This is a genomic window from Nocardioides pollutisoli (assembly GCF_040045055.1).
Taxonomy (GTDB): domain Bacteria; phylum Actinomycetota; class Actinomycetes; order Propionibacteriales; family Nocardioidaceae; genus Nocardioides; species Nocardioides tweenelious.
On the sequence record NZ_JBDZDU010000001.1, the window covers coordinates 2,545,230 to 2,602,900 of the forward strand.

General features: G+C 71.2%; 53 protein-coding genes and 1 tRNA gene (2 of these 54 cut by a window edge). 43 read left to right on the plus strand and 11 right to left on the minus strand.

The genetic code is table 11. The features are described 5' to 3' along the window. The 24 genes from ABLE68_RS12440 to ABLE68_RS12555 all read left to right on the plus strand — a co-directional run. Window positions 1–387, plus strand: the 3' portion of a protein-coding gene (locus ABLE68_RS12440) for a VanZ family protein (protein ID WP_348871699.1). It extends 123 nt beyond the left edge of the window; only the last 387 of its 510 coding nucleotides appear in the window; its start codon lies off the left edge, out of view; it ends in the stop codon at window positions 385–387. Next, a complete protein-coding gene (locus tag ABLE68_RS12445; RefSeq protein WP_348871700.1) occupies window positions 384–782 on the plus strand; it encodes a VOC family protein in 399 nt (132 codons plus the stop codon). Before ABLE68_RS12440 ends, ABLE68_RS12445 begins: the two co-directional genes overlap by 4 nt. Before the next feature lie 55 nt (window positions 783–837). Continuing rightward, window positions 838–1,584 carry a siderophore-interacting protein gene (locus ABLE68_RS12450; protein ID WP_348871701.1) on the plus strand — a complete coding sequence of 249 codons (747 nt, stop codon included), beginning with the start codon at window positions 838–840 and terminating at the stop codon, window positions 1,582–1,584. 222 nt (window positions 1,585–1,806) lie between these two features. Further along, window positions 1,807–2,817 (plus strand): phosphate ABC transporter permease subunit PstC, encoded by a 1,011-nt coding sequence (gene pstC, locus ABLE68_RS12455; RefSeq protein ID WP_348871703.1) that lies wholly within the window; start codon window positions 1,807–1,809, stop codon window positions 2,815–2,817. Then, a complete protein-coding gene (gene pstA, locus ABLE68_RS12460; RefSeq protein ID WP_348871704.1) occupies window positions 2,817–4,034 on the plus strand; it encodes a phosphate ABC transporter permease PstA in 1,218 nt (405 codons plus the stop codon). The genes pstC and pstA overlap by 1 nt, the downstream gene beginning before the upstream one ends. Beyond that, window positions 4,031–5,671 carry a substrate-binding domain-containing protein gene (locus ABLE68_RS12465; RefSeq protein WP_348871705.1) on the plus strand — a complete coding sequence of 547 codons (1,641 nt, stop codon included), beginning with the start codon at window positions 4,031–4,033 and terminating at the stop codon, window positions 5,669–5,671. Before pstA ends, ABLE68_RS12465 begins: the two co-directional genes overlap by 4 nt. Continuing rightward, window positions 5,668–8,250 carry a hypothetical protein gene (locus ABLE68_RS12470; protein ID WP_348871707.1) on the plus strand — a complete coding sequence of 861 codons (2,583 nt, stop codon included), beginning with the start codon at window positions 5,668–5,670 and terminating at the stop codon, window positions 8,248–8,250. Before ABLE68_RS12465 ends, ABLE68_RS12470 begins: the two co-directional genes overlap by 4 nt. Beyond that, on the plus strand, window positions 8,247–9,251 hold the full coding sequence (locus ABLE68_RS12475) for a sortase (RefSeq protein ID WP_348871708.1): 1,005 nt from the start codon (window positions 8,247–8,249) through the stop codon (window positions 9,249–9,251). The genes ABLE68_RS12470 and ABLE68_RS12475 overlap by 4 nt, the downstream gene beginning before the upstream one ends. A gap of 114 nt (window positions 9,252–9,365) precedes the next feature. After that, a complete protein-coding gene (locus ABLE68_RS12480; RefSeq protein ID WP_348871710.1) occupies window positions 9,366–10,877 on the plus strand; it encodes an Ig-like domain repeat protein in 1,512 nt (503 codons plus the stop codon). A 92-nt stretch (window positions 10,878–10,969) separates the two neighbouring features. After that, on the plus strand, window positions 10,970–11,797 hold the full coding sequence (locus tag ABLE68_RS12485; RefSeq protein WP_348871712.1) for a phosphate ABC transporter ATP-binding protein: 828 nt from the start codon (window positions 10,970–10,972) through the stop codon (window positions 11,795–11,797). Window positions 11,798–11,831: 34 nt separating this feature from the next. After that, on the plus strand, window positions 11,832–12,596 hold the full coding sequence (locus ABLE68_RS12490; RefSeq protein ID WP_348871714.1) for a lytic murein transglycosylase: 765 nt from the start codon (window positions 11,832–11,834) through the stop codon (window positions 12,594–12,596). 69 nt (window positions 12,597–12,665) lie between these two features. After that, window positions 12,666–15,185, plus strand: coding sequence for a hypothetical protein (locus ABLE68_RS12495; protein ID WP_348871716.1), 2,520 nt, complete (start codon window positions 12,666–12,668; stop codon window positions 15,183–15,185). Window positions 15,186–15,282: 97 nt separating this feature from the next. Next, window positions 15,283–18,840: a transcription-repair coupling factor gene (gene mfd / locus ABLE68_RS12500; protein ID WP_348871717.1), complete on the plus strand. Its 3,558-nt coding sequence runs from the start codon at window positions 15,283–15,285 to the stop codon at window positions 18,838–18,840. Then, window positions 18,837–19,511 (plus strand): hypothetical protein, encoded by a 675-nt coding sequence (locus ABLE68_RS12505; protein ID WP_348871718.1) that lies wholly within the window; start codon window positions 18,837–18,839, stop codon window positions 19,509–19,511. Before mfd ends, ABLE68_RS12505 begins: the two co-directional genes overlap by 4 nt. Further along, a complete protein-coding gene (locus tag ABLE68_RS12510; RefSeq protein ID WP_348871719.1) occupies window positions 19,511–19,897 on the plus strand; it encodes a MazG nucleotide pyrophosphohydrolase domain-containing protein in 387 nt (128 codons plus the stop codon). Before ABLE68_RS12505 ends, ABLE68_RS12510 begins: the two co-directional genes overlap by 1 nt. Window positions 19,898–19,927: 30 nt before the next feature. Continuing rightward, complete coding sequence (locus tag ABLE68_RS12515; RefSeq protein ID WP_348871720.1) at window positions 19,928–20,305, plus strand: response regulator; 378 nt, start codon at window positions 19,928–19,930, stop codon at window positions 20,303–20,305. Further along, window positions 20,305–22,332 carry an ATP-binding protein gene (locus ABLE68_RS12520; protein ID WP_348871721.1) on the plus strand — a complete coding sequence of 676 codons (2,028 nt, stop codon included), beginning with the start codon at window positions 20,305–20,307 and terminating at the stop codon, window positions 22,330–22,332. The genes ABLE68_RS12515 and ABLE68_RS12520 overlap by 1 nt, the downstream gene beginning before the upstream one ends. Window positions 22,333–22,365: 33 nt before the next feature. Then, window positions 22,366–23,643: a phosphopyruvate hydratase gene (eno, locus tag ABLE68_RS12525; RefSeq protein WP_348871722.1), complete on the plus strand. Its 1,278-nt coding sequence runs from the start codon at window positions 22,366–22,368 to the stop codon at window positions 23,641–23,643. 15 nt (window positions 23,644–23,658) lie between these two features. Continuing rightward, window positions 23,659–24,228: an FtsB family cell division protein gene (locus ABLE68_RS12530; RefSeq protein WP_348871723.1), complete on the plus strand. Its 570-nt coding sequence runs from the start codon at window positions 23,659–23,661 to the stop codon at window positions 24,226–24,228. Between the two features lie 18 nt (window positions 24,229–24,246). Then, a complete protein-coding gene (locus ABLE68_RS12535) occupies window positions 24,247–24,738 on the plus strand; it encodes a DUF501 domain-containing protein (protein WP_348871724.1) in 492 nt (163 codons plus the stop codon). Next, window positions 24,717–25,637 carry a Ppx/GppA phosphatase family protein gene (locus ABLE68_RS12540; RefSeq protein ID WP_348871726.1) on the plus strand — a complete coding sequence of 307 codons (921 nt, stop codon included), beginning with the start codon at window positions 24,717–24,719 and terminating at the stop codon, window positions 25,635–25,637. The genes ABLE68_RS12535 and ABLE68_RS12540 overlap by 22 nt, the downstream gene beginning before the upstream one ends. A 49-nt stretch (window positions 25,638–25,686) precedes the next feature. Further along, on the plus strand, window positions 25,687–26,526 hold the full coding sequence (locus tag ABLE68_RS12545) for a uracil-DNA glycosylase (RefSeq protein ID WP_348871727.1): 840 nt from the start codon (window positions 25,687–25,689) through the stop codon (window positions 26,524–26,526). 14 nt (window positions 26,527–26,540) lie between these two features. Next, window positions 26,541–26,614: transfer RNA gene (locus ABLE68_RS12550), tRNA-Leu, on the plus strand. Between the two features lie 36 nt (window positions 26,615–26,650). Further along, the gene (locus ABLE68_RS12555; protein ID WP_348871729.1) at window positions 26,651–29,497 is read left to right on the plus strand and encodes a M36 family metallopeptidase; all 2,847 of its coding nucleotides are present in this window, start codon (window positions 26,651–26,653) and stop codon (window positions 29,495–29,497) included. A 42-nt stretch (window positions 29,498–29,539) separates the two neighbouring features. Here the strand turns inward: ABLE68_RS12555 and ABLE68_RS12560 are convergent, their stop codons facing one another. Together ABLE68_RS12560 and ABLE68_RS12565 are read right to left on the minus strand one after the other, a co-directional pair. Then, window positions 29,540–29,887 carry an MmcQ/YjbR family DNA-binding protein gene (locus tag ABLE68_RS12560; protein WP_348871731.1) on the minus strand — a complete coding sequence of 116 codons (348 nt, stop codon included), beginning with the start codon at window positions 29,885–29,887 and terminating at the stop codon, window positions 29,540–29,542. A gap of 2 nt (window positions 29,888–29,889) precedes the next feature. Continuing rightward, window positions 29,890–30,960 carry a hypothetical protein gene (locus ABLE68_RS12565; protein ID WP_348871732.1) on the minus strand — a complete coding sequence of 357 codons (1,071 nt, stop codon included), beginning with the start codon at window positions 30,958–30,960 and terminating at the stop codon, window positions 29,890–29,892. An 82-nt stretch (window positions 30,961–31,042) separates the two neighbouring features. On the opposite strand from ABLE68_RS12565, the gene ABLE68_RS12570 reads away from it, so the two are divergent. Both ABLE68_RS12570 and ABLE68_RS12575 read left to right on the plus strand, forming a co-directional pair. Next, complete coding sequence (locus tag ABLE68_RS12570) at window positions 31,043–32,488, plus strand: cellulase family glycosylhydrolase (RefSeq protein WP_348871733.1); 1,446 nt, start codon at window positions 31,043–31,045, stop codon at window positions 32,486–32,488. A 46-nt stretch (window positions 32,489–32,534) separates the two neighbouring features. Continuing rightward, entirely contained in the window at window positions 32,535–33,422 is an 888-nt protein-coding gene (locus ABLE68_RS12575) for a Bax inhibitor-1/YccA family protein (protein ID WP_348871735.1), read from the plus strand. Window positions 33,423–33,430: 8 nt separating this feature from the next. Here ABLE68_RS12575 and ABLE68_RS12580 read toward each other — a convergent pair whose 3' ends face one another. Beyond that, entirely contained in the window at window positions 33,431–34,474 is a 1,044-nt protein-coding gene (locus ABLE68_RS12580; RefSeq protein ID WP_348871736.1) for an SGNH/GDSL hydrolase family protein, read from the minus strand. Window positions 34,475–34,552: 78 nt separating this feature from the next. On the opposite strand from ABLE68_RS12580, the gene ABLE68_RS12585 reads away from it, so the two are divergent. The 3 genes from ABLE68_RS12585 (at window position 34,553) to ABLE68_RS12595 (ending at window position 37,762) form a co-directional block, all read left to right on the plus strand. Beyond that, window positions 34,553–35,950 (plus strand): cystathionine beta-synthase, encoded by a 1,398-nt coding sequence (locus tag ABLE68_RS12585; protein ID WP_348871737.1) that lies wholly within the window; start codon window positions 34,553–34,555, stop codon window positions 35,948–35,950. 175 nt (window positions 35,951–36,125) lie between these two features. Continuing rightward, window positions 36,126–36,572, plus strand: coding sequence for a Zn-ribbon domain-containing OB-fold protein (locus ABLE68_RS12590; protein ID WP_348871739.1), 447 nt, complete (start codon window positions 36,126–36,128; stop codon window positions 36,570–36,572). Then, complete coding sequence (locus tag ABLE68_RS12595; protein WP_348871740.1) at window positions 36,569–37,762, plus strand: lipid-transfer protein; 1,194 nt, start codon at window positions 36,569–36,571, stop codon at window positions 37,760–37,762. Before ABLE68_RS12590 ends, ABLE68_RS12595 begins: the two co-directional genes overlap by 4 nt. Before the next feature lie 69 nt (window positions 37,763–37,831). On the opposite strand, the gene ABLE68_RS12600 is transcribed toward ABLE68_RS12595, so the two are convergent. Further along, window positions 37,832–38,395, minus strand: a complete 564-nt coding sequence (locus ABLE68_RS12600) for a TIGR03086 family metal-binding protein (RefSeq protein ID WP_348871743.1) — start codon at window positions 38,393–38,395, stop codon at window positions 37,832–37,834. Between the two features lie 206 nt (window positions 38,396–38,601). On the opposite strand from ABLE68_RS12600, the gene ABLE68_RS12605 reads away from it, so the two are divergent. The 3 genes from ABLE68_RS12605 to cydD are packed head-to-tail and all read left to right on the plus strand — an operon-like array spanning window position 38,602 to window position 44,273. After that, window positions 38,602–40,059: a cytochrome ubiquinol oxidase subunit I gene (locus ABLE68_RS12605; RefSeq protein ID WP_348871745.1), complete on the plus strand. Its 1,458-nt coding sequence runs from the start codon at window positions 38,602–38,604 to the stop codon at window positions 40,057–40,059. Between the two features lie 15 nt (window positions 40,060–40,074). Beyond that, window positions 40,075–41,085 (plus strand): cytochrome d ubiquinol oxidase subunit II, encoded by a 1,011-nt coding sequence (cydB, locus tag ABLE68_RS12610; protein WP_348871746.1) that lies wholly within the window; start codon window positions 40,075–40,077, stop codon window positions 41,083–41,085. Further along, the gene (gene cydD, locus ABLE68_RS12615) at window positions 41,082–44,273 is read left to right on the plus strand and encodes a thiol reductant ABC exporter subunit CydD (protein ID WP_348871747.1); all 3,192 of its coding nucleotides are present in this window, start codon (window positions 41,082–41,084) and stop codon (window positions 44,271–44,273) included. The genes cydB and cydD overlap by 4 nt, the downstream gene beginning before the upstream one ends. On the opposite strand, the gene ABLE68_RS12620 is transcribed toward cydD, so the two are convergent. After that, the gene (locus tag ABLE68_RS12620) at window positions 44,260–44,883 is read right to left on the minus strand and encodes a sensor histidine kinase (RefSeq protein WP_348871748.1); all 624 of its coding nucleotides are present in this window, start codon (window positions 44,881–44,883) and stop codon (window positions 44,260–44,262) included. The two genes, cydD and ABLE68_RS12620, sit on opposite strands and share 14 nt — an antisense overlap. Window positions 44,884–44,911: 28 nt before the next feature. On the opposite strand from ABLE68_RS12620, the gene ABLE68_RS12625 reads away from it, so the two are divergent. Further along, window positions 44,912–45,715: an enoyl-CoA hydratase gene (locus tag ABLE68_RS12625; protein ID WP_348871749.1), complete on the plus strand. Its 804-nt coding sequence runs from the start codon at window positions 44,912–44,914 to the stop codon at window positions 45,713–45,715. On the opposite strand, the gene ABLE68_RS12630 is transcribed toward ABLE68_RS12625, so the two are convergent. Next, window positions 45,699–46,208 carry a GNAT family N-acetyltransferase gene (locus ABLE68_RS12630; RefSeq protein ID WP_348871750.1) on the minus strand — a complete coding sequence of 170 codons (510 nt, stop codon included), beginning with the start codon at window positions 46,206–46,208 and terminating at the stop codon, window positions 45,699–45,701. The genes ABLE68_RS12625 and ABLE68_RS12630 overlap by 17 nt on opposite strands. Then, on the minus strand, window positions 46,205–46,570 hold the full coding sequence (locus ABLE68_RS12635) for a YchJ family protein (protein WP_348871752.1): 366 nt from the start codon (window positions 46,568–46,570) through the stop codon (window positions 46,205–46,207). Before ABLE68_RS12635 ends, ABLE68_RS12630 begins: the two co-directional genes overlap by 4 nt. Window positions 46,571–46,721: 151 nt before the next feature. Between ABLE68_RS12635 and ABLE68_RS12640 the strand changes: the two genes are divergently transcribed. From ABLE68_RS12640 to ABLE68_RS12655, 4 genes are all read left to right on the plus strand, one after another. Beyond that, a complete protein-coding gene (locus ABLE68_RS12640) occupies window positions 46,722–47,816 on the plus strand; it encodes a universal stress protein (RefSeq protein ID WP_348871753.1) in 1,095 nt (364 codons plus the stop codon). Between the two features lie 71 nt (window positions 47,817–47,887). Then, window positions 47,888–49,276, plus strand: coding sequence for a magnesium chelatase ATPase subunit I (locus ABLE68_RS12645; protein ID WP_348871754.1), 1,389 nt, complete (start codon window positions 47,888–47,890; stop codon window positions 49,274–49,276). Further along, complete coding sequence (locus tag ABLE68_RS12650) at window positions 49,269–49,661, plus strand: OsmC family protein (protein WP_348871756.1); 393 nt, start codon at window positions 49,269–49,271, stop codon at window positions 49,659–49,661. The genes ABLE68_RS12645 and ABLE68_RS12650 overlap by 8 nt, the downstream gene beginning before the upstream one ends. Continuing rightward, entirely contained in the window at window positions 49,658–51,712 is a 2,055-nt protein-coding gene (locus ABLE68_RS12655; protein ID WP_348871757.1) for a VWA domain-containing protein, read from the plus strand. The genes ABLE68_RS12650 and ABLE68_RS12655 overlap by 4 nt, the downstream gene beginning before the upstream one ends. 4 nt (window positions 51,713–51,716) lie before the next feature. Here the strand turns inward: ABLE68_RS12655 and ABLE68_RS12660 are convergent, their stop codons facing one another. Next, a complete protein-coding gene (locus tag ABLE68_RS12660) occupies window positions 51,717–52,112 on the minus strand; it encodes a DUF2695 domain-containing protein (RefSeq protein ID WP_348871758.1) in 396 nt (131 codons plus the stop codon). Between the two features lie 60 nt (window positions 52,113–52,172). On the opposite strand from ABLE68_RS12660, the gene ABLE68_RS12665 reads away from it, so the two are divergent. Next, window positions 52,173–52,532 carry a CBU_0592 family membrane protein gene (locus ABLE68_RS12665; protein ID WP_348871759.1) on the plus strand — a complete coding sequence of 120 codons (360 nt, stop codon included), beginning with the start codon at window positions 52,173–52,175 and terminating at the stop codon, window positions 52,530–52,532. On the opposite strand, the gene ABLE68_RS12670 is transcribed toward ABLE68_RS12665, so the two are convergent. From ABLE68_RS12670 to ABLE68_RS12680, 3 genes are all read right to left on the minus strand, one after another. Further along, the gene (locus ABLE68_RS12670; protein ID WP_348871760.1) at window positions 52,419–53,267 is read right to left on the minus strand and encodes an ABC transporter substrate-binding protein; all 849 of its coding nucleotides are present in this window, start codon (window positions 53,265–53,267) and stop codon (window positions 52,419–52,421) included. The two genes, ABLE68_RS12665 and ABLE68_RS12670, sit on opposite strands and share 114 nt — an antisense overlap. Before the next feature lie 21 nt (window positions 53,268–53,288). Further along, window positions 53,289–53,918: a hypothetical protein gene (locus ABLE68_RS12675; protein WP_348871762.1), complete on the minus strand. Its 630-nt coding sequence runs from the start codon at window positions 53,916–53,918 to the stop codon at window positions 53,289–53,291. Between the two features lie 70 nt (window positions 53,919–53,988). Beyond that, window positions 53,989–54,657, minus strand: a complete 669-nt coding sequence (locus ABLE68_RS12680; RefSeq protein ID WP_348871763.1) for a hypothetical protein — start codon at window positions 54,655–54,657, stop codon at window positions 53,989–53,991. 133 nt (window positions 54,658–54,790) lie between these two features. On the opposite strand from ABLE68_RS12680, the gene ABLE68_RS12685 reads away from it, so the two are divergent. From ABLE68_RS12685 to ABLE68_RS12705, 5 genes are all read left to right on the plus strand, one after another. Continuing rightward, complete coding sequence (locus tag ABLE68_RS12685) at window positions 54,791–55,573, plus strand: sulfite exporter TauE/SafE family protein (protein ID WP_348871765.1); 783 nt, start codon at window positions 54,791–54,793, stop codon at window positions 55,571–55,573. Further along, the gene (locus tag ABLE68_RS12690; RefSeq protein ID WP_348871766.1) at window positions 55,570–56,193 is read left to right on the plus strand and encodes a YigZ family protein; all 624 of its coding nucleotides are present in this window, start codon (window positions 55,570–55,572) and stop codon (window positions 56,191–56,193) included. Before ABLE68_RS12685 ends, ABLE68_RS12690 begins: the two co-directional genes overlap by 4 nt. A 70-nt stretch (window positions 56,194–56,263) precedes the next feature. After that, entirely contained in the window at window positions 56,264–56,578 is a 315-nt protein-coding gene (locus ABLE68_RS12695) for a pyridoxamine 5'-phosphate oxidase (RefSeq protein WP_348871767.1), read from the plus strand. Further along, a complete protein-coding gene (locus tag ABLE68_RS12700; protein WP_348871768.1) occupies window positions 56,575–57,312 on the plus strand; it encodes a VOC family protein in 738 nt (245 codons plus the stop codon). The genes ABLE68_RS12695 and ABLE68_RS12700 overlap by 4 nt, the downstream gene beginning before the upstream one ends. Further along, window positions 57,309–57,671: the 5' portion of a DinB family protein gene (locus ABLE68_RS12705; RefSeq protein ID WP_348871769.1), read on the plus strand. 156 nt of this gene lie beyond the right edge of the window; the window shows 363 of its 519 coding nt (coding positions 1–363); it begins with the start codon at window positions 57,309–57,311; the stop codon falls past the right edge of the window. The genes ABLE68_RS12700 and ABLE68_RS12705 overlap by 4 nt, the downstream gene beginning before the upstream one ends.

Below are 57,671 nucleotides of genomic sequence, written 5' to 3' on the forward strand. Positions count from 1 at the left end.
ACCGGTCTCGCGACGCTCCCGGTGGTGGTGCTGACGATGCTCCCGACCGACCGGACGGCGTTCGAGCGGTGCGAGGTCGCGTGGATGTTGCCGACGGTCGGCCGCGTCGAGCTGGCGGCCAACGTCGTGCTCTTCGTGGCGCCGGCGCTCTTCGCTGCTGTCGCGACGCGTCGTCCCGGGCGGGTGCTGGTGGCCGCGAGCGCAGGGAGCGCGCTGATCGAGGCGGCGCAGGCGATGCTCCCGGAGATCGGACGATCCTGCTCGACCAACGACTGGCTCTCCAACACGATCGGTGTCGCCATCGGCGTACTCCTGGGGGTGCTCGCGCTCCGGCTCGCCGGTCAGGGGTTGAGGCCAGGCGCACCGACGGTGAGAGTGTCCGCATGACGGCCTTCATCTCGCACACGACGATCGACTGCAGCAACGCCTACGAGCTCTCCGAGTGGTGGAAGCCGGTGCTGGGGTACGTCGACCTCGAGGGCGACCCCAACCTGCCGGGCCACGAGGAGTGCATGATCCGCGACCCCGAGACCGGCCACCGGCTGCTGTTCATCGAGGTCCCGGACAGCAAGTCGGCCAAGAACCGGCTGCACCTCGACCTGCGACCGCGTGCGGCGACCCGCGACGAGGAGGTGGTGACCCTGATCGCGCACGGCGCGACCCAGGTCGCCGACCACCGGGGGATCCACGGCCCCGGCTCCGGCTGGGTGACCCTCGCGGATCCCGAGGGCAACGAGTTCTGCGTGCTGCGCTCGGAGGAAGAGCTGGCGACATCGAGTTAGGGTCGCCTAAGTAGGGTTCAGGGGTCTCGACAAGCTCGACCAACGAAGGAACGTCATGCCTGGAACCACCGACCTCGTCGTCACGTCCACCGAGCGCCGCACCCCCACCCTGGTGCGCGTGCGCTTCCGGTCCGACGACCTCGGTGCCTTCGCCGAGAGCGTCTTCACCGACCGCTACGTCAAGCTGGTCATCCCGACCGCCGACGGTGACGTCGTGCGCACCTACACGGCCGTCGAGCCCGACGTCGAGGCCGGCACCCTGGCCATCGACTTCGTGGTCCACGGTGACGACGGCTTCGCCGGCCCGTGGGCCGCGCGCGCCGAGCCGGGCGACCTGCTGACCGTGCGCGGCCCGGGCGGCGCCTACGCCCCCGACCCCGCGGCCGACTGGCACCTGTTCGCCGGCGACGAGTCGGCGATCCCGGCGATCGGCGCTGCCGTGGCCGCGCTGCCAGCGGGCGCGACGGCGTACGTCGTCCTCGAGGTCGCGGGTCCCGACCACCACGTCGAGCTGCCCTCGGCCGCCGACGTCGAGGTCGTCTGGCTCCACCGGGGTGCCGACGCGCCCCTGGTCGAGGCCGTCCGGGCACTGCCCTGGCGTGAGGGGCGGGTGCACGCGTTCGTGCACGGCGAGGCCGAGGCCGTCATGCACGGCATCCGGCCCTACCTGCTCGGCGACCGGAGTCTTCCTCGGGAGGACGTCTCGATCTCGGGCTACTGGCGGCTGGGTCGCACCGAGGAGGGCTTCCGCGACTGGAAGGCCGAGCTCGCTGCCCAGGAGTCCGCAGCGAACGGAAGTTGAACCCTCGGCATCGAGGCGTCCGTGGCCCGTCCGGGCCATGAACGGCGGCCGAGCATGACCCGTCTGGGCTACGTCAAACCCGACGGGCCGATGTGTTCGGTCAAGTCGGCGGGGCTGTTCGCCCGTCGTTCACCCTCGTAGAGCCGTTCGTTTCGGTGCTCTCCTGACACTTCTGGCGTTTCACCAGCCCGCTCCACCGAGCGCATCGCCAGAAAGCTCCAGGTGACCACCCTTCCTGTGCAGGACGCGTCCACCGACGTCCGTCCCCGCAAGCTCTCGCGCAAGGCGACGGGAGCGGATGCCGTCTTCGTCCACACCATCCGCGCCGTCGGCGCGACCGTGCTCGTCATCACCGGCGGCGTGGGCCTCTTCCTCGGTCTGCAGGCCTACCCGACGATCAAGCACTACGGCTTCAGCTTCTTCACCGAGGCGACCTGGCAGCCCGAGGCGGACATCCTCGGCATCGCGTCGGTGCTCACCGGCACGGTGATGGTCGCCCTGGTCGCGATGACGATCGCGTTCCCGCTCGCGCTGCTCACCGCCCTCTACATCAGTGAGTACGCACCGGCGTCGATGAAGTCGACCCTGGTCTCGCTGGTCGACCTGATGGCCGCCGTCCCCTCCATCGTCTGGGGTCTCTGGGGCTACTTCCTGGTGATGGAGCACGCGGCGGACTTCGCGGTGTGGCTCGACAAGCACGCCTCGTGGTTCCCGCTCTTCAACGTCCACGACGCCGACCCGAACGCCGCGGTCGTCGACATCTCCCGCTACAGCTTCAGCATGTTCTGCGCCGGCATCGCCGTCGCGATGATGGTGCTGCCGATGTCGTGCGCCGTGATGCGCCAGGTGTTCTCCCAGACGCCGCTGGGGGAGAAGGAGGCAGCGCTCGCGCTCGGCGCCACCAAGTGGGGCATGGTGCGCTCGGTCGTGATCCCCTTCGGCCGCGGCGGCATCATCGGCGGCACGATGCTCGGCCTCGGCCGGGCGCTCGGCGAGACCATCGCCGTGCTGCTGATCCTGTCCCCGTCCTTCGAGGTGAAGGGCCGGGTGCTCGAGATCGGCGGCAACACCGTCTCCGCGCTGATCGCCGGTCGCTTCGGTGACGCGAGCAAGTCGCAGCTCTCCGCACTGCTCGCCGCCGGCTTCGTGCTCTTCATCATCACGCTCCTCGTCAACACGGTCGCCGCGGTGATCGTCAACCGAAGCCGCTCGGGCGCCGGGACGGACGCCTGATGACACTCGCTCCCGACACCGACGCGACCAGCGTCGGTACGACGCACCTGCCGTCCTACGACGACGACGCGGCGCCCGCCGTCCCGCGGGGTTCGCTCGGCCGGCTGACCTCCGACGAGAAGTTCTCCCGGATCGGCACCTGGGCCTCGGGAGCCGGCCTCGCCTGGCTGATCACCCAGCGGCTGCTGCCGCTGCCCGGGCTGCCGTGGTTCCTGGTCATGCTGATCGTCTGCGTGCTGCTGGTGACGACCGTGACCGCGGGCATGTCCGGCGGCCTGGTCGAGGTACGCGACCGGGTCGCCGCCACGATCATCACCGTCGGCGCGGTCGTCGTCTTCTCGGTGCTGGTCAGCGCGGTCGTGTTCGTCGTGCTGCGCGGGTGGCGCCCGCTGATGCACCTGAACTTCTACACCCACGACATGTCGGGCGTCGGTCCCAAGGACCCCTTCGACAAGGGTGGCGTGCTCCACGCGATCGTCGGCTCGCTGATCCAGATCGGGATCGCGGTCGCGATCGCGCTGCCGCTCGGCATCGGCACCGCGATCTTCATGAGCGAGGTCGGCGGCAAGTTCGCCCGCGTCGTCCGCACGGTCGTGGAGGCGATGACCGCACTGCCGTCGATCGTCGCCGGCCTGTTCATCTACACGGTCTTCATCGTGGCGCTGGGCTACCCGCGCTCCGGACTGGCCGCCGCGCTGGCGATCGCCGTGATGATGCTGCCGATCATCGCCCGCGCGGCCGACGTGGTGCTGCGCGTCGTCCCCGGGGGCCTGCGTGAGGCGAGCCTCGCGCTGGGTGCCAGCAGGTGGAAGACGGTCTGGAACGTCGTGCTCCCGACCGCGCGCCCCGGTCTCGCGACCGCCGTGATCCTCGGCATCGCCCGCGGCATCGGCGAGACGAGCCCGGTGCTCCTGACCTCCGGCAACGCCCAGTTCCTGGTCACCAACCCCACCGACGGCGTCATGAACTCACTGCCGCTCTTCATCTACTCCACGGTCCGCTCCGGCGAGCCCAACGCGATCGCCCGGGCGTTCGCCGCGGCCACCGTGCTGCTGGCCATCGTGATGATCCTCTTCGTCACCGCCCGCCTGATCGCCCGCCCGAAGCGCACCAAGACCAGCCGCCGTCGTCGGCCCGCGGTCGACATGGTCCGCGCCGATCCGCTCGTCGAGATGGGCCCCGTCAGCCCTCCCGTCACCTCCGAGGAGAACCCGTGAACCGCCTGATTCGTTCGCTCTTGGCCATCGCCATCGCGATGAGCTTCGTGATCGGGGCGTCCACCTCCGCAGGCGCGACCGTCTACGCCCAGATCGAGGGCACCGGGTCGACCTGGTCCGAGCTGATCGTCCAGCAGTGGATCGCCGACGTCGACGCCAACGGCATGAAGGTCGTCTACACCGGCGGCGGCTCGACCAAGGGTCGCAAGGACTTCTCCCAGGACAGCACCGACTTCGCGATCTCGGAGATCCCCTACCAGGGCACCGACGAGCGCGGCCAGGCCGACACGAGCAACGGCCGGCCGTACGCCTACCTGCCCATCGTCGCGGGCGGTACGGCGTTCACCTACCAGCTCAAGATCGGCAACGACCTGGTCCGCAACCTGCGTCTCTCCGGCGAGACGATCGCGAAGATCTTCACCAACCAGATCACCAACTGGAACGACCCGGCCATCACCAAGGACAACAACGGCCGCAAGTTCCCGTCGCTCGCGATCACGCCGGTCGTCCGGTCGGACGGCTCGGGCACGACCGCGCAGTTCACGACCTGGATGGACCACGAGTACCCGAACATCTGGCGGCCCTACTTCGGGCAGTCGGGCCTCACGTCGTACTACCCGAAGAAGCCCGGCACGCGGATGATCAGCCAGGCCGGCTCCGACCAGGTCATGAACACGATCAAGGGCTTCGCGGGCAACGGCTCCATCGGCTACGTCGAGTACTCCTACCCGGTCAACGCCGACTACCCCGTGGTCAAGGTCGAGAACAAGGCGGGCTACTTCGTCGAGCCGACGCAGTACAACACCGCGGTCGCCCTCACCAAGGCCAAGATCAACCAGGACAAGACGAGCAACCTCTACCTGACCCAGATCCTGGACGGGGTCTACACCAACCCCGACCCGCGGGCCTACCCGATCTCGTCGTACTCCTACATGATCATCCCGACGGGCTCCGACGACCCGCGGATGACGACCGCGAAGCGCCAGACCCTCGCGGACTTCATGTACTACTCGCTCTGCGCGGGTCAGACGAAGGCCGGCCCCTACGGCTACTCGCCGCTGCCGCTCAACCTGGTGCAGGCAGGGTTCTCGCAGCTCGCGAAGCTGAAGCAGGCCGACCCTGCCGTCGACCTCACCGACCGCTCCGTCACGAGCTGCAACAACCCGACGTTCGACGGCAAGAACCTCAACCACAACGTGCTCGCCGACATCGCACCGCAGCCCGCTGCCTGCGACAAGGTCGGCGAGGGCCCGTGCGGCACCGAGACCGGCACCAACCCCAACACGCCTGACGGCGGCGGTGGCACCGGCACCGACGGTGGCACCGGCACCGACGGTGGCGCCGGGACCGGTGGTGGCACCGGTGGTGGTGGCGGAAGCGGCGGCGGAGACGCACCCGGCAACATCGATCCGGAGACCGGCCTGCCGGCCGGCGGCGGCACCGGGACCGACGGCACCACGACCTCCGGCGACGCGATCTACGCGAACCCGACCGAGCTGGTCGCCGACCGGACGATCGACGAGCGCACCTTCGGGTGGCTGGCCGTCCTCGAGCTGCTCGCGCTGGTCCTGGTCCCCGGCTTCTTCGTCGTCGCCCAGCGTCGCCGCCGCTTCGTGAAGGCCGGAGGACGGCCGTGAAGCGCTGCCTCCTCTTCGCCCTGATGTTCTCGGTGCTGGTCGTGCCCGCCGCGGCCGTCGCCCAGCCGGTCGCGGTCGACCACGCCAAGACGGCGCACGCGAAGAACGACGACTCCTGGACCGAGACCAAGAAGATCACCCGCACGTTCGTCCAGCCGGACGGATCGACCTACGCGTTCCCGACCCACACCGTCACGGTCTCCGCCAACAAGACCCAGGACCTGCGGGGCCGCCAGCGGATCAAGATCAGCTGGAAGGGTGCGCAGCCGAGCGGCGGCCGGGCCAGCAACCCCTTCGGAGAGAACGGGCTCAACCAGGAGTACCCGGTCGTCATCATGCAGTGCCGGGGCACGGACGACCCGAGCCTCCCGAAGGCGAAGCAGCTCCAGCCCGACACATGCTTCACCACCTCGGTCGCGGAGCGCTCGCAGATCACCCGCTCCGACGGCGAGGCGGCGTGGACGCACGACGTCGACGCCGACGAGGCCGACAAGGGCCGGGTGTCGGGCATGGACCCGTTCCCGTCCAAGGACGAGTGCCCGACCGCGGACACCGACGGCTACTACACGCACCTGACCCCGTTCGTGGCCGCGAAGGGCACGACGTACCCCGCCTGCGACGCCGACCACATGCCGCCGGAGGCCGCCATCGGCGCCGCCTTCCCGCCGGCCGAGCTGGCGGCGTTCACCGACACGGACGGCACCGGCTCGGTGCAGTTCGAGGTCCGCAGCGACATCGAGAACGAGTCCCTCGGCTGCAACGACAAGGTCGCCTGCACCATCGTCGTGATCCCGATCGCCGGCCTCAGCTGCGACCAGCCGTCGGACCCGATGACCCGCGCCGACCAGGCCTGCCGCAAGGGCGGCCGTTTCACGCCCGGCTCCAGCAACTTCGCGAACGAGGGTGTCGACCAGGCCGTGTCGCCCGCGCTGTGGTGGTCGGCCTCGAACTGGAAGAACCGCTTCTCCATCCCGATCACGTTCGGCCTGCCGCCGGACACGTGCGACATCCTCGACCCGCGCGCGCCCACCGGCTTCTACGGCTCCGAGCTGCTCGCCCAGGCGGCGCTGCAGTGGTCGCCGGCCTACTGCCTGCGCAAGGACCGCTTCAAGTTCCAGCTCAACCAGATGTCCGACGAGGCGGGCTGGAACAACATGGAGTCCGGGATCGGGGTCGCCGCCGAGGTCTCCTCGACCCACCCCCGCCGCGGTGCTGACCCGGTCGGCTACGCACCGACCGCCGTCACCGGCTTCTCGGTCGGCTACCAGATCGACAGGCCCGACAACGCCGGCGAGTACGGCGACCTCCGGCTCAACGCCCGCTTGCTGCTCAAGCTCTTCACGCAGTCGTACGTCGGGTCCGACCTGGGCCGCGGGCACCCCGGCATGGCTGACAACCCGGTCGCGATCATGAACGACCCCGAGTTCATCAAGCTCAACCCCGGCCTGAGCCAGATCAGCCAGGAGGTCGGCGCGACGATCCTCTCGCTCTCCAACTCCTCCGACGTGATCCAGCAGCTCACGGACTACATCACCCAGGACAAGGACGCGATGGCCTTCCTCCACGGGAAGAAGGACCCGTGGGGGATGGTGATCAACCCCGTCTACAAGAACCTCGAGCTGCCGACCGCGCTCTGGCCGCTGCTCGACAGCTACATCCCCAAGACGCAGAGCGACTGCCGCCAGAAGAACCCGTCGATCTACTTCAACGACATCGCCGCCCCGGTGACGACCATGCGCAAGATCGCCGAGGCGCTCCTCGACGCGTGGCCCAACGTGCAGACGCGCTGCGACTTCGATCCCTCGACCGGGCTCTACAAGCTCGGCCGGATCGACCGGCAGTCGTTCGGATCGCGGTTCATGCTCGGCGTCGTCAGCCTCGGGGACTCGGCCCGCTACGGGCTGCGCAACGCGGCGCTCGAGACCAAGCCCGGCACGTTCGTCGAGCCCACGTCGAAGTCGCTGGGCGCCGCCGTCGCGCTGTCGAAGCAGGCCAAGAAGTACCAGCCGTTCGAGCTGGACCAGGCCGACGTCCGCAAGTCCGCGGACGCCTACCCGGGCACCATGGTCGTCTACACGGCAGCGCGGCTCCAGAACCTCGACCAGGAGGACGCCGACAAGGTCGGCCAGTTCATCCGGATCTCGACCACCGAGGGCCAGCGCCCGGGCTCCGGCAACGGTGAGCTGCCCGAGGGCTTCCTGCCGATCGAGAAGAGCGGTCCGACCGCCAAGCTCTACGACTCTGCGCAGGACGTCGCCGCGGCGATCGAAGCCCAGAAGGAGCCGGCGACCGGCCCGACCGACGGGCCCTCCGGTGGCGGCGACGCCGGCGGCGGCAACACCGGCGGTGGCGGGATCACCCCGCCGGGCGTGCCGGACGACACGGAGCCCTCGAGCAGCCCGAGCCCGTCGGCCACGCCGTCGGTCCCACCGGCCGCCGCGCCGATGCCGGCGACGGAGGCCGTCGGCTCCGACCTGGCCGGAGGCCTGCTGCCGCTGCTCATCCTGCTCGGCGCGATCGGCTGCGTCGTCACGGCGGTGTTCCGGGTCGCCGTACCCGTCATCCGGGGACGTCGATGACGACCACCATGGACCCGACCTCCCAGCCTCCGACGGAGCAGCAGCCGCGACGGCGTCGCCGCTCGGGTGGCCAGCAGGAGAAGGCTCCCCGGCCCCCGAGGCCCGCGGGGAAGCCCAGGCCCGCGCGCACGCCGGCTCCGGAGCGGCCGCTCGGCTCGGCCGAGGCCGCGTCGTCGGTGCTGTCGTCGTCCTTCACGATGATCGCGATCGTCTGCCTCTGGATGGCCGCGCAGATGCTCTTCCTCGGCTCGATCTCCCAGCACCGCGCCCAGGACCTGCTCTACGACGAGTTCCGCCACGTCGTCGCGGGCACCCCGGGCATGGAGTCACCGCTCGGCCCGATCGTGCCGGTCGGCGACCCGGTCGCGCTGGTCACGATCCCGAGCATCGGCCTCGAGCAGGTCGTGGTCGAGGGCACCGCCTCCGGCGACACGCTGGTCGGTCCCGGCCACCGTCGCGACACCCCGCTGCCCGGCCAGGCCGGCGTCTCGGTCGTCTACGGCCGGGCGACGACGTACGGCGGGCCGTTCGCGAAGCTGACCGACCTGCAGGCAGGCGACAAGATCCAGGTCGTCAGTGCCCAGGGCACCAAGGTCTTCACGGTCGACGGGGTCCGGCGCGCCGGAGACCCCTTACCGCAGCCGCCAGCCACAGGCGCGGCCCGGCTGACCCTCGTCACGGCGGAGGGCAACGGACGGCTCGGCGCGATCACGCCGGACTCCGTCGTCTACGTCGACGCCGACGCGAAGAAGGGCTTCCCGGCACCGGCCGGCCGCCCCGCGGCGGTTCCCGATTCGGAGAAGGCGATGGCCGCGGACGAGGGGGCACTCCCGCTCCTCGCCCTCTGCCTGGCCCTGCTCCTGGCGCTGACCCTCGGGGTCGTCGCCGCCCGTCAGCGATGGTCGACGGTGCTCGTGTGGGTGGTCGCAACCCCCCTCGTGATCGCACTGTCCTGGGCTTCCACGGATGTGGTGATGCGGCTCCTGCCCAACCTGATCTGACTGTCCGGTCGCCCGCGGGCGGCATCCGCAAGTAGCACCACCGCACCACCCCACACAGGCAGTACCCATCACAGGAAGCGAACCAGGATGTTTGTACGTAAGACCCTCGCAGGCGTGATCGCCGCGACCCTCGCCGGATCCGCGATCGCGCTGTCCGCTGGCGCGGCCCACGCGGCCGACGTCGTGGACCCCGACGACACCACCTTCGTCCCGACCACCGCCGACGTCATCGGCGTCGGCTCCGACACCAGCCAGCACGCGGTCAAGCTCTTCGCCGACGCCGTCAACGCCAGCGGCAAGGCGCCCTTCAAGGTCGCGACGTACGCCGCGACCGGTGGCGGCAACATCCCGCTCCCGAGCAAGGCGATCGCCCGTCCGAACGGCTCGGGTGCCGGCAAGGCGCTCCTGTACGGCGCGGGCAACAACACCGACGTCGACTTCGCCCGCTCGTCCTCGGCGAACAGCACCGCGGAGACCTCGGCCGGCCTGCAGGCCTTCCCGTTCGCCCTCGACACCCTGGTGATGGCGGTCTCGGGCAGCACGCCCTCGCACGCCCCGACCGCCCTGACCGGCGCCCAGATCGTCTCGATCTACAAGGGCGACACCACCGACTGGTCGCAGATCGGTGGCACGGCCGGCGTCATCGCCCCGAAGATCCCGCAGGCGGGCTCCGGCACGCGCAGCTTCTTCGTCGCCCAGCTCAAGGCGCTCAACGGCGGCGTCGACGTCACGCTCGGCAAGAACGTCGCCGAGGTGCAGGAGCACGACGACTCCGCGATCAAGAACGACGCCAACGCGATCGCGCCGTTCTCGAAGGGCCGTGCCGGTCTCCTCGGCACCACCCTGCACCTCGAGACGGGCTTCAGCGCGGACCGCGCCCTCTACAACGTGGTCCGCGGCGCCGACCTGAGCAGCACCTGGGCCCAGGGTCTCTTCGGTGTCGACGGTGCGCTCTGCTCGACCGACGTCCGCCCGCTGATCGAGGCGGCCGGCTTCCAGCAGCTCGCCACCCCGGACAACGGCGGCGTCTGCGGCCAGGCGACGCAGAGCGGCGTCACGAACTTCGCGATCAACCAGCAGATCGTGACCACCACGAGCGTCAAGGCCACCAGCCCCAAGGCCAAGTCGGCGACCATCGTCGCGACCGTCAGCGGCTCGACCTCGCCGTCCGGCACCGTCGACTTCTTCGAGGGTGACACCAAGGTCGCGAGCGCGGTTCCGCTCGTCTCCGGCCAGGCGACCGCCACCCTGACCGGCGTCACCCCCGGTGAGCACACCTACACCGCGGAGTTCGTCCCGGCCTCGGGCACCAAGTTCGACCCGTCGACCGGCGACGCCACCCTCACCGTGAAGACCGGCTCGAAGCTCGCGGAGTCGTTCCCGGCCACGGTCGCCAAGGGCGCCAAGGCCAAGGGCTCCGTGACCGTCACCGCCGACGGCGCCACCGCCACCGGCACCGTGAAGATCATGAAGGGCAGCAAGACCCTCGGCACCGCCAAGCTCAAGAACGGCGTCGCCACGTTCACGCTGAAGCTGTCGAAGGGGAAGAACTCCCTGAAGGCCGTCTACGCCGGCGACGACCAGGTCGCGGGTTCCAGCAAGAGCTTCTCGATCAAGCAGAAGTAGCCCACCGACGCGCGTCGGCCCGTCTCGGGCCGGGCCGGCGCGCGTCGTACCCGCAGCACCCCATCTTCAACGCACGACGAGGAACGAACGACATGAGTGCAGCAATCGACGAGACCACGACGCTCCCGCCGGTCCCGGCCGCTCCGCTTGCCGAGCTCCGGGCGAAGGACATCACGGCGTGGTTCGGTGACCACAAGGTCCTGGACCGGGTCTCGCTGACCATGCCGGCCGGTGGCATCACCGCGCTGATCGGCCCGTCCGGTTGCGGCAAGTCGACGTTCCTCCGGATCCTCAACCGGATGCACGAGCTGGTCCCGTCCGCGCAGCTCGCGGGCGAGGTGCTGCTCGACGGTGAGGACATCTACGACCCCCAGAAGCGGCTGATCGACGCCCGGCGTGCGATCGGCATGGTCTTCCAGAAGCCCAACCCGTTCCCGGCGATGTCGATCCGGGAGAACGTCCTCGCCGGTCTCAAGCTCACCGGCACCAAGGCCTCGCGGTCCGACCGTGAGGAGCTCGTGGAGTCCTGCCTGCGCAAGGGCGGCCTCTGGAACGAGGTCAAGGACCGCCTCGACGCTCCCGGCGGCGGCCTCTCGGGTGGTCAGCAGCAGCGGCTCTGCATCGCGCGCTCCCTGGCGATCAAGCCCCGGGTGCTGCTCATGGACGAGCCCTGCTCCGCCCTCGACCCGACCTCGACCCGGGTCATCGAGGACACCATGAAGGACCTCGCCCGCGAGGTCACGATCGTCATCGTCACCCACAACATGCAGCAGGCCGCCCGGGTCTCCGACACCTGCGCCTTCTTCCTCGCGTCGCAGGGCACGCCCGGCGTGATCGTCGAGCACGGGGACACCGCAGCCATGTTCCAGAGCCCGCAGGACCCCCGCACCAGCGACTACGTCCACGGTCGGTTCGGATGAGGGTCGGCGGCCCTTCGTGGCTTAGCGTTTGCGTGTGCATCGACCGATGAACCCCGGCCGCCTCATCGCGGCGTTCTGCACGGCCCTGGTCCTCGTGACCGGGCTGGGGTACGTCGCGTCGCAGTCCTTCCTCGCGCGTCCGGACATCGTGGTCGGCACCCAGCAGCCGTACGTCGGCGCTGCCGCACCCGCGCCCGCCGCGGCTGCTGACCACCACGGCTCGAAGAAGCGCTCGGGACCGACCACGGTCGACGCCCAGTGGGTGGCCGACACCGCCGCGAAGGCCGGCATCCCCGCGCCCGCCATCCGCGCCTACGCCAACGCCCAGCTCTCCGAGCCCGACGGGTGCGACGTCGGCTGGACCACGCTCGCCGGCATCGGCTGGGTCGAGTCGCAGCACGGCACCATCGGCGGCCGGACCCTCGGCGAGGACGGGCACTCCTCGACGCCGATCCTCGGCCCCGCCCTCAACGGCAAGGGCAAGGTGGCCGCGATCCCCGCGACCCCCGAGACCAGCGCCTGGCACGGCGACCTCCGGTGGGACCACGCGGTCGGCCCGCTCCAGTTCATCCCGTCGACCTGGGAGACCTGGGCGACCGACGGTGACGGCGACGGCACCGCCGACCCGAACGACCTCGACGACGCGGCCGCCGCCGCGGCGCGCTACCTCTGCGCCGACGGCTACGACCTCAGATCGGGCTCCGGCTGGGCGGACGCGATCTTCTCCTACAACCACGCGCAGGCCTACGTCGACTCCGTCTACGCCGCCGCCTCGGCGTACGCCGACCGCACCGGCTGACCGACCGACTGGCCGACCGACTGGGCCGAACGCCTGCCGACGAGGCCGTTCACTTCTATCGTTGATCGAATGTGGGCCCATCGGGCCGCCCTCGTGGTGGTCGCGATCGTCGCTGGCTGCCTGGTCATGGTGCCGGGCCCGGCGAGGGCCGACGACGCCCTGGTGACGACCGAGACCCAGCTGCGTGCCGCCTGGGGCGACCCGCTGACCACCCGCATCGACCTCGGTGCCGACATCGTCCTGCGTGACTGCCACCTCGGCGACCCGATCCGCGAGTCGCCGTACCCGCTCGTGCTCGACGGCCACGGTCACACGCTCCGGCAGTCCTGCTTCGAGAAGCGTCTGCTGCGCCAGGACGGCACCGGCTGGCTCGACATCCGCGACGTGACCCTGACCCGCGGCGGCTCCGACGGACCTGGCGCTGCGCTGACCTCGCGCGGCGAGATCCTCCTGTCGGACTGCGGGATCAAGGAGAACCTGTCCGAGGAGCCGGGCGGCGGTGTCTTCTCGATGCGGCGGGTGACGGCCTACCGCTGCCACATCAACGGCAACCTCGCCAACGACGACGGCGGCGGGATCTACGCGCGGCGCGGCGGCGTCCAGGTCTACGACTCGGTGATGAGTGCCAACCTGGTCGACGGGTCCGGCGGCGCCATCGGATCGACCGGCGACATCCTGGTCGTCGACTCGTGGGTCGACGGCAACACGACCGACGGCGACGGGGGAGCGCTCTACGCCGACGAGGACGGCGACGTCACCGTGATCCGGTCGCTCGTCGACGGCAGCGACGCCGACGGTCCGGGCGGCGCCATCTTCACGCTCGACGGCGACGTGGCGATCTACGACTCGACGCTCAACGGCAACCGTGCCGACGACCGAGGTGGCGCGATCTCGGGCGAGGCCGACGTGCTCGTCGTCAACTCCAACGTCGCCCGCAACCTGGCCGTCGCCCACGCCGGTGGCGGGATCTGGGCGCGCGGCAACCTGGTGGTCATCAACTCGACGGTCTCCAACAACTACGCCGAGGGCGACGGCGGCGGGCTGTTGTCGGCGGGCCGCACCACGCTGATCGGGTCGACGGTGACGCGGAACATCGCCTCCGTCGGCGGTGACGTCGGGTCGGCCGGACGGCTGGACGCCTTCGGCTCGATCATCGGACCGCCGACCACGGAGGGCGTCACCGGCGACACCATCCCGACCGTCCGGAGCTGTCGCGTGTACGCCGCGAGCTCCGGTGGCTACAACAACGTCGCCGACCCGTCCTGCGACCTGGACGGCGCCACGGACCTCCTCGGCGCGGACCCGATGCTCGAGCAGGTCAACGCTGACCCGCTGGGCTTCGTGCTGGTGCCGAAGTCCGGCAGCCCGGCGATCGACCGCATCCCGAGCGGGTCGTGCGCCGGCACGCTCCCCGATCCGTTGCCGGCGGGCCAGCTGCTGGACGGCTGGGTCGACTGGGACGAGGTCATGGCCCGCGACACGCTCGGCAACCTGCGCGACACGGGCGGTGCCTGCGACGTCGGGGCCGTCCAGACGCCGATCGTGCGACCGCCCGACCTCGACCTCCCGGACCGGCCGGTCCCCGACGTCCAGCAGGTGCTCGCCCCGGTCGCTCCTCTCCGGTTGAAGCCGCACCACCACCCGTCCCACGTCCGCCACTCGATCGCCGCGCTCGCGAAGCGGCTGCACCGGCTCGACCGAGAGGCCAGGCGCTTCGGTGTGCTGGAGAGCTGCATGACCTCCCTCGGCGTCGACCGGGTCGGCGACCGGCAGCACCGGTGGGGCTTCCTCTACGACGAGATGGACGGGACCGGTCTCGACACCCGGCCCGCCCTGGTGCGCCACACCGGTCCCGGTGACCCGGACTGGCGTCTGCTGCGGCTCTCGACCGACCGCCGGTGCCTGAGCGCGCCGACGGACCCCAACGGCACCGGTGCGGACGCCCGGTCTCCCGGCCTCCACCACGTCAAGCACCCCCACCACCTGCGTCATCGGGTGGGTCGCCTCGAGCGACTCTTCGACCGTGTGGACGCCCGCGCGGAGCGGTTCGACGACTGGGAGTCCTGCCTGAGCTGGCTGCCGATGACCGAGGCCGGCGACGCCGACCAGGACCTCGGCTACCTCGTCGACCAGGGCCTCTGGCCCTACGAGCGCGTGCACTACCCGGCCGTCGACCTCGACCACAGCGAGTGGGAGGACCCCGACTACCAGGTGCTGGCGTTCCGCGGCCAGGACGACCCGTTCGGCAAGGGCGAGTGCGGCACCGACCCCGGTGAGGCTCCGGACCGGCAGGATCGCCCGGACACCCTGCGGTCGCGGATCCACGCCCTGCGCGACGACGTCGACGACCTGGGGGAGCCCGTCTTCGAGATCACCACCTTCGACCAGTGCATGTACACCCTCGGCTTCCGCGACGAGCCGGGCTACCTCTACCGCTCGCCGGACGGCGCCACGACGCGGAGGTCGGCGCTCTCGTTCGACCTGCGTGGCGACCACCTCCCGGAGTTCAGCCTGATGGCGTTCCCCGGCGAGGAGCCGCCCCAGATCGAGTGCAACGAGGACGCCGGCGGGGTCGAGACCGACGAGTGAGCCGACCGTCGGTGGGCGGTCGTAGACTCGACGCATCACCCCCTGTCACTCGTTGACCGGGGGCTCTCGTGTTGTCCGCCCCACCTTCGGAGCCCCAGTGCACCTGTCCGGCCTTGCCGACGCCGTCCTCGCCGACCCCACGCTCGCGACCGCGATGGCGGACGCCCGCGGTGGTGTGGTGCCGACCCTGGACCTGACCGGTCCCGAGGCGATGCGGCCGTACGTCGTCGCCGGCCTGGTGGGCGCCGGCCGCACGGTGCTGGCAGTGACCGCGACCGCGCGTGAGGCGGAGGACCTGGTCGGCTCGCTCGGCGACCTGCTCGACCCGGCCACCATCGGCTACTACCCGAGCTGGGAGACGCTGCCCCACGAGCGGCTGAGCCCGCGCAGCGACACGGTCGGCCGCCGGCTCGCGGTGCTGCGCCGGCTGTGCCACCCGGGGACCGACGCCTCCAACGGACCGCTGCAGGTGGTCGTGGCCCCGGTGCGGTCGGTGCTCCAGCCCCAGGTCAAGGGGCTCGGCGACCTCGAGCCGGTCGAGCTCTCGCCCGGCGACTCGGCTCCGCTCGACGACGTCGTACGCCGGCTCTCGGCCGCGGCGTACTCCCGCGTCGACCTGGTCGAGAAGCGTGGCGAGTTCGCGGTCCGCGGCGGCATCGTCGACGTCTTCCCGCCGACCGAGGAACACCCGCTGCGCGTGGAGTTCTGGGGCGACGACGTCGAGGAGATCCGCTCGTTCTCGGTCGCCGACCAGCGCACCCTGGAGAAGGTCGAGCGGCTCTGGGCGCCGCCGTGCCGCGAGCTGCTGCTCACCGACGAGGTCCGGGAGCGGGCGGCCGAGCTCGGCCGGCAGCACCCGCAACTGCTCGAGCTGACCGACAAGATCGCGTCCGGCATCGCCGCCGAGGGCATGGAGTCGCTGGCGCCCGTGCTCGTCGACGAGATGGAGCTGCTCGTCGACCTGATGCCTGACGACACCCACGTGCTGGTGCTCGACCCCGAGCGCGCCCGCAGTCGCGCCCACGACCTGGTCGCGACCAGCGAGGAGTTCCTCGGCGCCAGCTGGGCGGCCGCCGCCGGCGGCGGGACCGCCCCGATCGACCTCGGCGCCGCGTCGTACCGCTCCATCGGCGACGTCCGCGAGCACACCCTCGCCCGTGGCCTGGCGTGGTGGAGCGTGAGCCCCTTCGGCATCGAGTCGCCCGAAGACCTCCCCGACCTCCCCGACCTGGACTTCGTGCCGACGCGGACCATTCCGGCGACCTCCGTCGACGCCTACCGCGGCGAGATGGAGCGCGCGATCGCCGACATCGACCGCTGGCGCCAGACCGGTCAGCGGGTCGTGGTCCTGCACACCGGACACGGCCCGGCGCAGCGGATGGTGGAGGTGCTCTCCGAGCACGACGTCCCCGCTCGCCTGGTCGACGACATCCAGGCGGCCGCCGACCTCACCGACTCCGTCGTGACGGTCACCTGCGGCGCGATCGACCACGGCTTCGTCGACGAGACCAACCGGCTCGTCGTCCTCACCGGCGAGGACCTGTCCGGCCAGAAGGCCTCGACCCGCGACATGCGGAAGATGCCCGCGCGCCGCAAGAAGCAGATCGACCCGCTCGAGCTCAAGCCCGGCGACTACGTCGTCCACGAGCAGCACGGCGTCGGGCGCTTCGTGGAGATGAAGCAGCGCGAGGTCGGGGGAGCGGTCCGCGAATACCTCGTCCTCGAGTACGGCGCCTCCAAGCGCGGCGGTCCGGCGGACCGGCTCTACGTCCCCGCCGACGCGCTCGACCAGGTCACCCGCTACGTCGGTGGCGAGCAGCCCTCGCTCGACCGGCTCGGCGGCGCCGACTGGACCAAGCGCAAGGCCAAGGCACGCAAGGCGGTCCGCGAGATCGCGGCCGAGCTGATCAAGCTCTACGCCGCGCGCCAGGCGACCCAGGGCTTCGCCTTCGGCCCGGACACCCCGTGGCAGCGCGAGCTCGAGGACGCGTTCCCCTTCCACGAGACGCCCGACCAGCTGACCACGGTCGACGAGGTCAAGGGCGACATGATGCGCACCATGCCGATGGACCGGCTGGTCTGCGGCGACGTCGGCTACGGCAAGACCGAGATCGCGGTGCGTGCGGCGTTCAAGGCGGTGCAGGACGGCAAGCAGGTCGCCGTGCTGGTGCCGACGACGCTGCTGGTCACCCAGCACCTGAGCACCTTCACCGAGCGGATGAGCGGCTTCCCCGTTGTGCTCAAGGGGCTGTCACGGTTCCAGACCGACGCCGAGGCCCGCGAGGTCATCGCCGGGCTCCAGGACGGGTCGGTCGACATCGTGGTCGGCACCCACCGGCTGCTCAACCCCGACATCCGGATGAAGGACCTCGGGCTGATCATCGTCGACGAGGAGCAGCGCTTCGGCGTCGAGCACAAGGAGCAGATGAAGCGGATGCGGACGTCGGTCGACGTGCTGTCGATGTCGGCGACCCCGATCCCGCGCACGCTCGAGATGGCGATCACCGGCATCCGTGAGATGTCCACGATCACCACCCCGCCGGAGGAGCGCCACCCGGTCCTGACCTACGTCGGCGCCTACGAGGACCGGCAGATCGTCGCCGCCGTACGCCGTGAGCTGCTGCGCGAGGGCCAGGTCTTCTACATCCACAACCGGGTCAGCTCGATCGAGAAGGCGGCGGCCCGGATCAAGGAGCTGGTCCCCGAGGCGCGGGTCGCGACGGCCCACGGCCAGATGGGCGAGCACCAGCTGGAGCAGGTGATGCTGGACTTCTGGGAGAAGCGCTTCGACGTGCTCGTCTGCACGACGATCGTCGAGTCCGGCCTGGACGTCTCCAACGCCAACACGATGGTGATCGAGCGGGCCGACACCCTCGGTCTCTCCCAGCTCCACCAGCTGCGTGGTCGCGTCGGACGGTCCCGTGAGCGCGCCTACGCCTACTTCCTCTACCCCCCGGAGAAGCCGCTCACGGAGACCGCCCACGAACGGCTCGCGACGCTGGCCCAGCACTCCGACCTCGGCGGCGGCATGGCGATCGCCATGAAGGACCTCGAGATCCGCGGCGCCGGCAACCTGCTCGGAGGCGAGCAGTCGGGCCACATCGCCGACGTCGGCTTCGACCTCTACGTCCGGCTGGTGGGCGAAGCGGTCCACGAGTTCCGCGGCGACGGCGGCGAGCCCGAGCTCAACGAGGTCCGCGTCGAGCTGCCTGTCGACGCCCACCTGCCGCACGACTACATCGCGAGCGAGCGGCTGCGGCTGGAGATGTACAAGCGGCTGGCCGAGGTGCGCTCCGACGACGACGTCGACCTGCTCAACGAGGAGATGCTCGACCGCTACGGCGAGCCGCCGGTCGAGGTCGTCTCGCTGCTCCTGGTCGCGCGGTTCCGGGCCCGGGCACGCCAGGCCGGCATCGGCGAGATCACGATCGCCGGGCGCAACGTCCGGTTCGCGCCGGTCGACCTGCCCGAGTCGCGCGTCGTACGCCTCAACCGCCTCTACCCGAAGTCGATCGTCAAGGCCCCGGTCAGCACGATCCTCGTCCCGCGACCGCAGACCGCCGTCATCGGAGGTCAGCCCATCAGTGGGATCGCCCTGCTTGAATGGGCGCGCCACGTGATCGACTCCGTCATCGACCCTCAGGAGAGCAAGTGAGCCGTGTAGGTGCCCTGGCCGGTCTGGCCGTCGTGTCGGCCGTGCTGCTGACCGGGTGTGGGTCCACGCCCGACCTCAACCCGGGCGTCGCGGCTCGGGTCGGTGACGACACGGTGAGCGTGCAGCACGTCGCGGACGTCGCGGCCGGCTACTGCGCAGCAGCCGAGCCCCAGCTGCAGGGCCAGGTCCTGCCCAACCACTACCTCAACGCCCAGGTCGCCAGCAGCATCGCGCTGCGGTCGGCCGCCGACCAGATGATGGCCGAGCACGACGTCACGGTCGACGAGTCCTACACCAAGGCCGAGGCCGCCGCCCGCCAGGACGACTCGCTCGCCAAGCTCAGCGACTCGGCCCGCGACGCGCTGATCGAGGTCCAGGGTGCCGAGACCTACGTCAACGCGGCCGAGATCTCGGTCGGCAAGGCCGAGCTCGGCGCCTCGGCCAGCGCCGACGACGCCCAGGCTGCCGGTGCGAAGGTCTTCCTCGCCTGGCTCGCCGACCACGACGTGAAGATCGACCCGAAGTACGGCGTCGACATCGTCGACGGCAAGTCCGTCCTCGAGGACACCAGCCTCTCCTACGCCCTCAGCGACACCGCCACCAAGGCCGACGCGAGCACGCCGGACACCGCCTACGCCGGCGCACTGCCCGACTCGCAGCGCTGCGGCTGATGGCCGAAGAGCCGCTCGTGGAGTTCGCCGCGATGATGCGGCAGCTCCGGGCCGAGTGCGCTTGGAAGCGCGAGCAGACCCACGAGTCGCTGGTGCCCTTCCTGCACGAGGAGGCCGGTGAGGTCGCGGAGGCGATCGAGGAGGGCGACCCTGAGCACCTGCGCGAGGAGCTCGGCGACCTGCTCCTGCAGGTCTACTTCCACGCGGCGATCGCGGAGGAGGCCGGCGAGTTCACCATGGACGACGTCGTACGCGGTCTCGCCGAGAAGATGCGACGCCGCAACCCGCACGTCTTCGGGACGGAGGAACAGCGGGCCGAGGCGGCCGGGCTGAGTGCCGACGAGGTCTCCGCGCGCTGGGAGGACATCAAGCGAGGCGGGGGCTAGGTCGAGAGACATGGCCTAAGGTCCCTTGCTGTGGCTCGGGTACTGATCGTTGAGGACGATGTCGACGTGCGCGACTGGATCGCACACTGCATGCTGCACGACGGTCACGAGCTGCGTGGGGTCACCGATGCCCGCCGGCTGCGGGCGCTCCGCGACGAGGAGCCCGACTACCGGCCCGACCTGGTGCTGATGGACTACGCCCTCCCTGACACCGACGGCGTCACGCTCCTGGGCGAGATCGCCGGCTTCTGGCCGGACGTCCCCGCCGTCTTCGTGACGGTGCAGTGGACCGGCGAGGTCATCACCCGGATCGAGAACACCGGTCACGAGCGGATCGCCAAGCCGTTCAACCCCGATGACCTCCGGGCAGCCGCCCGGAGAGCGCTGGAGGCGAGCGGGGAGCGGTGATGACCCTCCGGGTGCGCCTCCTCGACCTGGGTGCGTTCGCGGCGTACTTCGTCGTGGCGGCCTACCTCGGGCGGCAGGCGGTGGTGTCGGGAAGCAACGTGGCGCTGGTCTGGCCGGCTGCCGGAGTGGCCGCAGCGTGGCTGGCGGTCACCGGGTGGCGGCGGTGGATCGTCGTCGACACGGTCTGCCTCGTCGTGCTCGCCTGGGTGGTCTACGTCCTGACCGGCACCTCGGCGGGCGTCGCGCTCGCGCCGGCGATCGGCACCGCCGTGCAGGCCCTGGTGTTCGGCGTGCTGATCAGCCGGTGGCGACCGGACTGGTGGGGGTTCGGCGACGACCCGCCGGCGGGCGTCCAGCGGCTGCGCGACCTCGGTCAGCTGCTGGCGGCCGCCGCCGCGGCCGCTGCGGTCTCGTCGCTGGTCGGGCCTACGGGAGCCATCGCCTCCGGCGACGCGGAGTGGAGCCTGATCGGCGCGTGGACGCTGCGCAACTCGATCGGGATCGTCGCCATCTTCCCGCTCTCGCTGCTGGCCCGGAACGCCGCGCGCTCGCGCGTGCCCGGCCGCACTCCCCGGGCGATCGGCCCCTATCGCGGCAGCACCATCGAGTTCCTCGTGCTGGGCGTCGTCACCTTCATCGCCGGGTGGCTGGTGTTCGGGGTCAACGACACGCTTCCGGTGCCCTTCCTCCTCCTCGCGACCTCGGTGTGGGCCGGCACCCGCTTCTCGCCCTGGGTCGCCGACCTGCACGCCCTGTTGCTGGCGACCGGGGTCGTCGTGTGCACGGTGGTGGGGCAGGGCCCCTTCGCGGAGATCGCCGACCCGGACTCCCAGGTGCTCGTCGTCCAGGCCTACGTCGCGGTCGTCGTCGTGCTCACCCTCGCGCTGTCGGTCGGGCGCTACGAGAGCCTCGACCTCAACCAGCGGCTGGTCGCCGCGGAGGACGCCGCCACCGCCCAGGCGACGATGATGCGCACGATCCTCGACACGATGGCCGACGGCGTCAGCGTGCTCGACGGCACCGGCCGCCTCGTGCTCCGCAACCCGGCCGCCACTCACCTGGTAGGCGGTCCCAGCCTCGATGCCGACGGCCGCGTCGCGAGCGGACGGACGGGCATCTTCTACGCCGACGGCACCCCGATGGCGCGCGACGACGGGCTCTTCCTCCGTGCCCTCACGGGCGAGGAGGTGGAGGCGGTCGACCTGGTCGTCCGCAACCGGGCCGCGCCCGACGGGCGGACGCTCCAGGTGACGTCTCGGCCGATCCCCGCCAGCGACCCGCCCCTCGTGGTGGTGGTCTTCCACGACGTGACGGCCGACCGCCGCGAGCGCGACGAGCTGGCGTCGTTCGCCGGTGTCGTCGCCCACGACCTCCTCAACCCGCTCACGGTCGTGGAGGGTTGGTCCGAGTCGCTGCTCGAGTCGGCCCGCGCCGGGATCGTCGTACCCCCCGACCGGCAGGTCGACCATCTCGACCGGATCCAGCGCGCCGCGCAGCGGATGCAGCACCTGATCGGCGACCTGCTCGCCTACACGACCGCTCGGGACCTCAAGATCACGCCCGTCCGGTGCGACCTCCAGGCCCTGGCGCAGGACGTCGCGCGAGCGCGGGTCGACGCGAGCCGGGTCCGGGAGGAGGAGCCGCCCGTGATCACCGTGGGCGCACTGCCCGCGGTCCTCGCGGAGCCGGTGCTGCTGCGGCAGGTCGTCGACAACCTGATCGGCAACTCGGTGAAGTACGTCGCGCCCGGCGTCCAGCCCCGGATCCAGGTGCGCGGCCGGGTCGTCGACGACATGGTGGAGGTGGAGGTCAGCGACAACGGGATCGGCATCCCGGACGGCCAGCACGAGAGCGTCTTCGACACCTTCCACCGCGCCCACCAGGACGGCTACCGCGGCACCGGCCTCGGGCTGTCGATCGTCAAGCGGATCGTCGAGCGGCACGGCGGCACCGCCACCGCACGCGACAACGACACCGGGAGCGGGACCACGATGGCGGTCTCGTTCCCAGCGGCCGACCTCGCCTGATCGCGCACGTCCGATCCCACTAGGCTGGGTGGCATGGCATCCATCGAAGCTGTCGGCGCCCGCGAGATCCTCGACTCCCGAGGCAACCCCACCGTCGAGGTCGAGGTCCTGCTCGACGACGGTGCGTTCGCACGGGCCATGGTGCCCAGTGGCGCGTCCACCGGTGCGTTCGAGGCGGTCGAGCTCCGCGACGGCGGTGACCGCTACGGCGGCAAGGGCGTCGAGAAGGCCGTCGCCGCGGTGATCCAGACGATCGCGCCTGCGGTCGAGGGTCTCGCCGCTGACGACCAGCGGCTCGTCGACCAGACGATGCTCGAGCTCGACGGCACGCCCAACAAGGCCAACCTCGGCGCCAACGCGATCCTCGGTGTCTCGCTCGCCGTCGCCCGCGCCGCCGCCGACTCCGCCGGCCTGCCGCTCTACCGCTACGTCGGCGGGCCCAACGCCCACCTGCTGCCGGTGCCGATGATGAACATCCTCAACGGCGGCTCGCACGCCGACTCCAACGTGGACGTGCAGGAGTTCATGATCGCGCCGATCGGTGCCCCGACCTTCCGCGAGGCGCTGCGCTCCGGCGCGGAGGTCTACCACGCGCTCAAGTCGGTGCTGAAGAAGAAGGGCCTCTCCACCGGCCTCGGCGACGAGGGCGGCTTCGCGCCGAACCTCGACAGCAACCGCGCCGCGCTCGACCTGATCGCGGAGGCCGTGTCGGCCGCGGGGCTCACCCTCGGCAAGGACATCGCCCTGGCGATGGACGTCGCGGCGTCGGAGTTCTACCGGGACGGCAGCTACCACTTCGAGGGCGGCACCAAGTCGGCCGAGGAGATGTCGGCCTACTACGCCGAGCTGGTCGCGTCGTACCCCATCGTCTCGATCGAGGACCCGCTCGACGAGGACGACTGGGACGGCTGGAAGGCGATCACCGACCAGATCGGCAGCAAGACCCAGATCGTCGGCGACGACCTCTTCGTCACCAACGTCGAGCGGCTCCAGCGCGGCATCGAGGGCGGCCAGGCCAACGCGCTGCTGGTGAAGGTCAACCAGATCGGCTCGCTGACCGAGACCCTCGACTCCGTCGAGCTCGCGCACCGCAACGGCTACCGCTGCATGATGAGCCACCGCTCGGGCGAGACCGAGGACACCACGATCGCCGACCTGGCTGTCGCGGTGAACTGCGGCCAGATCAAGACGGGTGCTCCGGCACGCTCCGACCGGGTGGCGAAGTACAACCAGCTGCTGCGCATCGAGGACGAATTGGGAGATGCAGCGCGCTACTCCGGCGCGTCGGCGTTCCCGCGCTACCTCGGCTGAGCGACCCTAGGACACATGCCCTCGGAGTCTCGTCGTACGCCGCCACGCGGCGCGCGACCCCGTGGCCGCACCGGCCCCGGGCGGGACACCGGCTCCCAGCGAGCGGTCCGCGCACCCGTCGCGGGCGGCGCTGCCGTCGCCGGCCGGCGACCGTCCCGGCTGACCGGTCGGGCGATGGTGCTCGTGCTGGTGCTCGCCCTGCTGACGATCTCCTACGCGTCGTCGATGAAGGCCTACCTGCAGCAGCGCTCGCACATCAGTGACCTCAAGGACCAGATCGCGCTGCGCGAGGCGTCGATCGACGACCTCGAGCGCGAGAAGCAGCGCTGGCAGGATCCCGCGTTCGTCCGCCAGCAGGCCCGCGAGCTCAACTACGTGATGCCCGGCGAGACGACGTACACCGTCCTCGACGCCGACGGCAAGCCGATCGAGCAGACCAACAAGCTCAGCGACCCGACGACGGTCACGAAGAAGGAGCCGACCGCGTGGTGGTCCACCGCGTGGAAGTCCGTCGAGCTGGCCGGCGACCCTCCGAAGGCCTCCGACGAGCCCGACCCGATGACCAAGATCGGCCCGAACGACTGACCCTGGGATGATGACGGCGTGATCGACCCAGCCGACGAGTCCGCCATCGAAGCCCAGCTCGGCCGCGAGCCGCGGGCGATCCACGCGATCGGGCACCGCTGCCCGTGCGGCAACCCCGACGTGGTCACCACCGAGCCGCGGTTGCCGAACGGCACGCCGTTCCCGACCACCTTCTACCTGACCTGCCCGCGAGCCGCGTCGCGGATCGGCACGCTCGAGGGCTCGGGGCTGATGAAGGAGATGCAGGACCGCCTCGCCGACGACCCGGAGCTCGCTGCGGCGTACCGGGCGGCGCACGAGCGCTACCTGGAGCTCCGGGCCAGCCTCGGCTCGGTGCCCGAGATCGAGGGCATCTCCGCGGGAGGCATGCCCGACCGGGTCAAGTGCCTCCACGTGCTGGCCGGGCAGTCGCTCGCGATGGGTCCGGGCGTCAACCCGCTCGGCGACGAGGTGCTCGAGCTGCTCGGCGCGTGGTGGGAGTCCGGGCCGTGCGTCCAGCCGAGCGAGTAGCCGCCATCGACTGCGGCACCAACACGATCAAGCTGCTGATCGGTGCGCTGCCCGATGTGGACGTCCGCGAGATGCGGATGGTCCGCCTCGGCCAGGACCTCGACCGGACCGGCCGGATCGCCGACGAGGCGCTGGTGCGGGCGTTCGCCGCGATCGATGAGTACGCCGAGCTGATCCGCCGCTACGAGGTGCCACCCTCGCGGGTGCGGTTCGTCGCGACCTCGGCCTCGCGGGACGCCTCGAACGCCGCGGACTTCGTGGCCGGCGTGCGCTCGCGCCTGGGGGTCGAGCCGGAGGTCGTCTCCGGCGACGTCGAGGCAGCGCTCTCGTTCGACGGTGCCGTGCGCAACCTGCGAGAGACCCCGTCCCTGCCGGTGCTGGTGATCGACATCGGCGGCGGCTCGACCGAGCTGATCCTGGGCTCGTCGGCCCCGGACGCGGCGTACTCCATGGACATCGGCTCGGTGCGGCTCCACGAGCGCCACCTCCACTCCGACCCGCCGACGGCCGACGAGGTCGCGGCCTGCGTCGCCGACATCGACGCCCACCTCGACGCCTGCCCGGTCTCGCCGTCGTCGGCCGGGACCGTGGTGGGTGTGGCCGGCACGGTCACCCAGCTCGCGGCCGTCGCGCTCGACCTCCCGGCCTACTCCCGCTCCGACGTCGACCAGCTGGTGCTCCCCGTCGCCGACGTCCACGCCACCGTCGAGCGGCTGCTCGCGATGACCGTCGCCGAACGCCGTGCGCTCCCGTCCATGCACCCCGGTCGTGCGGACGTGATCGGTGCCGGCGTGCTGATCCTCCACCGGATCCTGCGCCGTACCCCCGCCACCACCCTCGTCGTCTCCGACTCCGACATCCTGGACGGGATCGCGTGGTCGATCGCATCGGCGGGGTAGTCACGGACGAAAGGGTCGGTCTACTGATGAGTAATGGGTCCGATCGTCCGTGACTACCCCGACGCCGCTCCCGCACCCCGCCACCGGGGACCCCTACCCGTCACCCGTGCCACCCGGGACGGGCTGGCCGGGGGACCCCGCCACCGCGGAGACACCGGTCGCCGGCACGCCTGCGCAGGTACGTCGCCTCGCGCGCGGCACCGACCTGGCCGAGCTCGACGCCCGCGTCTCGGTCTGTCGCGCGTGCCCGCGCCTGGTGCGCTGGCGCGAGGACGTGGCCCGCGACAAGCGGGCGTCGTACGCCGCCGAGCCCTACTGGGGCCGGCCGATCCCGGGCTGGGGCTCGACCACGCCGCGGGTCCTGGTCGTCGGCCTCGCCCCGGCCGCCAACGGCGCCAACCGCACCGGCCGCGTCTTCACCGGCGACCGCAGCGGCGACTGGCTCTTCGCGAGCCTCCACCGGGTCGGCCTGGCCCGGATCGCCACCAGCACCCACGCGGCCGACGGCCAGGAGCTGATCGACACCCGGATGGTCGCGACCGTGCGCTGCGCACCGCCGCAGAACAAGCCGACCGTCACCGAGCGCGACACCTGCGCGCCCTGGATCGAGGCCGAGCTCGGGCTCCTCGTCGACCACGTGAGGGTCGTCGTCGCCCTCGGTGCCTACGGCTGGGACGCCACCCTGCGCTCGTACTCCGCCATCGGCTGGCAGGGGACTCGCCCCAAGCCGCGGTTCGGCCACGGAGCCGAGGCGCGGCTCCACCTCGGCGACCGCGAGGTCACCCTGCTCGGCTGCTACCACCCCAGCCAGCAGAACACCTTCACCGGCCGGCTCACCGAGCCGATGCTCGACGCCGTGCTCGGGCGGGCAGCCGTCACGGGCTTATAGGCTCCGCGACACTCGCCCCCGTATCCCAACCGGCAGAGGAAGGCGCCTTAAAAGCGCTCAAGTCTGGGTTCGAATCCCAGCGGGGGCACCGATCCCGCCACTAGGGTCCGGGGCGGAGGTGGCCATGCCCCGTCACATCGGACCCGCAGCACTGGCGATCGCGACCGTCGTCACCGGGCTGGCGGTCAGCTCGCCCGCTCTCGCGACCCTGCCGCCGACCCCGGCGCCGCACCAGAGCCTCCGGGCCGAGCTCGGGACCGAGGGTGTCCTGCAGCGCGACCAGGTGACCGGTACGCCGAGGGTCGTCGCGCGGCTCGACGGCACGCTCACCGGACCGAGCACGCAGGCGCCGGCCGACATCGCCCTCGACTACGTCCGCGCGCACCTGAGCGCGTTCGATGTCGACGAGCGCGACCTCGGCCAGCTCCACCTCGACCGCGACTACGTCGACGTCGACGGCACCCACCACCTGGTCTGGCAGCAGCGGGTGCGCGGCGTGCCGGCCTTCGACAACGGGCTGCGCGCCAACGTCGCGGCCGACGGTCGTCTGGTCAACGTCCTGGGGTCGCCGATCCACGGGCTCCGCGCGAGCGTCGTGCCGAGGATCCCGGCCGACACCGCTCTGCGCACCGCTCTGCGCGACGGCGGCGCCACCAAGGTCAGCGTCCCGCGGGTGTCCGCACGGACGGCCGGTCCGCAGCGCAACGTCGTCTGGCGCTCGGGCGACCGCGCCGAGCTCGTGCTCTACGCCGACGGTTCGCCGGGCGGGGCCAGCCTCGGCTGGCAGGTCAACGCCCGGGTGTCCGAGGAGGCGTCGTACGTCTCCGTCGTCGACGCGTCCTCGGGCGACGTGCTGTGGCGCGCCAACATGGTCCACGGCGACCAGGGCAACGGCACGGCCTGGGAGAACTACCCGGGTGCCCCGTCGGGAGGTACGCCGGAGCCGGTGACCTTCCCGGTCTTCGACGGGTCCAGGCTCAGCGGCGAGAACGGCCACGTCTACGCCGACACCCAGGACTATCTCTACGTCCCCGGTCCTCCTCCGCCCGACGACGCGGAGTTCCCCGCGACGAGCGGCCTGGACTGGAGCGACGCCACCACGACCTTCGACACGACGACGACGGCCCGCCACTGCAGCACGGCCTTCCCCTGCACCTGGGACAGCACGAAGAAGTTCAGCTGGCGCGCCAACCTCCGCCACACCGCCGTGCAGGCCTACCACTACCTGAACGTCTTCCACGACCACCTGCTCGCCGACCCGATCGGCTTCACGCCCGCGGCCGGCAACTTCCAGGTCCACAACCCGACCGGGCAGGGGATCGGCCACGACGCCGTCCAGACCCAGATCGACGACGGTGCCGACACCGCCAAGACGCTCTGCCAGCAGCCCGGAGCAGGCCCGACCACCGGGGGCTTCCCGAACACCTTCCACGCGACCAACGCCAACATGGCGGTCCAGCAGGACGGCGTACCTCCGCAGATGCAGATGTACCTCTGGGCCAGCCACCCGGCGCGCTGCGCCCTCAAGACCAATGCCCCCGACAGCAACTCGGCCGACGACGCCGGCATCGTCTTCCACGAGTACGCCCACGGGCTCTCGGGTCGGCTCGTCCTGACCAGCACCGGCGTCCCGGCGCTCAAGTCCTTCCAGGCCGGCAGCATGGGCGAGGCGTGGAGCGACTGGTACGCCATGGACTTCCTCGTCACCGAGGGCCTCGAGACGGACCTGCCCGGCGACGGCGACTTCCTGGTCGGCCGCTACCCGACCGGTGGTCTCGGCGCCCGCTCCGAGGCACTCGACTGCCCGGTCGGGTCGGTCGCGTCGGGATGCGCGGGCTCCGGGACCGCCGGGCCCGGTGGCTACACGTACGGCGACCTCACCCGCATCGCCGCGGACAAGAAGGGCACGACCTTCCCGGAGGTGCACCAGGACGGCGAGATCTGGGCGCAGACGCTCTGGCAGGTCCGTGACCGGCTGGGCTCCGCGAAGTCGCTGAGCCTCGTCACCCGGGCCATGGAGCTCTCGCCGCCGAACCCGTCCTTCCTCGACATGCGCAACGCCATCCTGCTCGCCGACCAGGTCGCGTACGACGGCGCCGACGCCGCGACGCTCTGGTCGGTCTTCGCCGCACGCGGGATGGGCTTCTTCGCCGACACCCGGGGCGGCAACGACTTCCACCCGCGCGAGGACTTCAGCGTCCCGCCGGCCTGTCCCGACGACTGCGCGACCCTCTTCGGTCGCGTCACCGACAGCGTCACCGGCCGCGCGGTGCCGGGGGCGCGCGTGACCCTGCCGGGCACCGGCCTGGCGACCACGACGACCGTGAGCGGCCACTACTTCCTCCATGACGTCCCGGTCGGCACCTACCGCCGGCTCACCGTCGCCCTGCGCGGCCACGAGACGGCCGTCGAGCACGACCTCGCCGTCGCGGGTGAGACCACGCGGCTCGACCTGCCGCTGGCCCGCGACTGGGCGTCGCGTGAGGGCGGCGCCAGCGTCGTGGACCACAACGGGACCGACTTCGACAGCGAGTTCGGCTGCGGGCCGCGGCGCGCGCTCGACCTGTCGCTGACGCGCGGGTGGATGACGGACGCGGTCCACCAGACGCCCGCGACGGGGCTGGTCGGAGGCCGCAAGTTCTTCGTGCTGAAGATGCCCCGACCCGTGCGCGTGACGTCGATCGGGATCGCGCCGTACCTCGCCTGCGGCGGGTTCGACAGCTCGATGGCGGTCAAGGGCTTCGTGGTCCAGGGCAGCGCCACGCAGGACGGACCGTGGCGGACCCTGGTGACCAACACCAGGGCGCTGCCGCTGCACGGCCTCACCGACCTCACGGTCGACCGCGGCCCACGGGTGCGCTTCGTCCGGGTCGAGCTGCGCTCCAACCGCCACCAGGCGGGCCAGCACGACGACGCGCGGATGTTCATGGGTCTCGGCGAGATCACCGTGCACGGCCGCGGGCAGCCGTAGGTCTCGATACGCTCGCTGGCGCTCGCTACTCGACCAACGAGGTCATCGCGGCAGTACGTCGTCCCGCGCGGCCACCAGGTCCTCGGGCGCGGAGAGCCGCCAGGCCTCGAAGGTCAGCTCGGCGAGCTCGTCGCGCTCCACGCCCTCGAGGTGGACGACGACCCAGCCGAAGCCGAACGCCGTGTACTGGATCTCGAACACGTCCGGTCGCTCGCCGACCAGCGCCAGCTGCTCGGCGATGGTCTGCTTGAGGCCGACCGTCCGCGTCGGCTCCCACAGGTAGCCGAACGTGTACTGCCCGACCTCGAGCTTCCAGTAGCGACCCCGGTCGTGCCGCTTCGCGCCTGGCAGCTGGTCGACCAGCTCCAGGAAGTCCTGGATGGTCGACATGCCTACGCCGCCACCTCGGCTGCCTGCGCCCGCCGGTAGGCGTAGACCGGCTGGTAGCGGTCGTGCAGCGTGGTCATCAGGCTGATCAGGCAGAGGAAGAAGAACGTCGTCCAGCCGTGCCCGCTCCGACCGAGGGTGAAGTCGATCAGCCAGACCATCCCGACGTTGACCCCGATCCTCACGATCACGGCCAGGCCGGCCGACTCGATCGACCAGTTCCGGCGCGAGAAGAGGAGCGTGATCACGGCGTTGAGGGCGACCAGCGTGCCGATCGAGATGAAGAGGTCTTGCGTCGACAGCGAGACCGTCGGCAGGAAGAGCCCGTAGATGGCCGACACGACACCGACCAGCACGATCTTCTCGAGCGTCATCCATGAGACCACCCAGCCGCCCGCGACGTGGATCGCGGCCAGCTTGGCGCTGGTGTCGACGGCGTCCGGGATCGGGTCGGACACGATCCGGAAGGAGTGGTCGGGCTCGGGCAGCCGCGGGCGTACGCCGAACCACAGGATCGCGGCGAGCAGCAGGAGCAGGAAGATCAGCAGTGGCCACGCCCACCAGTAGTCCTGCAGCGTGTCGGTCACGTCGAGCTCGGCGATGTGCAGCCAGTACTCCTGCGGCAGCTTCACGAAGATCCAGATGAACGCCGCGGTCAGGATCCAGGCGCGCTGGCTGACCGGCCGGGTGCTCCAGCGCGTGCGCCACAGCTCGTAGGCGATGAAGAAGTACTCGAACGTGTTGGGGAAGACCAGCAGCAACCAGCGCTCGTGGGTCACCTCGAACAGGAACGCCCCGGCCAGCCGGTAGTAGAAGAGGAACCGCGCGACCGCGAACGCGTGGAGGTTGTCCCAGTTGCGCATCGCCGCGAGGTAGGCGATGGACAGGTAGAAGATGTCCATCGCCTTGTCGTAGTTCTGGTAGCCCGGAGGGTCGAACCCGAACGCCTGGAAGATCGTCTGGTCGGCGGCGTCGAGCACCAGGCAGGCGATGATCGCGGGCAGCGGGAAGCGCGGGATCAGCAGCGGCAGCAGGAACCGGCCACCGACGACCAGGGCGAATACGAAGTGCTCCACGGGCGTGAGTCTGGCGTACGCCGAGCCCGCGCGAGTCACCTTCTTCGGACCATCTCGTTTCCCTACCGTGCGCAGGCTCTGGATGCTCCTTCCGCTCGTGGTCGCCCTCGTCCTCTCGACGGGCGTCGCCGCCACCGCGAGCGACTCCCCGCAGCTGCGCCGCGAGGGTCGCTGGCTGGTCGACCCGCAGGGCCGGGTGGTGATCGTCCACGGGCTCAACCTGGTCTGGAAGCACGCGCCGTACGCCCCGCCCGACACTCGGCCCGGCTTCCAGGCGCGCGACGCCCGCTGGCTCGCGCGGCACGGCTTCAACGGCGCCCGGGTCGGCGCGCTGTGGGCCGGGCTGACCCCGGACGCGCCCGGCAAGGCGGACCCGACGTACGTCGCCCGGGTGCAGCGCGTCCTCGACCTGCTCGCGAAGCGGCACGTCTGGTCGCAGCTCGACATGCACCAGGACCAGTGGCACGAGACGTACGGCGGCGAGGGCGTGCCCGACTGGGCGCTGCACCGCCCGGCGCCGTACGACGCCCTGCCGCCGGTGACCGCACCGTTCCCGACCGGCTACTGGACGCCCGAGGTGTCGACGGTCTTCGACAACTTCTGGGCCGACCAGGACGACCTGCTCGACGGGTGGACCGACGCGTGGCGGATCGGCGCGACGGCCTGGAAGGACCAGCCCTACCTGATGGGCTACGACCTGCTCAACGAGCCGTGGATGGGGATGGAGTGGGAGACCTGCCTCGCCAACGGCTGCCCGGCGTCGTACGCCGACGAGCTGCAGCCCGCCATGGAGAAGGGTCTCGCCGCGGTCCGCGCGGTCGACCGCCACAACATCGTCTGGTGGGAGCCGCAGCAGTTCGCGGGCGGTCAGAAGCTCGACACGTTCTACGAGCCGGTGGCGGGGGAGGACCAGCTCGGGCTGTCGTGGCACAACTACTGCCCCGACGTCTTCCTCGAGTCGCAGGGGATCCCCGGCAGCGACGTCGAGAACTGCTGGGCCTTCAGCCGTGACCGCGAGGACCACGCCCTCGCGCAGGCGCGCACCATGCACGCCGTGCCACTGATGTCGGAGTGGGGTGCGACCGACAACCTGCGCGCGATCGAGATCGACGCGGACGTCGCCGACGAGAGCCTGATGGGCTGGACCCACTGGGCCTACAAGCGCTGGAACGACCCGACGACCGCCGACGGTGCGCAGGGCCTCTTCCGCGACGACGCGGACCCGTCGTCGGTGAAGAAGGGCAAGCTCCGGCTGCTGGTGCGCACCTACGCCCAGGCCACGGCCGGGATCCCGCTCGCGATGTCCTTCGACGCCCACGACGGTGCCTTCCGCTACCGCTACCGGCCGGACCGCTCGATCGACGCCCCGACCCGGATCTTCGTCAGCCCGCTGCACTACCCGCACGGCTTCCGGGTCGGCGTCGAGCACGGTCACGTGGTCTCGCGGTCGGCCCACCGGCTGCTGGTCGTGGCCGACTCCACACGTCCGGTCACCGTGCACGTCGTACGCCGGGAACGTTCGGCCTGACAGGTGCGTTGGAGTCAGTGAGCCCATCTAGACTGGGCTCGTACAGGTGACCCGTCAGAGCGACGACACCCACGGCCTCGAGGAGAGACCAATGCAGAGCAACAACCCGGTGTTCCGCCGGTCCGAGGAGTTCACCACGGCCGGTGGCCAGCCCCACTACGGATCGACCGGCTACACCGACCCCGCGACCTGGAGCACCGGCAACCCCGGTCAGCCCGGTCAGCCCAGTGCCCCGGTCGCCACCGGCGGCCCGATGACGATCGACTCGGTCGTCCAGAAGACCGCGCTGTCCCTCGCCGTTGTCATGGTGACGGCTGCCGCGACCTGGATCCTGAGCCCCGACGTCGACCAGAACACCGACCCGTCCGCGATCTCCGGCCTCATCGCCGCGGCCACCATCGGCTCGCTGCTGGCCTTCGTGCTGTCGATGGTCAACTCGTTCAAGCGCGTGATCAGCCCCGCCCTCGTGATCCTCTTCTGCGCGGCCGAGGGTGTTGCCCTCGGCGCGATCAGCAAGGTCTTCGACATGGCCTACCCGGGCGTGGTGATGAGTGCGGTGATCGGCACCTTCGGCGCCTTCGCCGGCACGCTCGCGGTCTACAAGTTCTTCAACATCAAGGTCACCGACAAGTTCCGCCGGATGGTCGTCGCGGCCATGCTCGGTGTCGTCGCGATCAGCCTGATCGAGGTCGTGCTGAGCCTCTTCGGCGCCCAGATCGGCTTCTTCGAGGACGGCTCGCTGGGCCTGATCTTCGCGGTCGTCGGCCTCGCGCTCGGTGTCTTCATGCTGGTGCTCGACTTCGACTTCGTCGAGCAGGGCGTCCGCAACGGCATCCCGGACCGCGAGGGCTGGCGCGCCGCCTTCGCGATGACCGTCAGCCTGGTCTGGATCTACACCAACCTGCTGCGGATCCTCGCGATCATGCGCGACTGACCCGTCTGCTACTGACCTTCGTCGACCCGTCCGAGCTCCTCGGGCGGGTCGTCGTCGTTCTGCTCCGGGGCCTCGCCGTCGGTGCCGGGGTGCCGGCGCCGGTGACGCAGCTCGACCCAGAGACCGCGTACGCCGCGGCGCGAGCCGCCGACCTCGGTGCCGTCCAGCTCGGTGCCGGGGACGTTGACGGCCTGGATCGCGGCCGTGGTGATCGGCAGCACGCCCTCGCCGCGGTAGGCCTCGGGCTCCGCCTCGTCGTCGGGGATCAGTCCGAGCGCGGCCAGGGTCGACGGCAGCAGCACCTGCACCAGCGACTTGTAGCCGCTCGCCGACGGGTGGAACTGGTCCGGCCCGAAGAGCAGCGCCGGGGCGGCCGCGAACTCCGGCCCGAGGATCGAGCCGAGCGAGACCGTGCGCCCGCCGGTCTCGACGACCGTGATCGTCTGTGCGGCGGCCAGGCGGCGCGACCAGGTGCGGGCCACCTGCTTGAGCGGCGGCGGGATCGGCTTGATCGTGCCGAGGTCGGGACACGTGCCGACGAGGACGGCGACCCCGGCCTCCCGGAGGCGGCGTACGCCGTCGGACAGGTGGCGCACGGACGCGGAGGGTCGCACGGTGTGGGTCACGTCGTTGGCGCCGATCAGGATCACCGCGACGTCGGGCTCGCTCGGCAGCGCCTTCTCGATCTGGCTGAGGAGGTCCGACGACATCGCTCCGACCACCGCGAGGTCGCGCAGGTGGACCCGGCGGCCGGCCCGCTCGGCGAGCTGGCTCGCCAGCAGCGCACCCGGGGTCTCCTCGACCCGGTCGACGCCGTAGCCGGCGGCGCTGGAGTCACCCAGCAGCGCGACCTTGATCGCCGGTCCGGGCAGGCCGCGGCCGTACCACCCGGTCGAGTCCGGCGGGTCGTGGTCGAGCCGCCCGATCGTCTTGCGGGCGACCTCCGCCTCGACCCGCAGCACGCCGTACAGGGCGGCTCCGAGCACAGACAGGCCGCCTCCGCCGTACGCAGCGGCAGAGGCCAGCTTCCGAGCAGCTCCGGCTTTCCCCACGCCTGCACTCTACGGAGCGCTACCAGCCGGTAGTCACGGGGTTTCCGTGGAAGTGATGGTCGCAACTAGATTGAGTCAATGCAGTACGTCGACTCTCTCCTGGACCTCATCGGCAACACCCCGCTGCTGAGGCTCTCCAAGTCCATGGGCTCCCTGGAAGGCGCAACAGGACCGATCGTCCTGGCCAAGGTGGAGTACCTCAACCCCGGCGGCTCCGTGAAGGACCGCATCGCCACGCGGATGATCGAGGCCGCAGAGGCGTCCGGCGAGCTCCAGCCCGGCGGCACGATCGTCGAGCCGACCTCGGGCAACACCGGCGTCGGGCTCGCGATGGTCGCGCAGGCGAAGGGCTACAAGTGCATCTTCGTGTGCCCCGACAAGGTCAGCGAGGACAAGCGCAACGTGCTCAAGGCGTACGGCGCCGAGGTGGTCGTCTGCCCGACCGCCGTCGAGCCCGAGCACCCCGACTCCTACTACAACGTCTCCGACCGGCTCGCGTCGCAGCCGGGCGCGTGGAAGCCCGACCAGTACTCCAACCCCCACAACCCGCGCTCGCACTACGAGACGACCGGCCCCGAGATCTGGGCCCAGACCGAGGGCCGGATCACCCACTTCGTGGCGGGCGTCGGCACCGGCGGCACCATCAGCGGCACCGGCCGCTACCTCAAGGAGCAGAACCCCTCCGTGCAGGTCGTCGGGGCCGACCCGGCGGGCTCGGTCTACTCCGGCGGCTCCGGTCGCCCCTACCTCGTCGAGGGCGTGGGTGAGGACTTCTGGCCCGACGCCTACGACCGCGACGTCGCGGACCGGATCATCGAGGTCTCCGACGCCGACTCGTTCGCGACCACCCGTCGGCTGGCCCGCGAGGAGGCGCTGCTCGTCGGCGGCTCGTCCGGCATGGCGGCGTACGCCGCGATCCAGCTCGCCCACGAGCTCGAGGGCACGCCCGAGGGCGAGAACGCCGTCATCGTCGTCCTCCTCCCGGACTCGGGGCGCGGCTACCTCACCAAGGTCTTCAACGACGAGTGGCTGGGCCAGTACGGCTTCCCGGTCGAGGGCGTCGAGCGGCACGTGCAGTCGGTCGGCGAGGTGCTGCGCGGCAAGGACGGGCGCCTGCCCGACCTCGTCCACACGCACCCCGGCGAGACCATCGCCGAGGCGGTGGCAATCCTGCAGGAGTACAACGTCTCGCAGATGCCGGTCGTCCGCGCCGAGCCGCCCGTGGTGGCCGCCGAGGTCGTCGGGTCGGTCTCCGAGCGCACCCTCCTCGACCAGCTCTTCACCGGCGTCGCCCGGCTGACCGACAGCGTCAGCGAGCACATGTCGCCGCCGCTGCCCTCGATCGGCTCGACCGAGCCGGCCCGCGAGGCGGTCGGCGCGCTCGAAGGTGCGGACGCGCTGCTCGTCCACGAGGACGGCAAGCCGGTCGGGGTCGTCACCCGCCACGACCTGCTGGCCTACCTCGCCCGAGGCTGAGCATTGGTGGTCGAGGAGGTCGCGCAGCGACCGCACTCGAAACCCCCGCAGCTGACGCAGCTACGTCGGCTGCGGGGGGTTTCGAGACAGGACTTCGTCCTTCCTCAACCACCGGCGGCACCACCCGCCGCACCTCGCCTATAGTGAGAACACGTTCTAGTTCTCAGGAGTGCTGATGACGGCGACCCCGGCGATCGACGGGTGGTTCACCACCGGAACGGACCCGGCGCTGCTCGGGTCGCGGTGCACGACGTGCGGGACGGTGTTCTTCCCGAAGAAGGCTGGCGTCTGCGCCAACCCCGCGTGCGCGGGCGAGGAGTTCGCGGAGGTCGAGCTGTCGCGCCGCGGGACGATCTGGTCCTACACCGACGCGCAGTACCAGCCGCCGCCGCCGTACATCTCCCAGGCCGACCCCTACGTGCCGTTCGCGCTCGCCGCGGTCGAGCTGCCGGAGGGCCTGGTCGTGCTCGGCCAGGTCGCCGACGGCTACGGCGTGGCCGACCTCAAGGTCGGCGCAGAGGCCGAGCTGGTCGTGGAGAGGCTCTACGCCGACGAGACCGGCGACCGCACGATCTGGCGCTGGAAGCCGGTCACCGAGATGGGCGAGGAGTCGGACCAGTGAGCGCACACGACGTCGCCGTCGCCGGGGTGGGCATGCACCCCTGGGGCAAGTGGGGCAAGAACTTCGTGACGTACGGCGTGCACGCGGCCCGCGCCGCGCTCGCCGACAGCGGCATCGCCTGGCAGGACGTCGACCTCATCGTCGGCGGCGAGACGGTGCGCAACGGCTACGGCGGCTACGTCGCCGGCGCGACGTTCGCCCAGGCCCTCGGCTGGAACGGCGCCAAGGTCGCCACGTCGTACGCCGCCTGCGCCACCGGTGCCCAGGCCCTCGACACCGCCCGCGCCCGGATCCTGGCCGGCCTCTCGGAGGTCGCCCTCGTGGTCGGCGCCGACACGACCCCCAAGGGCTTCCTCGCGCCCAACGCCGGTGAGCGCTGGGACGACCCCGACTGGCTGCGGTTCCGGCTGCTCGGCATGACCAACCCGGCCTACTTCGCGCTCTACGCGCGCCGCCGGATGGACCTCTACGGCGCGACGCCCGAGGACTTCGCGGCGGTCAAGGTCAAGAACGCCAAGCACGGCCTCGAGAACCCCAACGCGCGCTACCGCAAGGAGGTCAGCGTCGAGGACGTGCTGACCAGCGCCGTCGTCTCCGACCCGCTGCACCTGCTCGACATCTGCGCGACCTCCGACGGAGCGGCCGCGGTCGTCCTCTGCTCCACGGAGTACGCCGCCCAGCACGGCCTCGGTGGCGGGGTGAGGATCAACGCGATCTCGACGGTCACGCCGACCTTCCCCAACACCGTGATCGACATGCCGCTGCTCTCGACCGACGCCACCACCTCGGTCGACGCGGGGGAGCTGACCTTCAAGGAGTCGATCGGGCAGGCGGCGTACGACGAGGCGGGCATCGACCCGGCCGACGTCTCGGTCGCCGAGGTCTACGACCTGTCCACTGCCCTCGAGCTCGACTGGATCGAGGACCTCCAGCTCTGCAAGCGTGGCGAGGCCGAGGCCCTGCTCCGCGCCGGAGACACCACCATCGGCGGCCGGATCCCGGTCAACCCGTCGGGTGGGCTGGCGTGCTTCGGCGAGGCCGTGCCCGCGCAGGCGCTGGCCCAGGTCTGCGAGGTGACCTGGCAGCTGCGTGGTCAGGCGACCGGTCGCCAGGTCGAGGGCGCCCGCGTCGGCATCACCGCCAACCAGGGCCTCTTCGGCCACGGCTCCTCGGTGCTCCTCAGCCGCTGATCTCCCGTCGCACCTGACGTACAGGTCGTCATCCGGTCGTTCGGACGACATGTACGTCAGGTGCGTCGGTCAAACCCGGCGCCCGAGCAGCGCCACGAGCCGGTCGATCGCGGGGGCGTCGTCGGCGACGGGCTGGGGCGGGCCGAAGGGCGTGCGATCCGGGGGCAGTCGCTCCATCAACGCCAGGCTGTGCGCGATGGCGCGCTCGGCCGCCGCGTCGTCGACGACGAGTGAGTCACCCGCGACGTCCCAGCCGTGCACGAGCGCCTCGATGGTCCGCAGCTCAGCGATCGGCGCCGCCGCCATCGGCCCGATGCCGGTCGGGAAGGGCGTGCTCGGGTCGGCGGCGGCCAGGGCCGACCGCAGCGCGCTCGCGCCGACGGCGTACGTCGACGCCAGGTCGTCGTCCGGGACCTCGGCCACCTCGGCGGCCAGCGCCGGCAGGTCGTAGCGGACGCCGCCCAGCGACGTCGTGAAGGCCCGCTCCCCGGTGATCAGGTGCCGGGTCACGCCCGCGACGTCCCAGTCCTCGCAGGGCGTCGGCCGACTCCAGCCGTCGGCGCCGAGCGCGTCGATCGCGTCGATCGCGACGGCGTACGCCGCCTGGGCATGGGCGAGATCCGTCAGATCCATGGGCCCACTCTGTCATGTGGGTCACGTTCCTGACCCCCACGGAACACCCCGGTGCAGAGCCCGTCGACGGACTTTGAGAAAACTTTCACAAGCGTGCAGGAGGGGACCTTTGGCCCGAACCGGGGGACCCACGGCACGGGTGTCAGGGGCATCGTCGTTCGTAGCGTTGGCCCGTCGCAGCAAGACTTCCGGGGAGTGGAGACCACGTGGACAGCATTCTCGACATCGCTCGGTGGCAGTTCGGCATCACGACCGTCTACCACTTCCTCTTCGTCCCGCTGACGATCGGGCTCACGCTGCTCGTCGCCGTCATGGAGACGTTGTGGCTGCGCTCCAAGAGCCCGGAGTGGCTGCGACTGACGAAGTTCTTCGCCAAGCTGATGCTGATCAACTTCGCGATCGGTGTGGTCACCGGAATCGTCCAGGAGTTCCAGTTCGGCATGAACTGGTCCGACTACTCCCGCTTCGTCGGCGACGTCTTCGGCGCGCCGCTGGCGGTCGAGGCGCTGCTGGCGTTCTTCCTCGAGTCGACGTTCCTCGGTCTCTGGATCTTCGGCTGGGACAAGCTGCCCCGCGGCCTCCACGCCGGCTGCATGTGGATCGTCCACGTCGGCACCCTCGCGAGCAGCTGGTTCATCCTGGCGGCCAACTCCTGGATGCAGCACCCGGTCGGCTACAAGTACAACTCCGGCACCGGCCGCGCCGAGCTCACCGACTTCTGGGCGGTGATGTTCAACAAGGTCCAGCTCGCGACGTTCCCGCACGTGATCCTCGCGGCGTACATGACCGCGGGTGCCTTCGTGCTCGGCGTGAGCGCGTGGCTCTACGTGTCGAAGAAGCACCAGGCCGAGCGCACGACGTACCGCATGAGCATCCGGCTCGGCGCCTGGGTCGTGCTCATCGCCGGACTCGGCGTCGCGATCACCGGCGACTACCAGGGCAAGATCATGACCGAGGTCCAGCCGATGAAGATGGCCTCCGCCGAGGCCCTCTACGACACCAAGGACTCCTGCGCGCCGTTCTCGGTCTTCACGATCGGCACCCCGGACGGGAAGACCGAGAAGTTCTCGATCACCGTGCCCTGCCTGCTCTCCTTCCTCGCCACCGGCAGCTTCGACGGCAAGGTCCAGGGCATCAACGATCTGCGCGAGCAGTACCAGCAGGAGTACGGCCAGGACCCCGGCGCGCGCTACTACGACCCGAGCGGCAACTACACGCCGATCATCCCGGTGACCTACTGGAGCTTCCGCTACATGATCGGGCTCGGCATGCTCGGCGCGTTCTTCGCAGCACTCGTGCTGTTCCTGACGCGCAAGGGTCGCGCGCCCACGTCGAAGTGGTTCGGCCGGATGGCGGTCGCGACCCCGATCGTGGTGCTCCTCGGCAACTCCGCGGGCTGGATCTTCACCGAGATGGGCCGTCAGCCCTGGGTGGTCTTCGGCCTGATGACGACCGCGCACGGTGACTCCCCGGGGGTGAGCACGACGGAGGCGTGGATCTCCCTGGTCACGCTGACGCTGCTGTACGGCGGGCTCGCGATCGTCGAGGTCGGCCTGATCCTGCGCACCGTGAAGAAGGGGGTCGAGCCCTTCGAGGAGCCGCCGGACCCGACGCTGCGCGGCAGTGAAGACGACCAGGACCGCCCGCTGGCGTTCGCGTACTGAGGACGGGGAGACGACATGGAACTCACGACTGTCTGGTTCATCCTGATCGCCGTCCTCTGGGTCGGCTACTTCACCCTCGAGGGCTTCGACTTCGGCGTCGGCATGCTGCTCCCGGTGCTGGCCCGCGACGACCGCGAGCGCCGACTGATGATCAACACGATCGGCCCGGTGTGGGACGGCAACGAGGTCTGGCTGCTGACCGCCGGCGGCGCGACGTTCGCGGCCTTCCCGGAGTGGTACGCCACCCTCTTCAGCGGCTTCTACCTGCCCCTGCTGCTGATCCTGGTCGCGCTGATCGTCCGCGGGCTCGCGTTCGAGTACCGCCACCAGCGTCCCGAGGCCGCCTGGCACTCCTGGTGGGACCGGGCGATCATCGTCGGTTCCTACGTCCCGGCGTTCCTGTGGGGCGTGGCCTTCGCCAACATCGTGCGGGGGGTGCCGATCGACGAGACCAAGGACTTCACCGGCACGATCTTCACGCTGCTCAACCCGATCGGGCTGCTCGGCGGGCTGGTGACCCTCTTCCTCTTCCTCACCCACGGTGCGCTGTTCCTGGCGCTCAAGACGGACGGTGAGATCCGGCTCCGGGCGCGGGCGCTGGCGATCAAGCTCGGCCTGGTGGCTGCCGTGGTCGCCGTCGCGTTCCTGGTGTGGGCACAGATCCACACCGGCAACGGGTGGTCGGCGGTGTTCTTCGGTGTGGCGGCCGCGTGCCTGGTCGGTGGCATCGCCTCGGCGTTCGCCGGCCGCGAGGGCTGGGCGTTCACGGGCACGTTCGTCTGCATCGCGCTCGCCGTCGGGGGCCTCTTCGTCGCCCTCTTCCCCGACGTGATGCCGTCGAGCACCGACCCCGCGTTCTCGCTCAACACCACGAACGCCGCGGCCACGCACTACACGCTGACGGTGATGACGGTGGTCGCCGCGATCTTCACCCCGATCGTCCTCTGCTACCAGGCCTGGACCTACTGGATCTTCCGCAAGCGGATCTCGGTCCACCACATCCCGGAGCACGAGCCCGTCGCGTGAGGCCCACCGATCCCGCCGTACGCCGCCAGCTGGCGCCTGCGCGACGTCCGCTGACCGTCGTGCTGGTGGCGGGTGCCATCGGCAGCCTGCTCCTCGTCGGGCAGGCCTGGGCGGTCACGGAGCTGGTGCTGGCGGCGCTCCACGACGGCGCCGTCGGGACCTGGGCGGCGGTCGTCGTCGCGGTCTTCGCGGCCCGGTCACTGACCGGGTGGACGACGGACGTGATGGCGGCCCGCGCGGCGGCCGTGGTCGGCTCGGACATCCGGCGCCGGGTCGTCGGCGCGATCCTGCGCGACGGGGGATCGGGCCGGTCGACCGGTGAGCTGGCCGGCCTGGCGACCCGGGGCGCGAGCGCGGCGGAGCCCTACCTCACGCGCTACGTCCCCGCGCTGGTGCTCGCCGGGGTGCTGCCCTGCGTCACGCTCGTCGCGATCGCCACCCAGGACCCGATGAGCGCGCTGATCGTGCTCTGCACGCTGCCGCTGATCCCGGTGTTCGGGATCCTGGTCGGGCTCGCCACCCGCGACCGAGCCCAGCTCCAGTGGCGAGCCCTCGCCTCGCTGTCGGGCCACTTCCTCGACGTGATGCGCGGCCTGCCGACGCTGGTCGCCTTCCGACGGGCCGAGGCTCAGTCGGCGACGATCCGTTCGATCACCGACCGCTACCGCCGCCGTACCCTCCACACCCTCCAGCTCGCGTTCGCGTCCTCGGCGGTGCTCGAGCTCGTGGCGACCCTGTCGGTCGCGCTGGTCGCGGTCACCGTCGGCATCAGGCTGTCGAACGGCGACCTCGACCTCGAGACGGCGCTGGTCGTCCTGCTGCTCGCGCCGGAGGCCTACTGGCCGCTGCGCCGGGTCGGCGCGGAGTTCCACGCGGCCGCCGAAGGGGTTGCGACGTTCGAGGCCGCGAGCGAGCTCGTCGACGCGGACGGCGCGACGCCGCACCGGCGGCCCGGGTCGATGCGGCTCGACCACGTGTCGGTGCTGCGGCCCGGGCGTACGACGCCTGCTCTCGACGACGTCAGCCTCGACCTGCCCGACCTCGGCGTCACCGCTGTCACGGGGCCGTCCGGCTGCGGCAAGTCGACCCTGCTCGCGGTCCTGGCCGGCCTGCTCGAGCCGACCTCCGGCACGGTCCACGGGCCGACCCGCGACCAGGTCGCCTGGCTGCCGCAGCGGCCGGTGTTCGTGACCGGGACCGTCGCCGACAACCTGCGCCTCGCTGTGCCCGACGCCTCCGACGACCGGCTGCGCTCGGCGCTCGCGAGGGTCGCCCTGGCGGTCGACCTCGACACCGTGCTCGGCGAGGACGGCACCACGCTCTCGGCCGGCGAACGCGCCCGGCTCGCGCTCGCGCGGGTGGTGCTCGCCGACCGTCCCTACGTGCTGCTCGACGAGCCGACCGCCCACCTCGACCCGGTGACCGAGCACGTCATCGCCGACACCGTGCAGGACCTCGGCCGGAGCTCCTCCGTGGTCGTCGTCGCGCACAAGCCCGCGCTGGTCGCCCTCGCCGACCGGGTCCTGGAGCTGCCGACGCCGACTGCGGTGGTCGAGGTGCGAGCGCCAGCGAGCCTCGAGACCACGGCCGCCTCGCCCGCTCCTGACGACCCAGCGACGGAGCGTCGCCGCGGTCTCCTTCTGCCGACCCTCCTCGGCGGGCTGGCCTCCGCGTCGGGAGTCGCCCTCACGGCGACCGCTGGTTGGCTGATCGTGAAGGCGTCGTACGAGCCCGGGATCCTGACCCTCCTGGTCGCGATCGTGGCGGTGCGCGCCTTCGGCATCGCCCGGCCCGCGCTGCGCTACGCCGAGCGGCTGCGGTCGCACGACGTCGTGCTCCGGATGCTCGCCGACCGCCGCGTCGAGGTGTACGACGCCGTCGTACCCCTCACGCCCGGCGCGCTCGGCCGGCGACGTGGCGACGTGCTCGCCGCCGTAGTCGACGACGTCGATGCCGTGCTCGACAAGGAGCTGCGGGTGCGGATGCCGGTGTGGGGCTTCGTCATCAGCGCGTCGATCGCCGTCGTCTTCACGGCCTTCGCAGCACCAATAGTGGTGCCGGTCGTGCTCGGGATGTGTGCCGCGGGAGCGGCCGCCTACGGCCTTGCTCGTGCGGGAGCGGACCGCGCCGAGCGGGAGGCGGTCGCCACCCGGGCGCGCCTCTCCGACGCGGTCGTCGAGACCACCCAGACCGCCGGCGAGCTGGCGATGTGGCAGGCCGAGGCGCGCGCCCTCGACGCGATCTCCGAGCTGAGCGCCGACCTCGGTCGGCGCACCGTGACCGCCGCGACCTGGCTCGCCAGCGGGCGGGCGCTCGTGCTGCTGGCCTCGGGCCTCGCGGTCGCTGTGGCCGCCCTGGTGCTGCCCGGCACGGTCCCCGGGCCGATGCTCGCACTGCTGGTCCTGCTGCCGCTCGCCCTGGGTGAGGTGGCCGGCTCGCTGGCCGATGCCGGTGCGATCGCGGCCCGCACCCGCGCGGCCGAGGACCGGCTTGCGACGCTCGCCTCGCGGGCGCCCGCGGTCCAGGAGGCCGTCGCGCCGGTGCCGCTCGACGGTGACCGCGTCCACGTCAAGGGCGTGGCAGCGGCGTGGGACGAGCGGGAGGTCCTGCACGACCTCGACCTGGTGCTCGAGCCCGGCGACAAGGTCGCGGTAGTGGGTCCGACCGGCTGCGGCAAGAGCACGCTCGCAGCGCTGCTGCTGCGCTTCGTCGACCCGGTCCGTGGCTCGGTGCGGCTGGGCGACCACGCGCTGCCGGAGCTCGCGCTCGACGACGTACGCCGCACCATCGGGCTCGTCGACGACGACCCGCACGTCTTCGCCACGACGCTGGTCGAGAACGTCCGGCTCGCCCGGCCGACCGCCTCGGACGTCGAGGTCGACACCGCACTCCGCCAAGCCCGGCTCGGCGAGTGGCTCGACTCGCTGCCCGACGGCCTCGACAGCTGGCTCGGCGACGGCCACGCCCAGGTCTCCGGAGGTGAGCGGGCGCGGATCGCGATCGCCCGCTCGCTGCTCGCCGACCAGCCGGTCCTCGTGCTCGACGAACCGGCCGCGCACCTCGACGGCGCGACCGCCGACGCGCTGGCGGCGGAGGTCCTCGACGGCCAGCCCGGTCGGACGGTCGTCTGGATCACCCACGCCGAGGCCGGCCTCGACCGCGTCGATCGGGTCGTCAGCCTCGGCTGATCGGAGCCCGCCAGGCGAAGACCGTGCCGCGCGGGTGCCGTGGCCGGACCTCCAGCGAGCCTCCCAGCGACTCGGCGCGACGGCGGGCGTGGCGTAGTCCGTTCTCGACGATCACGGTCGGGAGCCCGACACCGTCGTCCTCGACGCGGACCTGGACCTCGTCGTCGGCGAGCCGGAGCTGGACCGAGCCGTGCTCGGCGGCGGCGTGCCGGGCGACGTTGGAGAGGGCCTCGCGCAGCACCGGGACGACGTTCTCACCGACCACGCCGGGGATCTCGCTGACCGGACCCACGAGCTCGACGGTGGGCGTGAAGTGCATCAGCGAGGCGTACGTGTCGACCACCTCGCGGATCTCGGCGACCAGGGAGTCGTCCGAGCGGCGCCACTCGACGACGGCGGTGCGGATGTCCTCCTTGGTCTGCACGAGTATCCGTGAGGCCTCGGCGAGCAGCTCCGGAGCATCGGCCGCGCCCTCCTCGCGGGCGTGGTCGATGAGCATCCTGGTCGCGTCGATCCGGGAGACGACCAGGTAGTGGAGGTCGCGGGCGATACGGTCGCGGTCCGAAGCGTCGTTGAGCTCCGTCAACACGGCGGCGTGGTCGATGGACACATCTGAAGTCTGCCCTAGGGTCGCAGCCATGGCCTACGTGCTGGTGGACCGTCCCGACCCGGCGGTCGCCGTGGTCACGCTCAACCGCCCCGAGCGGATGAACGCGATGGCGTACGACGTGATGGTGCCCTTCCGCGACGCCCTGCGCTCGCTCGGTGAGGACAACGCCGTGCGCGCCGTGGTCATCACCGGTGCCGGCGCGGGCTTCTGCTCCGGCGCCGACCAGGAGTCCGCGGGCGTCCCGCCTGGGGTGGCCGGCGTGACCCGACCGACGTACGCACTCCGCGCGATGGAGATGCTCGAGGACGTCGTGCTCACGGTCCGGCGGTTGCACCAGCCGGTGATCGCGGCGATCAACGGCGCCGCGATCGGTGGCGGGCTGTGCCTCGCACTGGCCTGCGACCTGCGGATCGCCGCGCCCGCGGCGTACTTCCGGGCCGCCGGGATCAACAACGGACTGACCGCCAGCGAGCTCGGCCTGTCCTTCCTGCTGCCGCGGGCGGTCGGCTCGACCCGGGCCGCGGAGATCATGCTGACCGGTCGTGACGTGCGCGCCGAGGAGGCCGAGCGGATCGGCCTGGTGTCGTCGGTCCACGACGACGTGGTCGCCGCGGCAGTGGAGATGGGTCGACGGGTCGCCGGCTTCTCGCAGCCCGGCATCGAGCTGACCAAGAAGTCGCTGCACGCCGGCCAGTCCGCCACGTCGCTGGAGACCTACCTGTCGTCCGAAGGCATCGGGCAGCTCTACCTGCGGCTGCTCACCAGCAACTTCGAGGAGGCAACCCTGGCCCGCAAGGAGGGTCGACCGCCGGTCTTCAAGGACGAGCGGTGAGCGTCATCAGTGTCAGCGTGGGGAAGTCCGGGCCCAGGTAGGCCGGCTGCACCTCGCCGATCACGGTCCAGCCTCGGCGGAGGTAGACCGCGAGGGCGCGGTCGTGGACCGGCACGACGTCGAGGACCGGCTGACGGCCCGACGCGCGGATCCACTCGACGGCTACGTCGATGAGCCGGCCCCCGACGCCGGTGCCGATCACACCCGAGCCGACGAAGAGGACGGCCAGCTCCGCCAGCCGGTCCGTGCCGGCGCCGGCGACGAACGCGTCGCGAAGCGGACCGTCGGCTCCGTAGACCGCGACGTGGCCGACCACCTGGCCCTCGACCTCGGCCACCCACGCCCGCTCCTCGCCCGGACGGACCAGGAAGTCCTCGATCGGGATCGGCAGTGGCCACCGCACCGGGTAGTGCGACGACGCCTGCTGCTCGGCCAGCACCGCCGCCAGCACCGGGATGTCGTCGGGGCGGCGCTCGCGGACGGTGACGCTCACTCGAAGTCCCCGTCGACGTAGACCCAGCGGCCGCCGCGCCGCTCGAACCGGCTGCGCTCGCGCTGCTGGCCGGCCCGCCCGTTGCGTTCGTACGACGCGACGAACTCCACCCAGTCCTCGCCCGCACCGACGATCTCCAGCCCGGTCCAGGTCGTCGCCGGGTCGGGGGAGAGGTCGTCGGGCCGGGTCCGCGGGTGCCAGGTGCGGAAGACGTAGTCGGTGTCGCCCACGGCGTACGCCGCGTACCGCGACCGCATCAGCTCCTCCGCGGTCGCCGCCTGCGCGGCACCACGGTGCAGCCGGCCGCAGCACGCGTCGTACGAGGTGCCGGAGCCGCACGGGCACGGTTGCTGGAGGACCACGGCCGCAGACTACGGCGTGGTCGAGGGCGGACCTGGCGGGACTTTGGTCCTGTGACGCCAGTCGCATGGACCCTGCGCGTCGGCGCCGAGCAGGCGGACGCTCGGATGAAGGCGACCATGGTGGCCGTCCGACACCGGGGAGGTGGCGATCATGGTCGATCAGCAGAGGATCCCGTCCGGGACCATCGTGGTCGGGGTGGACTCGACCCAGGCTGCGGACCAGGCCCTGGCCTGGGCGATCGAGGAGGCTCGGGCCGAGGGACTCGCGCTCACGCTCGTGCACGCGACCGGACCGGCCGTCGAGGCGTGGGTCGACGTCGAGCCCATCGACCTGCGGGAGGTCATCGACGCGACGCGTGGCGCGGGTCGGGCCGCTCTCGACCGGGCCGGCGCCGAGGTGCGGCGTACGGCCCCGGAGGTCGAGGTCCGCGAGGTCCTGCGGGACGCCGGGCCGCACGACGTGCTGATGGAGCTCGCGCGCGACGCGGCGATGCTGGTGATCGGTTCGCACTCCGCCGGGGTCCACGACCGTCCGGTGATCGAGTCGGCGGTCGGCTTCGTGTCCGCGCACGCCCCGTGCCCGGTCGTGGTGCCGCGGACCCGTGGCGCCGGGCAGGGACTGGGTGTCGTCGTGGTGTGCGACGGGACGCCGGAGTCGGCCGGCCCGCTGGAGTACGCCTGCCGGCAGGCCGCTCGCCGGGGGCTCGCCGTGACGGTGCTGCACTCGCTCGCGGACCCGATCGATCCGGGTGGCGACGACGATCTCGAGACCATGGACGAGACCGCGCGCATGGAGGCCGAGTTCGGTCCGTGCCTCCTCGGTTTCGAGCGGATCCTCCTTGTCGACCTGGTCCACGAGATGAAGTCCCACTGGCCGGACATCGAGATCCGCGTGGTGCTGGAGGACGGTGCGATCGACGACTGCTTGGGCTGGGTCGAGACCAGGGCCCAGATGCTCGTCGTCGGAGCCCACCACGTCCGGCGGGCCTCCGAGCGCGTGATCGGGTCGTCGTCGTCGGACGACGTCCGTTGCGTCACCGTGGTGCTGCCGCAGGCGGACCGGGTGGCGCAGGCCGACGAGTCCTTCCTGGAATCGATCGGGATCGAGCTCCCGGAGACCGCCGAGGGGCTGCCCGAGGTCGCGCCCGAGACACCCAGCCGCGAGGTCCTGGTCCCGGTCCGGGTCCCGATCGTGCGTCGGATCCGGCGTACGGCGGAGGAGCACCGCGAGCTCCCGGACCACTGACGACCCGCCGGTGGGGGTCTCGCGAACCGGAGACGTCCCCTATTTGTTGGCGGGCTGAGTAGCGTGAGTGTGTGACCTCGGCTCCTTCTCAGAAGACGGTCGGCGAGCTCCGCGCCTCCGGCCACGTCCAGCAGACCCTCCGCGAGGAGATCCGCTCCAACTTGCTCGCAGCGCTCCGGGAGGGCCGCGATCCCTGGCCCGGGCTGCACGGGTTCGAGGACACGGTGATCCCGCAGCTCGAGCGCGCGCTGATCGCCGGGCACGACGTCGTCCTCCTCGGTGAGCGCGGCCAGGGCAAGACCCGGCTGCTGCGCACCATGGTCGGCCTGCTCGACGAGTGGACGCCCGTGATCGACGGGTCCGAGCTCGGCGAGCACCCCTACGAGCCGATCACCCACGTCTCGCAGCGCCGCGCCGCCGAGCTCGGCGACGACCTGCCTGTCGCGTGGCGCCACCGCGACGAGAGGTACGCCGAGAAGCTGGCGACCCCCGACACGAGCGTCGCCGACCTGATCGGTGACGTCGACCCCATGAAGGTCGCCGAGGGCCGGTCGCTGGGTGATCCCGAGACCATCCACTTCGGGCTGATCCCGCGCAGCCACCGCGGCATCGTCGCGATCAACGAGCTGCCCGACCTTGCCGAGCGGATCCAGGTCGCGATGCTCAACGTGATGGAGGAGCGCGACATCCAGATCCGCGGCTACGTGCTCCGGCTGCCGCTCGACGTGCTCGTCGTCGCCAGCGCCAATCCGGAGGACTACACCAACCGCGGGCGCATCATCACCCCGCTCAAGGACCGCTTCGGCGCCGAGATCCGCACCCACTACCCGACCGAGCTGGTCGACGAGGTCTCCGTGATCCGCCAGGAGGCGGACCTGGTCGCCGACGTCCCCGACTACCTCGTCGAGATCCTGGCCCGCTTCACCCGCCAGCTCCGTGAGTCGACCGCGGTCGACCAGCGCTCCGGCGTCTCCGCGCGGTTCGCGATCGCCGGCGCCGAGACCATCGCCGCGGCCGCGCTGCACCGTGCGACCGCGCAGGGCGAGGACGCCGCGGTCGCCCGCGTGGTCGACCTCGAGACGGCCGTCGACGTGCTCGGCGGCAAGATCGAGTTCGAGAGCGGTGAGGAGGGTCGCGAGACCGAGATCCTCGAGCACCTGCTCCGCACCGCCATCGCGGAGACGGTCCGCGCGACGTTCCGTGGCCTCGACTTCGCCGTGCTCATCGACGCCATCGAGGGTGGCGCCATGGTGACCACCGGCGAGCAGGTCACGGCGCGCGACTTCCTCACCGGGCTCCCCGTGCTCGGCGAGTCCGAGCTGTACGACGACATCTGCGACCGGCTCGACGCGACCGACGACGGCCACCGGGCCGGCGCTATCGAGCTGGCCCTCGAGGGTCTCTACCTGGCCCGCAAGGTCGGGAAGGACACCGACGGCTCGGAGACCGTCTATGGCTGAGCTCCACGTCGACGTGCGGGTCGCCGCCGGCTCGCTGGCCGGCGACGTCGCACCGACGTACGTCGTGCCGCACCAGTGGACCGACTCCGGCATCGCCGTCGAGGGCGGCGGCACCGGCGCCCACATGCTGCTCACGGCCGTCGCCAGCTGCGTGCTCAACGACGTCTTCCGGGAGGCGCAGCCCGGGATCCCCGTGTCGGGGGTGCTGATCGAGGCCAGCGGTGACTTCGACGCGACCACCTGGGCCACGACCTCGATCGACTACGCCGTCGTCGTCGACTCGACCGAGGACGCCGACGTCATCGCCCAGCTGCTGCAGGGCGTCGACGCCGTCGCCGAGATCCCGCGGGCCGTGGCCGGACAGGTGACGGTGGGTCGGCGATGAAGAACAAGACCCGCTTCAAGAGGTACGACGGCGGCGACCCGCTCGCCCCGCCGGTCGACCTCGCCGAGGCGCTCGACGCGATCGGCGAGGACGTCATGGCGGGCTACTCGCCCGAGCGCGCGATGCGGGAGTTCCTGCGTCGCGGCGGCCGCGACCAGTCCGGTCTCGACGACCTCGCCCGCCGCGTGGCCGAGCGCCGTCGCGACCTGCTCCAGCGCCACAACCTCGACGGCACCCTGCAGGAGGTCAAGGAGCTGCTCGACCACGCGCTGCTCGAGGAGCGCAAGCAGCTCGCCCGCGACGCGATGATGGACGACGGTGACCGCGCCTTCCGGGAGATGCAGCTCGAGAACCTCCCGTCGTCCACGGCGGCCGCGGTCTCCGAGCTCTCCGACTACGACTGGGCGTCGCGCGAGGCCCGCGAGGACTACGAGAAGATCAAGGACCTGCTCGGTCGCGAGATGCTCGACCAGCGGTTCGCGGGCATGAAGCAGGCGCTCGAAGGGGCGACCGACGAGGACCGGGCCGCCGTCAACGAGATGCTGCAGGACCTCAACCAGCTGCTCGAGAAGCACCAGGAGGGCAGCGACACCCAGGACGACTTCGACGCGTTCATGGACAAGCACGGCGACTACTTCCCGGAGAACCCGCAGGACATCGACGAGCTCCTCGACTCGCTCGCCCAGCGTGCCGCGGCTGCCCAGCGGATGCTCAACTCGATGACGCCCGAGCAGCGCCAGGAGCTGATGGAGCTCTCGGCGCAGGCGTTCGGATCGCCGGAGCTGATGCGGTCGCTCAACCAGCTCGACGCCAACCTCCAGGCGATGCGGCCCGGCGAGGACTGGGGCAGCTCGGAGCGGATGGACGGCGAGCAGGGCCTCGGCCTCGGCGACGGCACCGGCGTCTTCCAGGACCTCGCCGACCTCGACGAGCTCTCCGACCAGCTCTCGCAGTCGTACGGCGGCGCGCGGATGGACGACCTCGACCTCGACAAGCTCGCCCGCCAGCTCGGCGACGAGGCGGCGGTCGACGCCCGGACCCTGCAGCAGCTCGAGAAGGCGCTGCGCGACTCCGGCACCCTCAAGCGCGGCTCCGACGGCCAGCTCAAGCTGACGCCGAAGGCCATGCGCCAGCTCGGCAAGGCGCTCCTGCGCGACGTCGCCGACCGGATGTCCGGTCGCCAGGGCAACCGCGAGCTCCAGCGAGCCGGTGCGGCGGGCGACCTGTCCGGCGCGACCCGCGAGTGGGCCTTCGGCGACACCGAGCCGTGGGACGTCCCGCGCACCATGCTCAACGGCGTGGTGCGTCGAGCGGCAGAGGCACGCTCGCCGAAGGCGGGCGCAACCACCGATGGTGGTGTGAGCGAACCTTTATTGAGCATCCGCGACGTCGAGGTCCAGGAGACCGAGGCGCGCACGCAGGCGGCCGTGGCACTGCTCGTCGACACGTCGTTCTCGATGGCGATGGACGGCCGCTGGGTGCCGATGAAGCGCACCGCGCTCGCTCTCCACACGCTGATCAAGTCGCGTTTCCGCGGCGACGACCTCCAGCTGATCGGCTTCGGCCGGCACGCCGAGGTGATGGACATCGAGCACCTCACCGGCCTCGACGCCATGTGGGACAAGGGCACCAACCTCCACCACGCGCTGCTGCTCGCCAACCGCCACTTCCGCAAGCACCCCAACGCCCAGCCGGTGCTGCTGATCGTCACCGACGGCGAGCCGACGTCGCACCTCGAGCCCGACGGCGAGGTCTTCTTCTCCTACCCGCCCCACCCGCTCACGGTCGCGTACGCCGTCCGCGAGCTCGACAACGCCGGCCGCCTCGGCGCGCAGACGACGTTCTTCCGCCTCGGCGAGGACCCGGGGCTGGCCCGCTTCATCGACTCGATGGCCAAGCGCGTCGAGGGCCGCGTCGTCGCTCCCGAGCTCGACGACCTGGGCGCCGCCGTGGTCGGCTCTTACCTCGGCTCCCGCGGCCGCGGGGGCGCCTTCGGCGGCGGCGGTTACGGCGACTGGTTCGGTGGCCGTGGCTTCTGGGTCGGCGACTGACGTCTCAGTCGGGGTAGCCGGCCATGAAGCTCCGCTCCCAGTTGGCGCAGGGGCGCACGTTGGTGCGGCGCACTCCGGCGCACGGGGGCAGCTGAGCCGGCCGCTCGAGCTCGTCGGTGTGGAGGTCGCGGACCAGCAGCTCGCGGACCAGCTGGTGTGCCTTCTGCGGGATCAGGCAGTCGCAGCGCACCGCCATCGCCCGGTAGCGACGCTCGAGCGCCGTCGCGGTCGGAGAGCGCAGGTCGCGGAACCTTGTCGCCCACAGCAGGGTGGAGTCGCAGCCGAGCTCCTCGACCGTGCGCGCCACGAAGCAGACCAGGCACTCGCGCTCCTGTGGCTCGCGCTCCGCCACCGCCCACAGGTAGTGCTCGGCCTCCTCGGCCACGGTTGTCCCACTCATGGGACATGTCTACGTGCGCCCACCGACAACGGCGGGCGCACGGTGAGCAAGGATGGTCCGGTGGATGTGACCGTGATCGTCGTCAACGTGCTCGGCTGGGCCGGCATGGCGCTGCTGGTCGGCGCCTACGCGCTGGTCACCGTGTCGCGCATCCACGCGACCGGACTCGCCTTCCAGCTCATGAACCTCGTGGGCGGGGCGTTCCTGATGCTCAACACCGCCTACTACGGAGCCTGGCCGTCGACCGCGCTCAATTTCACCTGGATCTGCATCGGCGCTTTCGGGCTGCTCAGGGCGGCGATCCGCTCAGGCCGGGTGCAGGATCGCCGCGAGCTCCTCGACCCCGTCGACCAGGCGGGTGCCGGGGCGGGCCCAGGCAGCGTTGGCGTCGACGGCGTGGACAGGGACGCCCGCAGGTAGGACGCCGGAGGCCTCCAGGTCGTCCGCGAGCGACTGAGCTCCCGCCAGGTCGTAGCCGCACGGCGCGCAGACGATCACGTCCGGGGCAGCTTCGTGGACCGACTCCCACAGCACGCGCTCCGACTTCGCGCCGGGCTTGCCGAGGACAGAGGTGCCTCCGGCGGCGACGATCATCTCGGGCACCCAGTGTCCCGGTGCGTACGGCGGGTCGGTCCACTCGAGCAGCATCACCCGCGGCCGGGAAAGCCCGGCCACGCGTGCCTCGACCGCCGCCAGGCGGGCGCGCAAGGAGGCGACCAGGGCAGCGGCGGCCGGCGCACACCCGGTCGCCTGGCCGAGCAGCAGGATCGAGGAGAACACCTCGTCGAGCGTGTGCGGGTCGATCGTCAGGACCTCGGCGGTGCAGCCGAGGTGCGCGAGGGCGTCGTCCACGACGGAGACGTCGACCGCGCACACGGCGCACAGGTCCTGGGTGACGACCAGGTCGGCGTCGAGGTCGGCCAGCGCGTCGGCCGACAGGTGGTAGAGATCCTCGCCGCGCGACATCGCGCCGACGACGTACGCGTCGATCTCGGCGGCGGACAGTCCCTCCGGCATGGCGGAGGTCGAGACGATGCGTCGGGTCCGCGCCTCCGCGGGGAAGTCGCACTCGAAGGTCACGCCGACGACGTCGTCACCGGCGCCGATGGCGAAGAGGATCTCCGTGGTGGAGGGGAGCAACGAGACGATGCGCACCCACCGACTCTAGAGAGTCGCTCAGAGCGTCCTGAGCGCGAGCCTCATCAGGTCGATCGTCTTCGGGGTCGACGGCGCCTTCCGGCCCTCCAGCGACATGCTCATCACGCTCACCACCGTGCGACCGGTGCGGGCGAAAAGTGCGTTCACGATCGTGATGGAGCCCTTGGTCGTCCAGCGGAACCGGTAGCCCCAGTGCTGCCCGTCGACCCGGAAGGGGATGGTCGTGACCGTCAGCTTGGAGTGCGGGTCGTCGTCGGTGCACTTCTTCGTCTCGACCCGCCCGACGGCCAGGTAGTCCCGCGCGACCTTGGTCGAGGGGAGCCGTACGACCGAGACTGCGACGGAGGGCTTCGCACCGGTCACCTCGTAGTCGGACGGGGAGTCCATGGGGGCCGAGTAGGTCACCGTCTTGCTGGAGGCGCCCTTGATGGGGTCGCCGTCCTTGCAGCTCTTGCTCGGCTCGTAGACCTTCTCGTGCGTCGCGTCCGCGGTCCCGCCGTCCAGGTGCGGGTAGATCTCGGCGACCTGGGCGAGGGTCGGCGTGGCCGATGGCCCGGGGTCGGCGGTGGCCGAGGTGGCGAGGGCGGGGACGAGGAGGGCAGGGACGGCGAGCGCGATCAGCGCCCGAGTCAGCCGATGGCGGGTCATGGGCGTGATCGTGGCACGGCGGACGGGTTCAGACCGTGGAACGGCCGAACCCGTCCGCGCGCCGCTGCGCTCAGACCGACTTCAGGGCGAGTGCCGTGAGGTCGACCGACTTCGGGATCGACGGGGCAGAGGTGTCCATCGACATCGCGGTCGCGTAGACGATGAACTTGCCCTTGCGCACGAAGAGCATGTTGAAGACCGAGGAGGTCGTCTGGCCCGCGATCCGGCAGGTCGACCGCATCTGGTAGCCCCAGCGCTCGTCGCCGAGCGTGAACTTGATCTTCGTCATCTTCGAGGTGCAGTCCGGCTTGCCGCCGCCACCGCCGCCGCCACCGGAGCCGCCACCGGTCGGGCAGTCCTTGGTGTACTTCGCGTAGCCGTGGAGGTAGGCGATCGCCGCCTTCGGGGTCGGGAACTCGTAGGCCTGGACCGAGATCATCGGGTGCTCACCGTCGACCACGTAGACGTTCGGGTCGCCGGAGCTGTAGTCGGGCGAGTACGACGCGGACCTGCCGCTCGCACCCTTGATCACCTTGGTGGTGCACTTCTTGGCAGGACCGTAGACCTGCACGGCCGACTCGGAGGCGGTGCCGCCGTCGAGGTGCGGGTAGATCCTGGCGACCTCGTCGATGGTGGGGACGTCCACGGTGCCCGCGGTGGCGGACGACGCGAGGACGGTGACGGTCAGGGCGGGGGCGGCGAACGCGATCAGCGTCCGGCTCAGCCAGCGGCGGTGCATGAGGGTCTCTCTTTCGTGGGGGGTTCGGCTTGGTGGGGAGACCATGTCGCGGCCCTCTTGGAGCCGACTGGGGGTCGGCTTGGAGTCTCGATACGCTCGCTGACGCTCGCTACTCGACCACCGAAAGAGGCAGATGACCGACGTCTCCGCCACCGTGCTCGCCCTGCTCGGTCTGGCAGCGCTCGCGGCGGGCTTCGTCGACGCGGTGGTCGGCGGTGGCGGGTTGATCCAGCTGCCGGCGCTGCTGCTCGGGATGCCGAGCGCCGCGCCCGTGCAGATCCTCGCGACGAACAAGGTCGCCGCGTTCAGCGGCACGACGGTCAGCGCGGCGACGTACTACCGCCGGATCCGCCCCGATCCGAGGACGTTCCTCCCGCTGATGCTCTTCGCCTTCGCCGGGTCGGCCGCGGGCGCGCTGGTGGCCAGCCAGATCCCGCGGGACGCGTTCGAGCCGATCGTCCTGGTCGCGCTGATCGTGGTCGGCGCCTACGTGCTCCTCAAGCCCGACCTCGGCGAGGAGACGGTCCTGCGGTTCTCCGGCCACCGGCACCTGATCGCCGCCATGGGCACGGGCCTGGCGATCGGCTTCTACGACGGCGCCCTCGGGCCGGGCACCGGCAGCTTCTTCGTCATCACCCTGGTCGGCCTGATGGGCTACAGCTTCCTCGAGGCGTCCGCGAAGGCGAAGCTCGCCAACCTGGCCACCAACCTCGCCGCCATCCTGGTCTTCGCGCCCCAGGGCGCGATCGTCTGGAAGGTCGCGGTGGTGATGGCGGTCTGCAACGTCGTCGGCGGGTACGTCGGGGCGCGCACCGCCGTCTCCCGCGGCGCTCGCTTCGTCCGGGTCTTCTTCATCGTCGTCGTGTCTGCGTTCATCGTCCGGATCGGCGGCGACGTGTTCGGCGTCTGGTCATGAGCAGCTACCTCACGATCGCGCGCGACGCCGAGGCGGAGATCGAGGTCAAGCGGTCCCGCTTCCTCTGCACGCTGGTCCGGGTCGAGGACGAGGACGCCGCCCGCGCGGTCGTCGACCGGCTCCGCAAGGAGCACTGGGACGCCCGCCACCACTGCTCGGCCATCCGGATCGGGCAGGTCGAGCGCTCGTCCGACGACGGGGAGCCCGCCGGCACGGCCGGCGCCCCGATGCTCGAGGTGCTCCGCGGATCCGGGGTGAGTGACGTCGTCGCGGTCGTCACCCGGTGGTTCGGCGGCACGCTCCTCGGCGCCGGTGGCCTCGTCCGTGCGTACGGCGATGCCGTGCGCGCCGCCCTCGACGAGGCGGGCACGCTCCGTCGCGTGCTGGTGCGCGAGCACACGCTCGAGCTCGACCACGCCGACGCCGGGCGGGTCGAGAGCGAGCTGCGCGACCGCGGCATCGCCGTCCTCGACACGTCGTACGCCGCCCGGGTCGAGCTCGTCCTCGGCGTACGACCCCACGACGAGCCGCGGCTCGCGGCTCTGGTCGCCGAGCTGACCGGCGGCGGCGCGGAAACCACGGTGGCAGGAGAGCGCTGGGTCGATAGCCTCGAGGCATGAGCCCCACCCCACGAAATCGCGGGCTTCCCCCGCTTCGCTCCTCCATCCCCCGATTCCGCGGGGACCCCGGATGAGCGTTCTCGTCGACCTGGCAGACCTGCCGAAGACCCTCGCCGACTTCGACCGGGGCTACCTGCTGACCTCGAAGGACGGCCGGGTGAAGGCGGTCTCCGTGCGAGCTGTCGTCGAGGGAGACGCGCTCGTGGTCGTCACCCCGGGTCGCGGCTCGGTGGCCAACGTCGGCGCCAACCCCGAGGTCACGCTGCTCTTCCCGCCGCTCACCGAGGGCGGCATGAGCCTGCTCGTCGACGGGACCGGGGCCGCCGAGGGCGACGACGTACGGATCACGCCCACCGGCGCCGTCCTCCACAAGTCCGTGGCATGACGACCACCCCGTTCTGGGTCAGCGCCTTCCTCGACCTCCCGGCCGACGGCTTCGACGAGGCCGTCGCCTTCTGGCAGGACGTCACCGGCTACGCGCTCTCCGAGCGGCGGGGGAGCGACGGTGAGTTCGCGACCCTGGTCCCGCCCGACGGCGACGACTACCTCCGGGTGCAGCGGGTCGGTGACGGGGACGGCCGGATCCACCTCGACCTCCACGTCGAGAACCCGCAGGTCGCCGCCGAGGCCGCGATCGAGCTCGGTGGCCACGTGCTCGTCCGCCACGAGGAGGGCTACGTCGTCCTCCGCTCGCCCGGTGGCTTCGTCTTCTGCTTCGTGCGGCACGAGGCCACGCGACGACCCCGCCCGACGACCTGGCCGGGCGGACATCGCTCGATGGTCGACCAGGTCTGCCTCGACGTGCCGCCCACGGCGTACGACGTCGAGGTGGCGTTCTGGCAGGACCTCACCGGCTGGGAGCTGACCGACGTCGACAGCCCCGAGTTCGAGCGGCTCCAGCCGCCCGACGAGCAGCCGCTGCGCTGGCTCGTCCAGCGGCTCGACGACGACGGTGGCGAGGTCCGTGCGCACCTCGACCTGGCCACCGACGACCGGGACTCCGAGGTCGCCCGTCACGTCGCGCTCGGCGCGACGGTCGGGCCGGCCAACGACGAGTGGACCGTCCTCACCGACCCGGTCGGGACGACGTACTGCATCACCTCGAGGAGCCCCCGATGACCGTCGACCGGATCGACCCGCCCCTCGCCGCCGACGAGAAGGCGACGCTGGTCGGCTACCTCGACTACCACCGCGACACGCTGCGGTTGAAGACGGCCGGTCTGAACGCGGACCAGCTCGACATCTGCCTCGCACCGTCGACGATGACGCTCGGCGGGATGCTCAAGCACCTCGCCTTCGTGGAGCACTGGTGGTTCGACTGCGTCTTCGAGGGCCACGAGTACGCCGAGCCGTGGGCCTCGGTCGACTGGAAGGCGGACGCCGACTGGGACTGGCACAGCGCCACCGAGGACACCCCCGAGGAGCTCCGGGCGATGCTCGACGACGCGGTCACCGCGTCGGACGCGATCATCGCCAAG

Bases quoted from the DNA above. Each gene is read 5' to 3' on its own strand.
- ABLE68_RS12445 (WP_348871700.1), top strand. From the start codon at position 384: ATGACGGCCTTCATCTCGCACACGACGATCGACTGCAGCAACGCCTAC.
- ABLE68_RS12450 (WP_348871701.1), top strand. From the start codon at position 838: ATGCCTGGAACCACCGACCTCGTCGTCACGTCCACCGAGCGCCGCACC.
- pstA (WP_348871704.1), top strand. From the start codon at position 2,817: ATGACACTCGCTCCCGACACCGACGCGACCAGCGTCGGTACGACGCAC.
- ABLE68_RS12475 (WP_348871708.1), top strand. From the start codon at position 8,247: ATGACGACCACCATGGACCCGACCTCCCAGCCTCCGACGGAGCAGCAG.
- ABLE68_RS12485 (WP_348871712.1), top strand. From the start codon at position 10,970: ATGAGTGCAGCAATCGACGAGACCACGACGCTCCCGCCGGTCCCGGCC.
- ABLE68_RS12495 (WP_348871716.1), top strand. From the start codon at position 12,666: ATGTGGGCCCATCGGGCCGCCCTCGTGGTGGTCGCGATCGTCGCTGGC.
- ABLE68_RS12510 (WP_348871719.1), top strand. From the start codon at position 19,511: ATGGCCGAAGAGCCGCTCGTGGAGTTCGCCGCGATGATGCGGCAGCTC.
- ABLE68_RS12520 (WP_348871721.1), top strand. From the start codon at position 20,305: ATGACCCTCCGGGTGCGCCTCCTCGACCTGGGTGCGTTCGCGGCGTAC.
- eno (WP_348871722.1), top strand. From the start codon at position 22,366: ATGGCATCCATCGAAGCTGTCGGCGCCCGCGAGATCCTCGACTCCCGA.
- ABLE68_RS12530 (WP_348871723.1), top strand. From the start codon at position 23,659: ATGCCCTCGGAGTCTCGTCGTACGCCGCCACGCGGCGCGCGACCCCGT.
- ABLE68_RS12555 (WP_348871729.1), top strand. From the start codon at position 26,651: ATGCCCCGTCACATCGGACCCGCAGCACTGGCGATCGCGACCGTCGTC.
- ABLE68_RS12560 (WP_348871731.1), bottom strand. From the start codon at position 29,887: ATGTCGACCATCCAGGACTTCCTGGAGCTGGTCGACCAGCTGCCAGGC.
- ABLE68_RS12570 (WP_348871733.1), top strand. From the start codon at position 31,043: ATGCTCCTTCCGCTCGTGGTCGCCCTCGTCCTCTCGACGGGCGTCGCC.
- ABLE68_RS12585 (WP_348871737.1), top strand. From the start codon at position 34,553: ATGCAGTACGTCGACTCTCTCCTGGACCTCATCGGCAACACCCCGCTG.
- ABLE68_RS12590 (WP_348871739.1), top strand. From the start codon at position 36,126: ATGACGGCGACCCCGGCGATCGACGGGTGGTTCACCACCGGAACGGAC.
- ABLE68_RS12600 (WP_348871743.1), bottom strand. From the start codon at position 38,395: ATGGATCTGACGGATCTCGCCCATGCCCAGGCGGCGTACGCCGTCGCG.
- cydB (WP_348871746.1), top strand. From the start codon at position 40,075: ATGGAACTCACGACTGTCTGGTTCATCCTGATCGCCGTCCTCTGGGTC.
- ABLE68_RS12625 (WP_348871749.1), top strand. From the start codon at position 44,912: ATGGCCTACGTGCTGGTGGACCGTCCCGACCCGGCGGTCGCCGTGGTC.
- ABLE68_RS12640 (WP_348871753.1), top strand. From the start codon at position 46,722: ATGGTCGATCAGCAGAGGATCCCGTCCGGGACCATCGTGGTCGGGGTG.
- ABLE68_RS12650 (WP_348871756.1), top strand. From the start codon at position 49,269: ATGGCTGAGCTCCACGTCGACGTGCGGGTCGCCGCCGGCTCGCTGGCC.
- ABLE68_RS12655 (WP_348871757.1), top strand. From the start codon at position 49,658: ATGAAGAACAAGACCCGCTTCAAGAGGTACGACGGCGGCGACCCGCTC.
- ABLE68_RS12660 (WP_348871758.1), bottom strand. From the start codon at position 52,112: ATGAGTGGGACAACCGTGGCCGAGGAGGCCGAGCACTACCTGTGGGCG.
- ABLE68_RS12675 (WP_348871762.1), bottom strand. From the start codon at position 53,918: ATGACCCGCCATCGGCTGACTCGGGCGCTGATCGCGCTCGCCGTCCCT.
- ABLE68_RS12680 (WP_348871763.1), bottom strand. From the start codon at position 54,657: ATGCACCGCCGCTGGCTGAGCCGGACGCTGATCGCGTTCGCCGCCCCC.
- ABLE68_RS12685 (WP_348871765.1), top strand. From the start codon at position 54,791: ATGACCGACGTCTCCGCCACCGTGCTCGCCCTGCTCGGTCTGGCAGCG.
- ABLE68_RS12690 (WP_348871766.1), top strand. From the start codon at position 55,570: ATGAGCAGCTACCTCACGATCGCGCGCGACGCCGAGGCGGAGATCGAG.
- ABLE68_RS12695 (WP_348871767.1), top strand. From the start codon at position 56,264: ATGAGCGTTCTCGTCGACCTGGCAGACCTGCCGAAGACCCTCGCCGAC.
- ABLE68_RS12700 (WP_348871768.1), top strand. From the start codon at position 56,575: ATGACGACCACCCCGTTCTGGGTCAGCGCCTTCCTCGACCTCCCGGCC.